Origin of the sequence: Exiguobacterium sp. s130, from assembly GCF_018619055.1 — a bacterium.
In the GTDB taxonomy this organism is placed as follows: Bacteria; Bacillota; Bacilli; order Exiguobacteriales; family Exiguobacteriaceae; genus Exiguobacterium_A.
In genome coordinates this window covers 1-57,671 of the sequence record NZ_JACSNI010000005.1, presented here as the reverse complement: position 1 = coordinate 57,671, position 57,671 = coordinate 1, and the positions used below count along the sequence as shown (strand labels likewise).

General features: G+C 49.1%; 50 protein-coding genes, 1 rRNA gene and 2 riboswitches (1 of these 53 running past the window's edge). Of the genes, 5 read left to right on the top strand and 46 right to left on the bottom strand.

Going from position 1 to position 57,671, the window contains the following annotated elements:
- Together HZS85_RS12820 and HZS85_RS12815 are read right to left on the bottom strand one after the other, a co-directional pair.
- Positions 1–1,493, bottom strand: partial view of an ABC transporter permease/substrate-binding protein gene (locus HZS85_RS12820; protein WP_214856396.1) — the 5' portion only. Its footprint begins 91 nt before the window's first position; the window shows 1,493 of its 1,584 coding nt (coding positions 1–1,493); it begins with the start codon at positions 1,491–1,493; the stop codon falls past the left edge of the window.
- The gene (locus HZS85_RS12815; protein ID WP_035412384.1) at positions 1,490–2,617 is read right to left on the bottom strand and encodes an ABC transporter ATP-binding protein; all 1,128 of its coding nucleotides are present in this window, start codon (positions 2,615–2,617) and stop codon (positions 1,490–1,492) included. The genes HZS85_RS12820 and HZS85_RS12815 overlap by 4 nt, the downstream gene beginning before the upstream one ends.
- 192 nt (positions 2,618–2,809) lie before the next feature.
- Between HZS85_RS12815 and HZS85_RS12810 the strand changes: the two genes are divergently transcribed.
- Positions 2,810–3,805: a LysM peptidoglycan-binding domain-containing protein gene (locus HZS85_RS12810; protein ID WP_214856395.1), complete on the top strand. Its 996-nt coding sequence runs from the start codon at positions 2,810–2,812 to the stop codon at positions 3,803–3,805.
- A gap of 120 nt (positions 3,806–3,925) precedes the next feature.
- On the opposite strand, the gene lysA is transcribed toward HZS85_RS12810, so the two are convergent.
- From lysA to HZS85_RS12750, 12 genes are all read right to left on the bottom strand, one after another.
- Positions 3,926–5,242 (bottom strand): diaminopimelate decarboxylase, encoded by a 1,317-nt coding sequence (gene lysA / locus HZS85_RS12805; protein WP_214856394.1) that lies wholly within the window; start codon positions 5,240–5,242, stop codon positions 3,926–3,928.
- A gap of 13 nt (positions 5,243–5,255) precedes the next feature.
- The gene (alr, locus tag HZS85_RS12800; RefSeq protein WP_214856392.1) at positions 5,256–6,314 is read right to left on the bottom strand and encodes an alanine racemase; all 1,059 of its coding nucleotides are present in this window, start codon (positions 6,312–6,314) and stop codon (positions 5,256–5,258) included.
- The gene (locus tag HZS85_RS12795; RefSeq protein ID WP_214856390.1) at positions 6,311–7,243 is read right to left on the bottom strand and encodes a branched-chain amino acid transaminase; all 933 of its coding nucleotides are present in this window, start codon (positions 7,241–7,243) and stop codon (positions 6,311–6,313) included. Before HZS85_RS12795 ends, alr begins: the two co-directional genes overlap by 4 nt.
- 25 nt (positions 7,244–7,268) lie before the next feature.
- On the bottom strand, positions 7,269–7,976 hold the full coding sequence (dapD, locus tag HZS85_RS12790) for a 2,3,4,5-tetrahydropyridine-2,6-dicarboxylate N-acetyltransferase (protein WP_029340774.1): 708 nt from the start codon (positions 7,974–7,976) through the stop codon (positions 7,269–7,271).
- A complete protein-coding gene (gene dapB / locus HZS85_RS12785) occupies positions 7,963–8,709 on the bottom strand; it encodes a 4-hydroxy-tetrahydrodipicolinate reductase (protein WP_214856388.1) in 747 nt (248 codons plus the stop codon). Before dapB ends, dapD begins: the two co-directional genes overlap by 14 nt.
- Complete coding sequence (dapA, locus tag HZS85_RS12780; protein WP_214856387.1) at positions 8,706–9,587, bottom strand: 4-hydroxy-tetrahydrodipicolinate synthase; 882 nt, start codon at positions 9,585–9,587, stop codon at positions 8,706–8,708. The genes dapB and dapA overlap by 4 nt, the downstream gene beginning before the upstream one ends.
- Before the next feature lie 17 nt (positions 9,588–9,604).
- Positions 9,605–10,597, bottom strand: coding sequence for an aspartate-semialdehyde dehydrogenase (locus tag HZS85_RS12775; protein ID WP_214856386.1), 993 nt, complete (start codon positions 10,595–10,597; stop codon positions 9,605–9,607).
- 13 nt (positions 10,598–10,610) lie between these two features.
- A complete protein-coding gene (locus HZS85_RS12770) occupies positions 10,611–11,810 on the bottom strand; it encodes an aspartate kinase (protein WP_056063449.1) in 1,200 nt (399 codons plus the stop codon).
- Between the two features lie 112 nt (positions 11,811–11,922).
- Positions 11,923–12,100: riboswitch (Lysine riboswitch) on the bottom strand.
- A 70-nt stretch (positions 12,101–12,170) separates the two neighbouring features.
- A complete protein-coding gene (gene argH, locus HZS85_RS12765; RefSeq protein ID WP_214856385.1) occupies positions 12,171–13,541 on the bottom strand; it encodes an argininosuccinate lyase in 1,371 nt (456 codons plus the stop codon).
- Positions 13,538–14,743: an argininosuccinate synthase gene (locus HZS85_RS12760; protein WP_214856384.1), complete on the bottom strand. Its 1,206-nt coding sequence runs from the start codon at positions 14,741–14,743 to the stop codon at positions 13,538–13,540. The genes argH and HZS85_RS12760 overlap by 4 nt, the downstream gene beginning before the upstream one ends.
- Before the next feature lie 118 nt (positions 14,744–14,861).
- A complete protein-coding gene (locus tag HZS85_RS12755; RefSeq protein WP_214856383.1) occupies positions 14,862–15,290 on the bottom strand; it encodes a GNAT family N-acetyltransferase in 429 nt (142 codons plus the stop codon).
- Positions 15,287–16,435 carry an alanyl-tRNA editing protein gene (locus tag HZS85_RS12750; RefSeq protein ID WP_214856382.1) on the bottom strand — a complete coding sequence of 383 codons (1,149 nt, stop codon included), beginning with the start codon at positions 16,433–16,435 and terminating at the stop codon, positions 15,287–15,289. Before HZS85_RS12750 ends, HZS85_RS12755 begins: the two co-directional genes overlap by 4 nt.
- Before the next feature lie 128 nt (positions 16,436–16,563).
- Between HZS85_RS12750 and phnF the strand changes: the two genes are divergently transcribed.
- Positions 16,564–17,298 (top strand): phosphonate metabolism transcriptional regulator PhnF, encoded by a 735-nt coding sequence (phnF, locus tag HZS85_RS12745; protein WP_023467107.1) that lies wholly within the window; start codon positions 16,564–16,566, stop codon positions 17,296–17,298.
- A 57-nt stretch (positions 17,299–17,355) separates the two neighbouring features.
- On the opposite strand, the gene HZS85_RS12740 is transcribed toward phnF, so the two are convergent.
- The 5 genes from HZS85_RS12740 to HZS85_RS12720 form a co-directional block, all read right to left on the bottom strand.
- Complete coding sequence (locus HZS85_RS12740) at positions 17,356–18,465, bottom strand: LCP family protein (RefSeq protein ID WP_251137983.1); 1,110 nt, start codon at positions 18,463–18,465, stop codon at positions 17,356–17,358.
- A gap of 323 nt (positions 18,466–18,788) precedes the next feature.
- Positions 18,789–19,550: a glucosamine-6-phosphate deaminase gene (gene nagB / locus HZS85_RS12735; protein ID WP_214856380.1), complete on the bottom strand. Its 762-nt coding sequence runs from the start codon at positions 19,548–19,550 to the stop codon at positions 18,789–18,791.
- Positions 19,547–20,704: an N-acetylglucosamine-6-phosphate deacetylase gene (nagA, locus tag HZS85_RS12730; protein ID WP_214856378.1), complete on the bottom strand. Its 1,158-nt coding sequence runs from the start codon at positions 20,702–20,704 to the stop codon at positions 19,547–19,549. Before nagA ends, nagB begins: the two co-directional genes overlap by 4 nt.
- 183 nt (positions 20,705–20,887) lie before the next feature.
- On the bottom strand, positions 20,888–23,446 hold the full coding sequence (mprF, locus tag HZS85_RS12725; protein WP_214856376.1) for a bifunctional lysylphosphatidylglycerol flippase/synthetase MprF: 2,559 nt from the start codon (positions 23,444–23,446) through the stop codon (positions 20,888–20,890).
- A complete protein-coding gene (locus tag HZS85_RS12720) occupies positions 23,443–24,798 on the bottom strand; it encodes an MATE family efflux transporter (protein WP_214856374.1) in 1,356 nt (451 codons plus the stop codon). The genes mprF and HZS85_RS12720 overlap by 4 nt, the downstream gene beginning before the upstream one ends.
- Positions 24,799–24,890: 92 nt before the next feature.
- Between HZS85_RS12720 and HZS85_RS12715 the strand changes: the two genes are divergently transcribed.
- The gene (locus HZS85_RS12715; RefSeq protein ID WP_214856372.1) at positions 24,891–25,679 is read left to right on the top strand and encodes a CHAD domain-containing protein; all 789 of its coding nucleotides are present in this window, start codon (positions 24,891–24,893) and stop codon (positions 25,677–25,679) included.
- Here the strand turns inward: HZS85_RS12715 and glsA are convergent.
- The 3 genes from glsA to HZS85_RS12700 form a co-directional block, all read right to left on the bottom strand.
- A complete protein-coding gene (gene glsA / locus HZS85_RS12710) occupies positions 25,670–26,602 on the bottom strand; it encodes a glutaminase A (RefSeq protein WP_035412330.1) in 933 nt (310 codons plus the stop codon). The genes HZS85_RS12715 and glsA overlap by 10 nt on opposite strands.
- 127 nt (positions 26,603–26,729) lie before the next feature.
- Positions 26,730–29,306, bottom strand: a complete 2,577-nt coding sequence (gene clpB / locus HZS85_RS12705) for an ATP-dependent chaperone ClpB (RefSeq protein ID WP_214856370.1) — start codon at positions 29,304–29,306, stop codon at positions 26,730–26,732.
- 6 nt (positions 29,307–29,312) lie between these two features.
- Positions 29,313–30,170 (bottom strand): DnaJ C-terminal domain-containing protein, encoded by an 858-nt coding sequence (locus HZS85_RS12700; RefSeq protein WP_035412324.1) that lies wholly within the window; start codon positions 30,168–30,170, stop codon positions 29,313–29,315.
- 195 nt (positions 30,171–30,365) lie between these two features.
- Here HZS85_RS12700 and HZS85_RS12695 point away from each other — a divergent pair, with 195 nt between their 5' ends.
- On the top strand, positions 30,366–30,560 hold the full coding sequence (locus tag HZS85_RS12695) for a YwbE family protein (RefSeq protein WP_056063418.1): 195 nt from the start codon (positions 30,366–30,368) through the stop codon (positions 30,558–30,560).
- A 55-nt stretch (positions 30,561–30,615) separates the two neighbouring features.
- Here the strand turns inward: HZS85_RS12695 and HZS85_RS12690 are convergent, their stop codons facing one another.
- From HZS85_RS12690 to HZS85_RS12680, 3 genes are all read right to left on the bottom strand, one after another.
- On the bottom strand, positions 30,616–31,791 hold the full coding sequence (locus HZS85_RS12690; protein WP_214856369.1) for a M20 metallopeptidase family protein: 1,176 nt from the start codon (positions 31,789–31,791) through the stop codon (positions 30,616–30,618).
- A gap of 13 nt (positions 31,792–31,804) precedes the next feature.
- Positions 31,805–32,659, bottom strand: a complete 855-nt coding sequence (locus HZS85_RS12685; RefSeq protein WP_214856368.1) for a MurR/RpiR family transcriptional regulator — start codon at positions 32,657–32,659, stop codon at positions 31,805–31,807.
- Between the two features lie 260 nt (positions 32,660–32,919).
- Positions 32,920–34,098, bottom strand: a complete 1,179-nt coding sequence (locus tag HZS85_RS12680; RefSeq protein WP_214856367.1) for a CamS family sex pheromone protein — start codon at positions 34,096–34,098, stop codon at positions 32,920–32,922.
- 134 nt (positions 34,099–34,232) lie between these two features.
- On the opposite strand from HZS85_RS12680, the gene HZS85_RS12675 reads away from it, so the two are divergent.
- Complete coding sequence (locus HZS85_RS12675; protein ID WP_214856366.1) at positions 34,233–34,814, top strand: class D sortase; 582 nt, start codon at positions 34,233–34,235, stop codon at positions 34,812–34,814.
- Between the two features lie 468 nt (positions 34,815–35,282).
- Here the strand turns inward: HZS85_RS12675 and ligA are convergent, their stop codons facing one another.
- The 21 genes from ligA to rrf all read right to left on the bottom strand — a co-directional run.
- Positions 35,283–37,277 carry an NAD-dependent DNA ligase LigA gene (gene ligA, locus HZS85_RS12670; RefSeq protein ID WP_035412310.1) on the bottom strand — a complete coding sequence of 665 codons (1,995 nt, stop codon included), beginning with the start codon at positions 37,275–37,277 and terminating at the stop codon, positions 35,283–35,285.
- 14 nt (positions 37,278–37,291) lie between these two features.
- Positions 37,292–39,517 carry a DNA helicase PcrA gene (pcrA, locus tag HZS85_RS12665; RefSeq protein ID WP_214856365.1) on the bottom strand — a complete coding sequence of 742 codons (2,226 nt, stop codon included), beginning with the start codon at positions 39,515–39,517 and terminating at the stop codon, positions 37,292–37,294.
- A gap of 45 nt (positions 39,518–39,562) precedes the next feature.
- Positions 39,563–40,246: a heptaprenylglyceryl phosphate synthase gene (pcrB, locus tag HZS85_RS12660; protein ID WP_035412748.1), complete on the bottom strand. Its 684-nt coding sequence runs from the start codon at positions 40,244–40,246 to the stop codon at positions 39,563–39,565.
- Between the two features lie 74 nt (positions 40,247–40,320).
- Positions 40,321–40,545, bottom strand: a complete 225-nt coding sequence (locus tag HZS85_RS12655; RefSeq protein WP_035398958.1) for a hypothetical protein — start codon at positions 40,543–40,545, stop codon at positions 40,321–40,323.
- A gap of 12 nt (positions 40,546–40,557) precedes the next feature.
- Complete coding sequence (locus HZS85_RS12650) at positions 40,558–41,937, bottom strand: TrkH family potassium uptake protein (RefSeq protein WP_214856362.1); 1,380 nt, start codon at positions 41,935–41,937, stop codon at positions 40,558–40,560.
- 37 nt (positions 41,938–41,974) lie between these two features.
- Positions 41,975–42,289: a YerC/YecD family TrpR-related protein gene (locus HZS85_RS12645; RefSeq protein ID WP_023467078.1), complete on the bottom strand. Its 315-nt coding sequence runs from the start codon at positions 42,287–42,289 to the stop codon at positions 41,975–41,977.
- A gap of 68 nt (positions 42,290–42,357) precedes the next feature.
- Complete coding sequence (locus tag HZS85_RS12640; RefSeq protein WP_214856361.1) at positions 42,358–44,097, bottom strand: adenine deaminase C-terminal domain-containing protein; 1,740 nt, start codon at positions 44,095–44,097, stop codon at positions 42,358–42,360.
- 211 nt (positions 44,098–44,308) lie between these two features.
- Positions 44,309–45,571: a phosphoribosylamine--glycine ligase gene (purD, locus tag HZS85_RS12635; protein WP_214856360.1), complete on the bottom strand. Its 1,263-nt coding sequence runs from the start codon at positions 45,569–45,571 to the stop codon at positions 44,309–44,311.
- Between the two features lie 15 nt (positions 45,572–45,586).
- On the bottom strand, positions 45,587–47,107 hold the full coding sequence (purH, locus tag HZS85_RS12630) for a bifunctional phosphoribosylaminoimidazolecarboxamide formyltransferase/IMP cyclohydrolase (RefSeq protein ID WP_035412295.1): 1,521 nt from the start codon (positions 47,105–47,107) through the stop codon (positions 45,587–45,589).
- Positions 47,104–47,679 carry a phosphoribosylglycinamide formyltransferase gene (gene purN, locus HZS85_RS12625; protein WP_023467073.1) on the bottom strand — a complete coding sequence of 192 codons (576 nt, stop codon included), beginning with the start codon at positions 47,677–47,679 and terminating at the stop codon, positions 47,104–47,106. The genes purH and purN overlap by 4 nt, the downstream gene beginning before the upstream one ends.
- Positions 47,676–48,710: a phosphoribosylformylglycinamidine cyclo-ligase gene (gene purM / locus HZS85_RS12620; protein WP_029340745.1), complete on the bottom strand. Its 1,035-nt coding sequence runs from the start codon at positions 48,708–48,710 to the stop codon at positions 47,676–47,678. The genes purN and purM overlap by 4 nt, the downstream gene beginning before the upstream one ends.
- A 16-nt stretch (positions 48,711–48,726) precedes the next feature.
- Complete coding sequence (gene purF, locus HZS85_RS12615) at positions 48,727–50,136, bottom strand: amidophosphoribosyltransferase (protein ID WP_214856359.1); 1,410 nt, start codon at positions 50,134–50,136, stop codon at positions 48,727–48,729.
- Entirely contained in the window at positions 50,112–52,331 is a 2,220-nt protein-coding gene (gene purL, locus HZS85_RS12610) for a phosphoribosylformylglycinamidine synthase subunit PurL (RefSeq protein ID WP_214856358.1), read from the bottom strand. The genes purF and purL overlap by 25 nt, the downstream gene beginning before the upstream one ends.
- Positions 52,312–52,995 carry a phosphoribosylformylglycinamidine synthase subunit PurQ gene (gene purQ, locus HZS85_RS12605; protein WP_035412283.1) on the bottom strand — a complete coding sequence of 228 codons (684 nt, stop codon included), beginning with the start codon at positions 52,993–52,995 and terminating at the stop codon, positions 52,312–52,314. Before purQ ends, purL begins: the two co-directional genes overlap by 20 nt.
- Positions 52,992–53,240, bottom strand: coding sequence for a phosphoribosylformylglycinamidine synthase subunit PurS (gene purS / locus HZS85_RS12600; RefSeq protein ID WP_023467069.1), 249 nt, complete (start codon positions 53,238–53,240; stop codon positions 52,992–52,994). Before purS ends, purQ begins: the two co-directional genes overlap by 4 nt.
- The gene (gene purC / locus HZS85_RS12595) at positions 53,237–53,944 is read right to left on the bottom strand and encodes a phosphoribosylaminoimidazolesuccinocarboxamide synthase (RefSeq protein ID WP_214856357.1); all 708 of its coding nucleotides are present in this window, start codon (positions 53,942–53,944) and stop codon (positions 53,237–53,239) included. The genes purS and purC overlap by 4 nt, the downstream gene beginning before the upstream one ends.
- Before the next feature lie 59 nt (positions 53,945–54,003).
- On the bottom strand, positions 54,004–55,299 hold the full coding sequence (purB, locus tag HZS85_RS12590) for an adenylosuccinate lyase (RefSeq protein WP_214856356.1): 1,296 nt from the start codon (positions 55,297–55,299) through the stop codon (positions 54,004–54,006).
- Positions 55,296–56,399 (bottom strand): 5-(carboxyamino)imidazole ribonucleotide synthase, encoded by a 1,104-nt coding sequence (gene purK, locus HZS85_RS12585; RefSeq protein WP_214856354.1) that lies wholly within the window; start codon positions 56,397–56,399, stop codon positions 55,296–55,298. The genes purB and purK overlap by 4 nt, the downstream gene beginning before the upstream one ends.
- Entirely contained in the window at positions 56,396–56,887 is a 492-nt protein-coding gene (gene purE / locus HZS85_RS12580) for a 5-(carboxyamino)imidazole ribonucleotide mutase (RefSeq protein ID WP_050678980.1), read from the bottom strand. Before purE ends, purK begins: the two co-directional genes overlap by 4 nt.
- Positions 56,888–56,976: 89 nt before the next feature.
- Positions 56,977–57,078: riboswitch (purine riboswitch) on the bottom strand.
- Between the two features lie 208 nt (positions 57,079–57,286).
- A complete protein-coding gene (locus HZS85_RS12575; protein ID WP_214856352.1) occupies positions 57,287–57,484 on the bottom strand; it encodes an NETI motif-containing protein in 198 nt (65 codons plus the stop codon).
- A gap of 99 nt (positions 57,485–57,583) precedes the next feature.
- Positions 57,584–57,671: ribosomal RNA gene (gene rrf, locus HZS85_RS12570) — 5S ribosomal RNA — on the bottom strand; the annotation flags it as partial.

Sequence of the window (57,671 nt, the reverse complement as noted above, 5' to 3'; positions counted from 1 at the left end):
TGCATTTTTTCATCCGTGATTTTATCCTTCAATGTGTTGAGGACTTTTTTCAGCTCTGGATGTTCTTTAATGGTTTCTTGACGAACAAGTGGTACCGCATAGTATGGTGGGAAGAACTCTTTATCATCTTTGAGTACAGTCAAATCAAACTTCTTCAAAAGACCGTCTGTTGAAAAACTATCGATGACATTCGTTCGACCGTTCGTCAATGCTGTATAGCGAAGTCCTCCATCAACTGGTTGTACATCTTTGAACTTCATATCCGGATACTTCTTCTTTAGACCAAGATAACCATCTTCACGGTTCGCGAATTCAATCGTTGAACCGAGAATCAAGCGATCACTGACTTTTGACATGTCCGACACTGTCTTCAAGTCGTACTTCTTAATGTCTTCTTTTGTCATGGCAAGAGCATACGTATTGTTGAAGCCGATCGGATCTAGGACATCGACCTGACTTTTTTCGGGAATCATCTTCCCGACTTTTGCATAGACCGTTTTCGGATCCGTCTCGACCTCTTGCTTGAGCACGTCGATCAACAATGTCCCTGTGTATTCGACATATGCGTCAATTTCCCCTTTTTCAAGCGCCCCGTAAGCGACCTTCGTCCCTCCGAGATTTAATTGACGTTCGACTTGTAGATCCGTTTTATCTTCGATTAAATCCGCTAACATATTTCCAAGAATCAACTGTTCCGTAAAGTTCTTCGATCCGATGACGATCTTATCTTCCTTGAGGAAAGAATAAGCGACTGTACCACCAACCAATAGGAAGACGATGCTTGCGATCGCGATCTTGCGTCCCGCTGACATCGCTTTACGGCGTTTCCGTGCCTTGTTTTTAATTCGACCATCCGCGAGCGGAATACCGTTCGGTGCCACCGAATATTCAATCCGGCTGACGACAAAGTCGATGACAAGGGCTAAAATACCAGCTGGAATCGCTCCGGCGAGAATCTGGTTATTATCAACCGTTTGAATACCTGAAAAGACGAGGTAACCAAGACCACCGGCACCGATGAATGCTGAAATCGTCATTAAACCGACCGCTGTGACGGCTGAAATCCGAATCCCTGCCATCATGATCGGTAAGGCAAGCGGAATCTGGACCTTACTGAGGATTTGACGATCCGTCAAACCAATTCCTTTTGCTGCTTCAAGCGTATCTCCCGGAATACTCGATAGACCTGTGTACGTATTTTTGACGATCGGCAAGAGTGAATAGAGCACGACCATGATGATCGCTGGTGTCGATCCGATACCGATGAACGGAATTAAGAAACCGAGTAAGGCAAGACTCGGGACGGCTTGCACGACGCTCGTCAGCGCGAGGACCGGTTTTGCGAACTTTTGATAGCGCGTGATTAAAATCCCGATCGGAATCCCAAGGACGACGGCGATGACGACGGCAAAGACCGTCAGCTGTAAGTGCTCCAGTAATAAGTCACCGATTTGATCGGTATTATTTTTTACATAATCAAAGAAACCGTTCATTGAACTTCCTCCTCATGAATGAATTGCTCACTCAAGACGGAAAGTAAGCTACTACGTGTGATTAATCCTCTTAGTTTTCCTGTTGCATCTGTTACCGGCAGATAACCTGTCTCTTCCTGATTCATGACTTCAAGGACATCAAGTAACGAATCGTGTTCATTGACGGCAATGATTTCGCCCTCCATTACTTCTTCAATTCGTTGGCTCTTATCCGGGATCGTCTGGATGTTCTTTAACTTAATCAGCCCTTGTAAAACGCGGTCACGATCAGTGATCAATAGACTGTCGACTTTTCGCCCACGCATGATTTCAATTCCCTGTAGCAATGTACGTTTACCACTGATTGAAACTGGATCCTCAATCATGATATCTTCTGCCTTGATGAATTCTGGACTACTCCAAATTTTATTTTTTCCGATGAACGATTCGACATATTCATCTTTTGGATGACGCAGGATTTCTTCTGGAGTATCGAACTGAACGATCTCCCCATCACGCATGATACATATCCGATCCGCTAACTTGATCGCTTCATCCATATCATGAGTGACGAAAACAATCGTCTTTTTCACTTCCTCTTGTAAGTTGAAAAGCTCTTCCTGCAAATCATTACGAGTAACGGGATCGAGAGCACTGAACGGCTCATCCATCAGGATGACATCAGGATCATTCATCAGAGCCCGCGCGAAACCGACACGTTGCTGCTGTCCGCCACTGAGTTCGCTCGGATAACGATCAATAAATTGTCTCGGATCAAGCCCGACCATCGTTAATAGTTGTTCTGTCCGCTGATCCATCTCATCGTGATCTTTCCCCTCAAGTCCAGCAATCAATTGAATGTTTTCCCGGACCGTCATATGAGGGAACAGACCAGTTTGCTGAATGACATATCCCATATGGCGTCTTAATTCAATCGTATCCGTCTTCATGATATCCTTCCCATTGACCAAAATCGTACCTGAAGAAGGTTCGATCAATCGATTGATCATTTTAAGTGATGTCGTTTTCCCACAACCACTTGGTCCGATGAAAACAACGAGTTCACCCTTTTGAATCTCGAGCGATAAGCCTTTTAAGACGACATTTTCCTTAAACTGCTTGCCGACGTTTTTGAATTCGATCATTCCTTCTCACTCCTTTTTACTATTTCCATATATTATGTTTTCCCAAAAAGGTTACGGTTTAAACAAATTTCCATTAGATCAGTTTTATTTCTTTGAAAAAGGGGAAATTCTTAGTTCTTTTTTTAAAAATAAAGGGAATACCTAAATAAAGAGTACTGATAAAGCATGTTTTGATGAAGGAGGCCCTTAACGATGAACATCAAGAAACCCACCATCATGATGATCGGATTGCTTCTCTTAACCCCACTTTCAATTCCCTCACAGGTCGATGCAGCGAGTTCTACGTTTGTCACAAAAGGAACGACGACCAAAAAAGTCGTCGCATTGACATTTGATGACGGTTCAGATGGAACGAACATTGCCAAAATATTAAGTGTCTTAAAAAGTAATCAAGTGAAAGCTACTTTCTTTTTAACAGGCAGTGGTGCAAACAACCATCCTCAATCGATTAAAAACATCACAACCGCCTCTCCAACACATCAAATCGGCAATCACTCGTATTCACATCCGGATTTCACGACTTTATCAGCAAGCCAAATGACAAGTGAATTATCCCGGATGGAGTCGCTCATCCGATCCTTGACCGGAAAAACGACGAAACCGATTTTTCGGGCGCCGTTCGGTGCGAGTAACAGTAAGGTATTGAGTGTCGTCGGAGCGGCTGGTTATACGAAAACGATTCAATGGAATATCGATTCGACGGATTGGAAAGGAATCTCTTCAACAGCCATCTTGGATCGTGTGTTACCAAAAGTCGTTCCTGGATCAATCATCCTCATGCATACTGGGGCTGGTGCGAAAGGAACACCAACCGCCCTGCCGACGATGATTTCGAAATTAAAAGCAAAAGGCTATTCGTTCGTCACGATTTCAGAACTGTTGCGTTCTACGGTCCCAACCGGTACGACGTATACTGTCAAAGCGGGCGATACACTCTATTCGATTGCCCGTAAATACAATGTCTCGGTCTCTGCCCTCGCGAGTGCGAACAACATCACGAATTGGAGTCTACTCAATGTCGGTCAAGTCTTAAAAATCCCGACAACGACGTATACGGTTAAAGCGGGTGATACACTTTACTCGATTGCGACACGTTACGGCGTCACCGTCACAGCATTAATGCAGGCGAACGGCATCACAAATCCGAATCTCTTACTCGTTGGACAAGTCTTGAAAATCCCAAAATAAATAGACTGATCACAGCAAAAAAAAAACGATTCCTCTCTAGTCGCGAGAAGAATCGTCACATGTATGAAAAACCGGCGAAACGCCGGTTTTTTTGTCGTCAATCGCTTGACCCCTCACCTCTTATGACTCCGAACGGACCCCATTGATTCCAAGATCACACTGAACTAAGTCCGCATATGTTTGTCGACGGACGACTTCGCGGGATTCCCCGTCCTGAACGAAGACGAGTGCCGGACGTAAGAATTGATTGTAGTTGCTTGCCATCGAGAAGTTATACGCTCCCGTTCCAAATACAGCGAGGGTATCGCCACTCTTTGGCGTAACTAACTGCGCTTTTTCAGCGACGAGATCACCTGATTCACAAGCTGCTCCAACGACGGTCACTTCGGTCGTTTCGCCACTCATCCGGTTAGCGATGACGGTTTCATAAACCGCTCCGTAAAGTGCGGGACGAATGTTATCCGTCATTCCACCGTCCACCGAAAGATATGTCCGGACGCCTTCGATCTCTTTTATTGCCCCAACTGTATAAAGTGTCGTCCCTGCATTCGCAACGACCCAGCGTCCTGGTTCGATACCGATTCGCGGACGTTCGATGCCAAGTCGTGCCGTTTCCGTCTCAATGACATCCATGACGCGTGCGATCGTCGCTTCAAAATCAAGTGGCTGGTCGTCCTGCGTATAGGCAATTCCGAACCCACCTCCAACGTTGACTTCGCTGACTGTGAAATCATGTTGTACACGAATTGTTTCGACGAAGCCCATCATCGTCCGAGCCGTCTGTTCGAACAGCGACGGATCTTGGATTTGCGAACCGACATGACAATGGATGCCAAGTAACGATAGATGTTCTGATGCTAAAATCGCTTCGATTGCGTCCAAGTAATCTGACGCATGTGTCGAGAAACCGAATTTCGTATCGACACCACCTGTCTGAATTTTCGCATGCGCTCCACCGATGACTTGTGGCACGATCCGAATCAAGACATGAACCGTTCGACCAGCTTGTGCCGCAATCGCATCCAGTTGTGCAATCTCTGCAAAGTGATCGATGACGATTCGTCCGACACCTTCTTCGACAGCATACTGAAGATCAGCCGTTGATTTATTCGAACCATGGAAATAAATTCGCTCTGCTGGAACGCCCGATTGACGGGCGATGAAGAGTTCCCCGCCCGTGACGACATCGATTCCGAGTCCATGACGCACGACTTGTTCATATACGGCACTAACAGTCAATGCTTTAGAAGCGAAGGAAGCATACGTATTCGGATACTTATCAAGGAAGTGTTCCCGGACGATCGCCAGTCGATCCGTCAGCTCCCGTTCTGCCATCACGTACAACGGTGTTCCGTACTGTGCTGCAAGATCGGTCGCTGCGACACCATCGATGTGCAACGTGTTGTTTTCTTCTGTCAGGTATTGACTTCCATACATAATAAGTTCCTCCTTATAGATACTGATGCGTCAACCGCCATGACCGGGCACACATCTGCTCTGAATTGTTCGCTGCTCCTGTCCGGGTGATATCGTCAATTTCAACGCCATCTCCATATAGCACAACTTCGTCTCCGGCTTCCACCGTTCCATCGACAGCGACGAACGTATGGCTCATGAATAGTTTATTGATAACTGGATAAGGCTTCCCTTTAATATGAACGGGTAGAACGGCCCGTCCACGGACAACACCGTCCCCATAGCCGACGGGCAAAATAGCGATCCGCATCGGTTCTGTACTCGTAAAATTCGTGCCATATCCCACGTGCTCACCTGGTCCGATTTCGCGAATTTCAACGACCTCCGTCGTCATCCGGAGTGAAGGTACGAGCCAGTCCATCTTTTCGATCGGCGAATAGCCGAATAAGAAGATCCCGGGACGGACATAGTTACAAAACGCGAGACGCGGATCGTGTTTGACGATCGTTGCACTGTTTTCAGAGTGCATATACGTAAACGTATGGCGCTTTCGTAGTACATCGGCAATGGCGACGAAACGTTCGACTTGTCCATCGTGATCCGCATCCGGTTCATCGGCAAGTGGAAAGTGTGTATATAAACCCGTTAAAGCGAGCGAATCTGCTTGCGCAAGCGTAAGGACAGCTTCCGCTTCCTGAAGCGAACTGACACCAAAACGGTTCATCCCGACGTTGATCTTCAAATGTAACTCGACTCCCTGCAGCTGTTCACTGTGGAGAGCGAGCCATTCTAGCGATGAGACACCGAGTGCAATTCCGAAACGTCGTGCTGTTTCAAAATCCTCCGTCGGATTCATCACCAGTACATAACTGTCTGGAAAATTCGTTTTAATTTCAATGGCTTCATACAACTCTGCGACAGCAAAATGATGAACATCAGACGCCATCAGCGTCTCGACCATCTCGAGCATCCCTAAGTTGTACGCATTGTTCTTGACCACGGCAAAAATATGTTTACGTGACCGAGCGAAGACCGATGCGACGTTCCGTCGCACCGCCTTCCGATCGATCGTAACGAGTGTACGCGTCGTCATTCCGCAATAGCTGGAGTCACATACGTCAACCAATCCGCGTATTGCGGCAATTGACCTGTGACGGCTTGACGGTAAAGATCGAGCAATTCATCTGCGACGTTCCGTGTTCCGCCGTTGATGGAGATATGATCGATTTCGCCGACACTCGTGATTTCAGCAGCTGTTCCTGTTAAGAAAATCTCATCTGCGACATATAATTCATCGCGTCCGATGTGACGTTCGACGACAGGATAGCCTTGATCTTGTGCCAAACGGATAATGACTTGGCGTGTGATACCATCGAGTACTGAACAATCAAGTGATGGTGTATGAATCGTTCCGTTTTTAAGAAGGAAGAGGTTCGCGACACTCGCTTCACTGACATTTCCGTTCATGTCGAGTGCGATCGCTTCATCAAATCCATCACGGATGGCTTCACCTTTTAAGAGTTGTGAGTTCATATAGTTGGCAGCCGCTTTCGCTTGCATTGGCATCATCGTTGATGAGACGCGGCGATATGAAGCGACTTTAGCACGGATGCCAGCGCCTTTATCGAAGTATTCCCCAAGTTCCCAGCAAGAGATGCCGACATGAACTGTCGTATCTTTCGCCATCAAGGCTTGCCATGGCGTACCGAGGAACACGAATGGACGGATATAACAAGATTCAAATCCGTTTTTCGCAACGAGATCAATCGTCGCCTGGACGAGTTCATCAACCGTATACGGAATCGTGACGTGGTAGTACGCACAACTGCGGAAGAGACGCTCGATATGTTCCTTCAATTGGAAAATCGCCGGTCCGTCCGGTGTCGCGTAAGCACGGATTCCTTCAAAGAATCCACTACCATAGTGAATCGCATGTGACATGACGCTCGTGTTCGCATCTTTCGGATCATGAAAGACTCCATCTAACCAAATTGCTTCTCCATACTGTGTATCCACTGCCATGTGTTTTCCTCCTCTTCGACGTCAATCAGAGTGAACGTAAATCATCCACCAATTGCGTCTTCTCTTCTGTTTTCGCATCTTTCTGTTTGATGACACGTGCAGGTGTTCCGGCAACGACGCTTCCAGCAGGTACGTCTTCTGTGACGACACTACCAGCAGCGACGACGGCATCTTTACCAACTTTGACGCCTTCAAGGATGACTGCATTCGCACCGATCAAGACACCGTCTTCAATGATGACAGGTGTTTTTGAAGGTGGTTCGAGGACACCCGCGACCACGGCACCTGCGCCGACATGAACGTTTTTCCCGATCGTCCCACGTGCACCGACGACAGCGTTCATATCAATCATTGTACCATCTCCGATCGATGCACCGATATTGATGATCGCACCCATCATGACGACCGCGTTATCACCGATGACGACATGATCACGAATCCATGAACCTGGTTCGATGCGCGCATTCAAGTGACGTGTATCAAGCATTGGTACCGCACTGTTGCGACGGTCATACTCCACGTGAACATCCGTGATGCGATCTGAATACTTTTCTAAGAAAGTAGCCGCAAGTCCTGCATCCGCGAAGAAAATCTTTGATTCATCTGATCCGAACGCTGTTGCGCCTTCGATCGTCAAGCCCGCCAAATCGCCGTTGACGTAAAGTTTTACCGGTGTTTGTTTTTTAGCATCTTTAATGAATTTAGCAATTTCGTAAGCATCAGTGAGTAACATGTGAATCCTCCTGTGTGTAGAGCGTCTCTAATGTATAGAGTCCCGCTGTTTTTTGAATGAGTGCCTCAGCTGCTTTGATCGCACCAGAAGCAAATACTTTTTTCGATAATGCCGTATGTTTGATTTCAATCAATTCGTCGACACCTGCGAATAAGACTTCGTGTTCTCCGAAGATCGTACCGCCGCGCATCGCGTGCATCCCGATCTCGTTCGTCTCCCGCTTTTGCCGCGTTTGTGACCGGTCATATACCGGTGTGACGTCACGTGCCGTCTGAATCGTTTTCAATAACAACTCCGCCGTCCCACTTGGCGCATCGACTTTTTGGTTGTGATGTTTCTCGAGCAATTCGATGTCATACGCTCCTGCTAGTGGCACAAGTGTCTTCAGCAGTTGCTGCACCATCGCGATGCCGTACGACATATTGTATGACTGGAAGATCGGAATTTCTTTTGCAGCGTCCTTGATCGATGCCAGTTCCGCCTCCGAAAAACCAGTCGTCGCGATGACGAGTGGTGTTTTTGTCGCCAACCCGTATGCGAGCAGATCCGGTAGCAAACTCGGATGCGAGAAGTCGATGATTGCATCGACCGTTTCTGCCATCTCTGTTAGCTCGGCATATGAAGCGATCGTATCGGATGACTTCGTCCGGTCAACGATCGCTACGACACTTTGTGGTGCGAGTTCGACGACGTATTGTCCTGTCGCCCCATAACCGTGTAACGCGAGTTTCATCGAACCACTCCTTTGTAAGCCCGCATCGTTTCGAGTAAGTGGACGTGTCCCGCTTCCGATTGACGCACGAGCGGCAAGCGCGGCGCACCGACAGCAAAACCGAGTTCTTCAAGCGATGCTTTAACTGGAATCGGATTGACATCACTGAACAAAGCACCGATGACCGGTAACAAGTCTGCCTGAATCCGGCGTGCCGTGACGAGATCTTGCGCGAGTAACGCTTCAGCAAGTGCTTGTGTCTCTGCTGGATACGGGTTAGAGAGAACTGAAATAACACCCTGTGCCCCCCATGCCATATACGGCAGGATTTGATCATCATTTCCACAGAAGACCGCGAAGTCTTCCGGAATTGCCGCCATCAGTTCACCCATGAAGCTGACGTCTCCACTCGCTTCCTTAAACGCTTGGATGCGTGGATGACGTGCTAACGTCACTGCGGTTTCGACTGCGATCGCAACGCCTGTCCGCGACGGAACGTTGTACAGCATGATCGGTAATTCGGTTGCATCAGCGACCGCCGTGAAGTGCGCGACGAGACCGGCTTGTGATGTTTTATTGTAGTACGGTGTGACGAGCATCGCTGCATCCGCACCGAGGCGTTCTGCGAGTAACGTCTTCTCGATTGTTGCTGCCGTATTGTTCGAACCCGTTCCGGCAATGATGGGTACTCGTCCTGCCGTGACTTGAACGGCAGTCGTCAATAGTTGTTCGAATTCCGTGTTTGTCAGTGTCGAACCTTCTCCTGTCGTTCCTCCGACGACAAGTGCCTGAATCCCCGCTGCGAGTTGTTGCTCGATCAAGCGTTCGAATACATGTAGATCCAACTCGCCTGCTTCATTAAATGGTGTGACGAGCGCTGTACCTGCTCCTTTGAACATGAAGAACTCCTCCTTTTTTATGAATGAATCGACTGTTCGATTGCTTGGCGTGCGACTTGTACGGCGTTTGACGCGGCACCTTTTCGAATGTTGTCGGCTACACACCAGAGATGGAACGTGTTCGCGAGACTATCATCTTGTCGAATCCTACCGACGTAGACGTCGTCCGTCCCGCTTGCGTCAAGTGGCATCGGATAACGCGTATTCGCGACATCATCGATGAGGACGACGCCCGGTGCGCCTTCCAGTGCTTCACGGATCGCTGCAACCGTCGTCGGTTGTGTAAACGTGACGTTGATTGCAACCGAGTGAGAGTTCGTGACTGGAACCCGGACACATGTCGCACTGACAGGCAATGCTGGAAGATTGAAGATTTTCCGCGTTTCATCAATCATCTTCTGCTCTTCTTTCGTATAACCGTTCTCAAGGAACACATCGATATGCGGCAAGATGTTATCGTGAATCGGATGCGGATAATTGACGGGCTCTTCTCCGCGTGCCCCGCGTGCCAGATCCTCGATTCCTTTTTGACCGGAACCGGATACGGCCTGATACGTCGTATAGTTGATCCGTTCGAATCCGAGTGACTGGAGCGGTGCTAAAGCGACGACGGATTGAATCGTCGAACAGTTCGGATTTGCGATCAAGCGGTCTGTCGCTTGAATCGCTTGCGGATTGACTTCTGGCACGACGAGTGGAATCGTCTCCTGCATCCGGAAGGCACTTGAATTATCAACGACGAGTGTTCCGTTTTCAGCTAGTAATGGGGCATATTGCTCACTGATCGTTCCGCCTGCTGCGAACAACGCGACATCGATCCCGTCTTCCGTGATGTTTGGCGTCAGCGCTTGGATCGTAATATCTTCTCCCTTGAACTGCACCGTGTTCCCTGCTGAACGAGCAGAAGCGTAAGCGGACAGGCGGCTGACCGGGAAGTCCAGTTCTGCGAGTACTTGTAACATTTTTTGACCGACGGCGCCGGTTGCTCCGATGACGGCTACATGATACATGCTGTTTTCCTCCTTATAACTCGAACGCGTTTGCAATCGCTGCAACCGTCCGTTCAATGTCTGCTTGTGCAATCGTGTACGAGATGCTAATTTCTGATGTCGTGACTTGATAGAACGGGATATTCTCCGCTCGGAAGATCGCGAACAACTTTGAGGCAACACCTGTTGCATCCCGCATCCCGATTCCGACGACAGATAACTTCGCGTGCTGATCGTGGCGGTCGACCTTGACTGTCGTGAAGCGATCCATGATGTCTTTCAATGCTTCATCGAGGAACTCTTCCTCATCGAGTGGACAGGAGAACGATAGGAAGATGTCACTGTCAAACGTCGTTTGACTGATCATGTCGATGTTGACGTGGCGGTTCGATAAGAGTTCGAAGATATCGGCTACTGCTGCGTTCGTTTGCGGTACGTGTTTGATTGATACCGTCAAGACGTTCTTCGTCACACTGACACTCGTGACCGCTTTTTGTTCCATTGTTTCCGTCGCTTCCATGATCCATGTTCCCCTTTTCGATTCAAGTGTTTTCCCGACGAAGATGTGTACGCCGTATTTTTTTCCTAGTTCGACACTCCGCATTTCCATGACCTTCGACCCGAGGGCGCTCATCTCCATCATCTCATCATATGAGATGTGCGGAATCGGTTGAGCAGTGGCATGGATTCGTGGATCAGCCGTATAGACACCGTCGACATCCGTGTAGATTTCACACCGTTTATCAAGGACTGCCGCAAGGGCAACAGCCGTTGTATCCGATCCACCCCGTCCGAGCGTCGTCACGTCACCGAGTTCGTTGACACCTTGGAATCCGGCGACGATGACGACATCGTACGTTTCGAGTTTTTGTCGTAATAGATCTCCATCAATCTGTTTGATCTTACTTTTCGTATGCACACCCATCGTGCTGATCCCTGCTTGCGCGCCCGTTTGCGATAACGCTTTGACGCCAAGTGAGTTGAGAGCGATGCTGAGTAATGAAATCGTCTGTTCTTCTCCGATGGCAAGCAGACGATCGAGTTCTCGCCGCTCAGGGCGATCCGTGATGGCTTGCGCCTGAGCGATCAAAGAATCTGTCATCTTGCCCATCGCCGAAACGACGACGACGAGTTTTTCACCTTCGGCTGCGCGACTCTTCAAATAATTCGCAATAGACTGAATCTGTTCGACAGTCGCAACCGAGCTTCCACCAAATTTAAGTACAGTTGTCACAATCCTATCTCCTTTGTCCCGATACAGAAAAAAACGACGGGCCGGTAGGAGCGTTCCTACGGCCCGTCGTTATCACGATCGGACAAACGAAGACAAAGTCATTCGTTCTTTTACGTAAGATAGCGCTCCGAAACATCGGTTTCGGCAGTACAACGGATCTTAACCGTTGTACCAGCAAATGAGAAGAAGCATCTTCTCGTTCACTTCGGCGGACTTCCCCTTTCACATCATTCAGCATGCTTGCCTTCAAGAATGATGCTACTCATGTCATCCGCGCCTCTATCTGTCGGTTGTTAGTTACAGTTATAGCAGACATCTTTTGTTAAATCCAGTCATTTGACTGTTTTTCTTCAAAATTCGTCAATTCGCAAGATGCTGTTTCGCGAGTTCGAGTTGCTCCGACACGGCAGCAAACCCTGTCCCCCCGTAGCTAGTCCGGCGTGCTACTGCTTGAACCGGATCGAGGAGCGGATAGACGTCTTCTGTGATGTCTGGATGGAACGTTTGATACGTTTCGAGACTCAAGTCCTTCAGGAAACAACCGTTTTGCACACAGTAGAGGACGGCTTTCCCGACGATTTCGTGTGCTTCCCGGAATGGTATGCCTTTCGTCACAAGGTAGTCGGCGAGTTCCGTTGCATTCGAGAAGTCTTGCATTGTCGCCTTCTTGAGCGCTTCGGTCTTAAACGTCGCGGATTCAATCATTCCGGTGAAGATTTGAACGGACTTGAGAACGGTATCTGCTGTATCGAAGACTCCTTCCTTATCCTCTTGCATGTCTTTATTGTAAGCGAGTGGTAATGCCTTCATCGTCGTCAAGAAGCCCATCAGGTTGCCGTAGACGCGCCCCGTTTTTCCACGAATCAATTCAGCAAAATCAGGGTTTTTCTTTTGTGGCATCATGCTTGAGCCTGTCGAGAAGGCATCGGATAACTCGATGAAGCTGAATTCTTGCGACGCCCAGATGATGATTTCCTCACAAAAACGCGAGAGATGCATCATGACGGTCGAGGCGATCCCGAGGTATTCGATGACGAAATCACGGTCCGAGACAGCATCAAGACTGTTTGGATAAACCGACTCAAAACCGAGCAACTCGGCAGAACGGAAACGGTCGATCGGGAACGTGGTCCCCGCGAGCGCCCCCGCTCCGAGTGGTGATTTTCGGATCCGTTTTTGATTGTCCGTCAATCGTTCGACATCGCGTTCGAACATCCAGAAATAAGCGAGCAAGTGATGCGCAAGCGAGATTGGTTGTGCCCGTTGCAAATGCGTATACCCCGGCATAACCGTCTCGATATGTTGCTCAGCTTGTTCCGTGATGACCGATTGGAGCTCGCGCAATGCCGTCGTCAACGCTTCGACATGCTGCTCCATCCATAGATGTAAATCGGTTGCGACTTGATCGTTTCGGCTCCGTGCCGTATGCAGTTTCCCTGCAACTGGACCGATCTGTTCCGTCAACAAACGCTCAAGATTCATATGAATGTCTTCGTCCGCTAATGTGTAGGAATGGTCCTTTAACGTCGCTTCGAGTTGCTTTAATCCTTGCTGGATTTGTGTCCACTCATCTTGAGCGAGAATCCCTTGTTCAAATAACATCTGTGCATGTGCGAGACTGCCTTTCAAATCAACGCTTGCTAATTTTTGATCGAACGTGATTGATGCTCCGAAGGCTTCCGCTTGAGTGGAAGCACTTTCCGTAAAACGTCCACCCCAGAGTTTGGTCATTTCGTTACACCCGCCTGACGATGTACACTCGCATGCGTTGAAACGGCAAGACCGTGTAATTTGATGAAGCCTTTTGCTGCTTCATGATCGAATGCATCTTCTTTCGTGTACGTCGCAAGTTTCTCATCATAAAGCGAGACAGCCGACTGACGACCTGTGACAGTTGCATTTCCTTTGAACAGTTTAACGCGAACTTCTCCTGTGACGTCCTGTTGTGTCGCCGTCAAGAAAGCTTTCAATCCTTTTGTCAATGGCGCATGGAAGAGACCGTTGTAGATTGTTTCTGCATATTGTTTGCTGAGTAATGGTTTGAAATGCGCGACGTCCTTCGTCAATGTAATCGTCTCGAGTGCAGCGTGAGCTTTGAGTAAAACAGTTGCGCCTGGGCACTCATAGACTTCCCGCGATTTGATACCGATGAGACGGTTCTCGACGTGGTCGATCCGTCCGACCCCATGTGCTCCAGCGATGATATTCAGTTCCGTAATCAGTTTCGCTAATGGATACGTCGTCCCATTAATGGAAACTGGAACACCTGCTTCAAAGCCGATAATGACTTCTTCTGCCTGATCCGGAGCGTCTTCTGGTGCTACCGTCAACGCGTATGCGTCTTGTGGTGGTTCTGTCCATGGATTTTCTAGGACGCCACATTCATTACTCCGTCCCCAAAGGTTCATGTCGATCGAGTATGGGCTATCGAGGTTGATCGGGATCGGCACATTGTTTTCTTTCGCGTAGGCAATTTCTTCTTCCCGTGACCATTTCCATTCCCGAACCGGTGCGATGACTTCGAGTGACGGATCAAGTGCCGCGACCGAAACTTCGAACCGGACCTGGTCATTCCCTTTTCCGGTACATCCATGTGCGACCGCCGTTGCACCATATTCATGCGCGACTTCGACGAGTTTTTCTGCAATCAACGGACGCGAAAGCGCTGAGATCAACGGATAGGCATTTTCGTAATGAGCGCCATATTGAAGGGCTGGCAAGACAAAGTCTTGTGCGAATTCTTCTTTGACATCGAGAACGATTGATTCAATCGCACCGACGAGGAGTGCTTTTTCCTTGATGACGGATAAATCTTTTCCTTCTCCGACATCCATGCATAAGGCAATGACATCATAGTCCTTGCTCAACCATTTGATGGCTACCGATGTATCGAGTCCCCCAGAGTACGCTAAGATTAATTTTTGCTTTGACATGTATAATTCCCTCCTGGTTTTTAATTCATTTTTCTGTATAAAAATTCACTATGAATTATATATATACATAGAAAACAAAAAAAAGAAACCCTTTTTGCAGGATTTCTTTCAAAATAACTTACATTTTCTTCTCCATCGTCCGGTGTGGAATGCCCGCATCGTCGAATTCATCGGAGACGATCGTGTACCCAAGACCTTGATAAAACGGGATGGCTTGGACTTGTGCACCGAGTATCAGCAGTTGTTTTCCTTCACGTCGCGCAATACGTTCCATCGCCTGCATCAACTCACCACCGTATCCTTTTCCTCGGGCTGTCGACAGCGTCGCCACACGTTCCACCTTCATCCGTTGGTCGTCATATGGACGTGTGCGACCCGTCGCAACCGGTCGACTCTGTTCATCGAGGACAAGCAGATGAATCGCTGTTTCATCATGTGTATCGTATTCAAGATGACGTGGTACGCCTTGTTCCTCGACAAAGACACGCTCCCGGATCATCCGAACGGCTTGTTGTTGTTCTGCTGTACGTACTTGAATGACTGTCATAACTGATATTCCTCCCGTAGTCGATCGACATATGCCATCGCATCATCCCGATTCGTAAATTGTGCTTGTGCCTGAACTGCACTTCCTCCACCTCGTCCATTGAATGCTTGGACATGCGCTTTGGCAAACTTCCCGAGATGCGGTTCACCTGGACTGCTCATCAGTAACTTGTTCACCGTCGCATTCCAGACGACACCAATGCGTCCCGCTTCTTGAATCGCTTTCGCGAGTTGTTCGGAAACCTTGATCTCTTCCTCCAGATGTTCAAACATAAGAAGCCCTTCTTGTTGTTCCAAAGCGTGAGCGAGTGTAAGAGCGGCGAGTTGCCCTTGAGCTTGTTCGACCTGTTTCGTTAAGCGCTTCTGATCGTCCTGTACCGCTTGAATTGCTTCTGGAATTTGAACTGGTTTAACTGATAAAGCTTGCGCTGCTTCCCGCAAGGCATGACGTTCTGCCTGTAGAAGTTGATGTGCCCGTTCTTTTGCGACATAAGAAAGACGAATGTTCCCACGAATTCGTTCGACTCCAGTAAAAAGAATTAACTCGAGCTGTGCCGTCGAATCGAGATGCGTTCCACCACAAGCACTGTAGTCGAGTGTGCCGATTTGAACGACACGAATCCGTCCTTCGACTTGCGGTGTTTTTCGTAATGGTAAGCGTAGCGCTTCCGCCTCGTCATATTCAGTCGCCGTGATCGGCAATCTTTGTTCAATCACCTGTCGTAATCGTCGATCCAACTGCTCTTGTTGAACAGCTGTCCATTCAGGTGTCTCGATATCAAGCGTCGAGACCTCACTCCCTGTCCGAAAACTGAGTGTCTTGATATTTGATTCATCTTGTAGGATCGCAGAGATGACGTGTTGTGCCGTATGCTGCGCCGCATGATCGATTCGGACTGCGTCATCCACGATCCCGGTGACGTCACCTGTGAGCGGCGTCGCCAGTTGATGCCAGACGACACCGTCTTCGATTTGAACGTCAAGGACAGGGTGGTTGTTCAATGTTCCACGATCCGCTGGCTGTCCACCGCTCTCCGGGTAAAAGTAACTTTTCTCTAAAGCAACCCAATAGCCGTCTACTTGTTTTGTCGCACGAAGGGATGTCTGAAAGGTTCGGACATCGGATTCTATTTGTTCGGGGCGCATGCCTCGACCACCTTTCTCTGTCAGTTTCACTCTGTATTATGCCATATTTCATCCAGAATCGTTTGTCGGCTTGCCTTTTTCCTAGTACACTAGACGAAAGACTACCGATCGCGAAGGGACGAAATGCCGTGATTCAGCATATCAATAAAAATTCACCACTCCCCATCTACTATCAAATCGAAGCTGCCTTAAAACAACAAATCGAAAGCGGTGTTCTTCAACCTGGCGATTTGATTCCGTCCGAGCGCGAATTTGCGGAAGCGCATCAAATCAGCCGAATGACGGTCCGCCAAGCCATTTCAAACTTGGTCAACGCCGGTTACTTGATTCGTCAAAAAGGACGTGGAACATTCGTCGCGAACAAAAAAATCGTCATGCAACTTTCTGGATTGACGAGTTTCTCGGAAGAGATGGAGCACTTAGGCTTAGAACCGACGAGTGCGCTCCTCTCCTATCAAATCATCGACGCCTCGATGACGATCGCGAATAAGCTCCGGATTCGCGAAGGGGCATCGGTATATGAACTGAAACGCTTACGTATTGCTGATGAGCAAGCGCTTGCTCTTGAGACCGTCTACATCCCGGAACAACTCCTACCCGGACTTGATCAAGACGTCGCGACCGCATCGCTCTATGCATTCGCTGAAGCGAGCGGATTGAACCTCGGACGTGCGAGTCAGACATTTGAATCACGTCTCGCGACGAAGGAGGAAGCGGGTCACCTTGGTTTGTCGACCGCTTCGCCCGTCCTATCCGTCGAGCAACTGACGTATCTTGCGACGGAACAACCGTTTGAATACGTTATCTCCGCTTACCGTGGAGACCGCTATACCTTCACCGTCGAAATGGAACGCCAACGCTGAAAAACCCCTCGAATCGCCGTGCTGAGACGGTGACTCGAGGGGTTTTTCGTATACAAATTACTGCGCAGGGACCGTTTCTGTCTCTGGTGCTTGTTCTGTTGTATCTTGTGCAGCGTCCGTCTCGTCTGTGATTGGCTTGACTTCTTGACCTTGCATCGCCTTCGCCAAGTTGCCTTTCACTTGTTCGAGTTGATTCGGATCGAGATGGTATTCCCATTTTCCACTGACGCCGATATAGCCTTCTCCAGCGAGCTGATACTCCGTCGTATTACGTAGTGCTGCCGTGAAATCTGCTAAGCGTGTGTAATCATTCGGTCCTAAGTTTGTTTCGACGTTATCACCGACGGCATCCAAAATATCACGGTATGCACTGAGCGAACGGAAACTTGCCGCTTCTTTTGCGACCGCTTGAATGACTTGCATTTGTTTTTGTCCGCGACCGATGTCACCGAGCGGATCATCATGACGGTTCCGGACATAGGCGAGTGCCTGTTCCCCCGTCAAATGTTGCATCCCTTTATCGACGGTGATGGTACCTGCTTTACGTTTTGAATCTTGCTCCTTAAACGCATATCGCACATCGATATCCACACCATCTAATGCATCAATCAATTGCACGAATCCTTGGAAATTGACTTTGACGACGTGATCGATTTGAATCCCGAGTAGGTTCTCTGTCGTTTCACGCGCTAATTTAATACCATTATAGGAATTCGATTTATCCATCGAACCGAAGTAATGGGCATGTGTGATTTTATCTTGCTCAACCCCCGTCTTGCCGTACGGGATGTCATACTTCGAATAATCGATGTTTACGAGTGAATCACGTGGAATACTCGTCAACACTAATTGTTCCGTCTTTTTGTTCAAGATTCCGACGATCATGACATCTGAACGAGCCGGTTCATGTCGTTCCTTGCTTTTTTTCGTTTCATCCGTTCCGAGAATCAAGAATGATTCGGACGGTACATCATCATATTTAGAGCTCACTTTTGAGCCGGGAATCTTAATCTGCGTCTTTGCCAATGTTTCTTGCGTTTTAATAAAAACAGCTCCAGCGTAACCAGAACCGATGATTGTAACGAGCAGGACGAGTGCAGCGATGACTTTCATGAACATCTTGCCAGCACTTGGCTGTCTCTTTCGTGCGGATCGCGTTTCCATCATGTAAACCCTCATTTTCATGTAAATTTTCCGTAAAGTTCGCTAATCTCCATTATCCGGACATTTAATGAAATGTCAATTTACGTTTCGATTAAAGAAACGGCACAGAATAGCTGTATCCAAAATAATGTAAGCTTCATAACTCGTCGCCTGATCCATATGAATGCTCCGTCATGTCCTTTTTCGTTATTTTCTCACCTGTCTGTCCTCAAAATATAAAATCGCATGATACCGGGCTTCGTTCACTGCTTTTAGGAATAACAAAAAAGATACAGAGCCAATCCATCGATTGTTTCTGCACCTTGTGATTCATTCGTGTTTCTCCGTCATACTTTTATGAAATTCAAATATGCTGTCCGCCCTGTACGTTTAGCGTCATCTGACAATAAAGAGGCAGCCTCTTCGTCCAAGATCACCATAACATCGGCATGACGTTTGAGTACGGTCGCCGGACAATCCGTCGTCGCGATGCCTTCCATCATATCGCGAACGGCTTCTGCCTTTCGTTCGCTTGAAGCGACAAGAAGGATTTTTTTTGCTTCCATGATCGTACCGATTCCCATTGTGATCGCTTTCGTCGGTACTTCCTCCAATCGATCAAAGAAACGTTGATTTGCTTCTCGTGTCGATTCCGTCAATTCCGTCACGTGTGTCTTGGCATCGAACGGTGTACCTGGCTCATTGAAAGCGATATGTCCATTGGCTCCGATTCCGAGCAATTGGATATCGATCCCCCGCTCTCGGACGAGCGCTTCATATCGTTCACTTTCTTTAACCGGATCTTCCGTATTCCCGATTGGTACGAAAGATTCCTTGAAGCGTACGTCATTAAACAAGTGTTCTTGCATGAACGTATGATAACTTTGTGGATGCGCCGGGCTGAGACCAACATATTCGTCCAGATTGACCGTCGTCACATGTCGGCAGTCGAGCGAGTCCTTCCGCCATTCTTCATAAACGCCGACCGGTGAACTGCCTGTCGCAAGTCCTACTGTCAACCCTTCCGGATGACGCTCAATTTCCTGTTTCAGAAATTGATAGGCCACCTGTGCTAATTCTTCTCCTTTTTCTACGATCATCCATTTCATGAGGTAGACTCCTTTCCGTTCGTGATCCGGTATCGCGTACCACGATGAATCGTTTCTTGAATACGTAATCCCTCGTCGAGCAACACGATATCCGCATCCTTACCGACCGAGAGACTTCCCTTTTGTGTCAATTGAAGCTCTCTTGCCGCATTGACCGATGTCATGCGGACGGCTTCTTCGAGCGTACACCCTGTAAAGGCGATGATGTTTCGTAAAGCAGCGTCCATCGTCAGGACACTTCCGGCTAAACTACCGTTCTCAAGGCGTGCCGCACCGTCTCGAACGAATACAGCTTGTCCCCCTAACTCGTATTCACCTTCTGCGAGTCCTTTGGCGCGCATCGCATCCGTGATGACGATCAATCGATCAGCGCCCTTCATCCGGTAGGCGAAGTCGACCATTTCCGGTGCACTATGAATCCCGTCCGGAATGATTTCGGCATAGACTTCCGGCGTCAGGAGACAGTACCCGACCGTTCCCGGCTCCCGGTGATGCAGTGCGCGCATTTGATTGTAAAGATGGGTACCATGCGTGACATGACCCGCTTGGTTTTGGGCATACGTCGCGTCCGTATGTCCGGCAGACGGAATTGCACCCGTCAAGCGCACTGCCTCTTCGAACGCACGCGCTCCCGGGCGTTCTGGGGCATAGGTCACGAGTTTGATCGTATTGCCAGCTGCTTCTTGCCATTTCAGGAACTGTTCGACATCCGGTTCAACGATATGTTCGTGCGGTTGCGCACCCGCATAATCCGGGTTGATGAACGGCCCTTCGAGATGAACACCGACAATCGTCGTGTCCTCTTCCTCAACGACTGTTCGCACCGTCTCGAGCGCTCGTGTGATGTTTGCCCAATCTTGGGTGATCGTCGTCGCTAAGAAGGATGTCACGCCTTCTTGTAACATCTGACGACTAAAGTCACGAAGACTATTCGCATCCCCATCCATGACATCGACATCATATCCTCCATGAATGTGTACATCGATCATTCCAGGGATGAGCGATTGATGATGCGCATCGATCGTCTCTTCTCCTGCGATCTTTTTAAATTCCGACATCAAACCAATCGCCTCGATCGTTCGACCGTAACGAATGAACCCATCCTCGATCGTCTGTTCTCCCGTATAAATCCGGGCATTGATGATTACTGTCATCTGCCGTCATCCTTTCTCTGTCCGTTCCATGACTTGCTTCCGTATTTAGTATAACGCTATTAATTCTAGTTGTATAGACCTTTGTACATTTCGATAAATTTTAAAAAGGACGATCCCGTTTGTCCACAGACAAAGGGTCGCCCTTTTTATACCCGTCGACTGTCGTCTTCATGCGTCAGTCGATCATGGTAATAAAATCCGGTCTTTTTTTCGAGAGATCAGACGCGTCGCTTTTAAGATTGCCATCGGTAACGATTGCCGCTTCCGGTAAGCCAGGTAACGTCCTTCCCACTTTGGATCGTACTTTTCTTTGTATCGTCGTAGACCCGTGAAACTATACATGTAGCGAATATTATTGAAGACATCCGCTGCCACACGTTCTTGCCAGAAAGACGTCTCGTCCTCGCCGACGGATGAGAGTGGTGCCATTCCCATGTTGAATGTCCGGTAGCCTTCTTCTTTCGCATATTCGAATAGCCGAATGAACATCGCATCCATGATCCCGTTCGGTCCGTCCGGTCGAAAACGCATCAAGTCAATCGATAGGACTCCCTCTTGGTAAGCAGGCATGAACGTCATGAATCCGATCAACCGTCCTTCCGCTTCACGCATGATGCCGATTGGTGCTCGATTTAAGTAAGGTTTGTGGAAGTAACCGAGTGAGAAGCCTTTTTCAGACTTCCCACCTAACCATTCATCCGAGACCTCTTGCAGTTCTGCTAACAATGTATCCGAAAAAGGTGGCTCGATCACTTCAAACGTCATACCTTCTCGTTCAAAGCGATTTTTAATCGAGCGAAGTCCAGCCCGTTTTTTTCCTGATACGGTGAAAGACGGAATATCGACGATCGCCTCTTCACCCAGCTTAAAGAAGTTGAAGCCGAAATCATGATACAACGACATGTTTTGCGCTTGGATCTGATAGATGTTCGGAATGTATCCGAGATCTTCGACGCGGCGCAGAAACGAGGCAATGACTTGTGAATGCTCCTTTGGATCTCCACTTGGATCACCGAGCATCATGATCCGATTACCGGTCTGACTGAACTGGATGAACGAACGACCTGTTTCGGAAAAGAAGAAACGTTTATCGCCGAGAAACGCTAAATGGCTCAAATAATTCCCACCCTGCTCACGCAATACCAACTCGATCTTTTCAGCATCGAATCGCTCACCGAGCACCGGTTGATTAAAGGTGTTGAACAAGCGTATGAAAACTAATCCATACACGAGCGCAAAGATGGATGAACTCGCGGCAAACATGAAAATCTCATGCGACGGATACACTTCTGTTCCATCTGCCGATCCGAGTGCATAAAAAGCGTATCCGAAAAAGACGAACCCGCCAATGTACAACAGACCAACGAACGCGACCCGGATGAAACGCGACGTCGTAATCAGTGTCCGCTCCCGGTGAAACGCGTTACGAGACATCAATAACAACGCAAGGACGACCACGACGGCAAGGAAGGAAATCAGGTTAAATCCACGAAGTGCCATCCCGACCAAGGCGAAGAACGATGCGCCGTACATCATATATAAAGAACGCTTCGTTCGACGATAGAGCGCCGTTGATAAGAGGACGAATAATAGTCCGCCCATCAAGAAGAAGCTGTTCGCGAGCAACAACGCTTCGTGGGGCAATTTCGATTCCAGATACTCATACTGCGTGGAGACGGGCGGTAAAATCGCCAGTCCCCAAATCGTGATACCCGCGACAAGCGTGATCAACGCTAAAGTGAAGTGACGAATTTTACTGAGGAATCGCAATTGCAGACGCCAAATGACACCCCCGACCTCCACCGACGGACCAACGATTGGTTTATCTTCAATCATCTTGACGACTGGACCGCTGAACTCTCGAGCCGAGAAGACGACACCGATCAAGAATGGAATCAAGTAGTAGACGAGACGGTAAATCAATAATCCCGTCAAGACGATACCTTCTTCAACTCCGGCACGTTGCATACCGATCAAAAAGACTAAGTCGAACGAACCGAATCCGCCGGGTACCATCGAAATCAATCCGGCTGTCGCAGCGATGATGAAGACCCCGATGACTTTCGCAAAACTGACATCCGTTCCGAGTGCCGCCAAAATGAGATAGACGACGACACCGGCACTGAACCACTCCGCCAACGATACGACAGAGTATAGGGCAATCGATTTCGGATGAATGCTGCTGTTCCCCCGTCGAAACGAGAACAACAGATAGAGTGGGAAGAATAAGGCAACACCGATGATGACGGGCCACAACCATTTCTTCATTTCAAGCACTTCAAACGCTGGGAAGATGTGTAAGAGGGATAACGTCGACAAGATTGACAAACCGCTAATCAGTGTCGGTGCCATCCAACCGATTGCTTTCAACAGACGTCCACCTTCGACGAATGGTCGATACAGGGCGGACCGGATGGCCATCCCTGCGAGACCACCAAAACCGATGATGCCGTTAAAGGAATTCGCAATCCAGGACGCTCGGAAAATTAGTCCGACCGGTACTTTTGCTTCTAGCGAGCGCAACAAGAAGAAGTCGTAAAAGAACATCGTCGAGACTGCCATAAGACCTGAAAGAATCAACAGAATGAACTGCCAAGACGGTACTTGGCGGATCGCTTGAATCGACTCCTTCAGGGACAGACTGCGCAATTCATTTTGTCCTTGATAAAAAATGAATCCGATCAAGACGATCGGCAAGATGATCTTCGCAATCGTTATGATGCGTTGTTTTGAGAATTTCAAGATGCCAGCCTCCTTGATTTACGGATTAAGTACATTAGACGAACAAGCAATAGCGTCGCTCCGACCGCAAGACCTATGATCAATCCCCACCAGTATCCATCTGGTCCAAGCGCTGTGTAGCGTTCAAGATAAAAACCTAATGGTAGTCCGATGACCCAGTAGGCTGCGATCGTTAACAAGAAAGTGACGTTGACATCCTTGAATCCACGTAATGCACCTTGCGTTGGTGCAGCGACGGCATCCGACAATTGGAAGAAAATTGCGAGAATCATGAAGTGTGCGGCTGCTTCGATGACTTGCGGGTCTCGACTATATAACGCCGCGAGTTCTTCATTCTTTAAGTACAAGAGAATACCGGAAAACACGGAAACCGCGACACACATCGTCAATCCGATGCCGACGTACTGAACCGCATCCTTGATCCGTTTGGCTCCGACCTCGAAACCGACTGTGATCGTCAATGCGGACGCAGCGGATAACGGAATCATATAGACGAACGAAGCGAAGTTGATCGCGGCTTGATAGGCACCGATGATGACATCGCCATATGCTCCAAGCAACAAGGTGACGGCTGAAAAAATACTGACTTCTGAAAAAATCGCGAGACCAATCGGAGCACCGAGTAAAATCAATTCCTTGATCCGTTTCATGTCCGGACGGTAAAAACGACGAAGAATCCCAAGACGTTGGAACAACTCTCCTTTCATGACGACAGCGACGATCGCTAGACAAAGAATCCAGTACGTGATCGCAGTCGCGACTCCCGCGCCAACACCACCAAGTTCCGGAAAACCGAAGTTTCCGAAGATGAATAGATAATTGAAAAGGACGTTAATGGGTAAAGAGATTAGTAGTAAGACCATCGTGATGTTCGATTTACCTAATGAATCGACGAGTGTTCGTAAGACGAAGAACACGAACATCGGTACGATTCCGAGCGCTAGCATCACGAGATAATTCCGCGCGACTTCACGCGCTTCTGCCGATAACTCCATCCGTTCAAGAATCGGATTGACAGCGAGGAGTCCGATGACGACTGTCAAACCGATGATTGCGACAGCGACGTACAACGCCTGCATGACGATCCGTTTGACTTCCCGCTCGCGTTTCGCTCCCATCGCTTGGGAAACGAGCGGCGCGACGGCAAGTAGAATACCGGTCAACCCTGTGTAAATAGGTGCCCAAAGACTTGCTCCGACACCGACTCCAGCTAAATCAGCAGAGCCATATCGACCGGCCATGACCGTATCAAAAAAACTGATTAAATAAAACGCGACTTGCGTTACGAGAATTGGAAAGAAGATTTTCATGAATTGCTTCATCTTTCCTGAGAACGTAACTGTTTCTAACATGTTTCCACCACATTTCAGGAGGAGTCCTCCTTAATTTTAAAACGCATCATTCTTGAACTCTTACGAAATCAATCCAAGGAGGGATTCATCTCATGAACCATCGTGATACTGAAAAGCTGACTTTTGAACTACTCGAGACCTGGTCTACCTTCAATCATTATGCCAAAGAATCACAAACGTTTGAAAATCCGGAAGATATCCATCAAGCCCGGATTCGCTTGCGGAAACTGATCACGTTCGCTCGATTGGTCGAGTTGACGGAAGAACCCGTCTATTTGATTTGGAAGCGTCTGATGCACGCCTTCGGTGAAGTGCGCGATCTCGACGTACAGCTCGAAGCGACTTCAAAAAAAACAGAAATCGACCAATTGTTCGCAAACCATGTGGCCTTACAACTCCAAGGAAAACGTTCGACCTTGATTGAGACGATGCATCTCTTGATCTCAAATGAACTGGATCGATCCGTCCGTCGATTTTTAGCGAGTCCGATGACAAAACGCCTCAAGCGGATGTCAGAAAAAGAACTGATTCATGCCGCGGAGAAACGCTATGAGAAAAAACGTGAACAATTTGAAAAAGTACAACGAAAGGATAGTCCAAAACGTATCGAACGGATGCATGAGTTGCGTCTTGCGACGAAAGCGTACCGCTATACGGTCGAGTACTTGCGTCCCTATACGAATCAACCGAAGTCCGCTGTCGATCGTCTAAAAACAACCCAGACGCAACTCGGACATATCAATGACACGTATCAGCGACTGGAAAGATGGCGGTCATTCGAGGTTCCGACTGCTTATCAAGCAGAGCGCTTGCATCAGATCAAACGCTTAGAGGATGAACTGCGTAACGCACTCGATCAAGTCGAGATCGCTCACGGGTGACGTTGAACAAGTAGTTCAAGCATCTTTGTTCCTGCAATCGAATTGCCTTTCGCGTCAAGGGAAGGACCAAACACACCGATTCCGAGATCGGCCATATCGAAATCACTTCTACCACAGGCAACGACCGCACCGGAGACACCACTTTTTCCGGGAAGTCCGACTTGGACAGAAAATTCTCCAGATGCATCATACATGCCACATGTCGTCATGATGGCCCGGATGATTCGTGCGTTACGACGCGAGATGACTTGACGTCCGGATGGCGTTTTTCCAGATGTACTTAAAATTTTCCCCATCATGGCAAGTCCTTTACAGTTCGTCAAAATCGCACATTGTTTCGTGTAGACGTCGATGATCTCTTCAACGTTGCCTTCGATGACGCCGTGATAGCGCATGAAGTAGAGCAACGCTCGGTTCAAATCTGTCGTTTCGAATTCTGATTCAGCGACATCTGCGTCATATTTTACCATTTCTACTTTAATATCCAATAGTTTTGCGATGAATTGACGCAATTGCAGTAATTTATCCGCAGCATCCGTTCCCGGCAACATGCTAGTCACTGCTAGTGCTCCTGCATTGATCATTGGATTGAGCGGTTTTGTCGGAATCGTCTCTTCAAGTTTCGCAATCGAATTGAACGCATCACCCGTCGGTTCCATCCCAACTTTCGAAAAGACATAGTCTTCTCCGAATGTCTCGAGGACGAATGCCAGTGTAATGATCTTCGACACACTCTGTAATGTAAACATCGTATCCGCATCACCTGCCGAAACGAACGTCCCGTCGGCATTACAGACAGCGATACCAAGTTGGGTCGGATCAACTTTCGCAAGCTCTGGGATGTAACTTGCGACTTGTCCAAGCACCGTATACGGACGACACTCCTCAATCAACTCCTCGAGTTGGGCTTGTGTAACATTCATGGCGTTCCCTCTTTCTCTTTTTTTCTAGCTTATCACGCATCTGGTGGATGCGGATATGGTTCTTCCGTAAACGCTAAAAGGAGTCGACTCGTTTCAGCCGAGTCGACTCCTTTTTCTAGCATCTGCTTTATCCGTTTACGACTAGTTCACCGTCTGCCACATCGATCGCAATCTGGGAACCATCTTGAATCGCCCCACTGATCAAAGCACGGGCAAGCTTCGTCTCAATCGTCCGTTGCATATAACGGTTGATTGGACGCGCACCGTATTGCGGTTCGAATGCTTCTTCAAAGATCAGCGTCTTCGCAGCATCCGTGACATTAATCGTAATGCCGCGTCCAGACAAGCGAGAAGTCATCTTCTCGACCGCTTTGTCGATGATTCGTTCGATCTCTGTCCGGTGGAGTGGATGGAACAAAATCGTATCATCAATCCGGTTTAAAAATTCCGGTCGGAAGTGACGCTTCAGTTCTTGGCGAACGGCTTCTTCTTCCGCCGCATCGATGACACCATCTTTTGCTGCTTCAAGCAAGATGGGCGCACCGATGTTTGATGTCATGATGACGATCGTGTTCTTGAAGTCGACGACACGTCCTTGCGCATCTGTTAACCGACCATCGTCGAGCAACTGAAGCAAGATATTGAAGACATCCCCGTGCGCTTTTTCGATCTCATCGAATAGAAGAACCGAATACGGGCTCCGTCGGACGGCTTCCGTCAATTGACCGCCTTCTTCATAACCAACGTATCCTGGAGGCGCACCGACGAGACGGGAGACATTGTGTTTTTCCATATACTCCGACATATCGATGCGAACGATATGATCTTCACTATCAAACATCGCTGCCGCCAAGGCTTTTGCAAGTTCTGTCTTCCCGACTCCTGTCGGACCGAGGAACAAGAACGAGCCGATCGGACGATTCGGATCCTTGATACCTGCTCGCGCTCGAATGACAGCATCCGCGACGAGACGGACCGCTTCGTCTTGACCAAAGACACGCTCATGAAGCGTATCCTCGAGATAGAGTAGCTTTTCCCGTTCGCCCTGCGCGAGCCGCGTCACTGGAATGCCGGTCCATTTCGAGACGATGTCGGAGATCTCTTCTTCCGTCACCGCTTCCCGAACCAGTTCGTGGGAGACGTGTTCAGATGATTCTTCCGCGACTTTCAGACGCGCTTCAAGATCTGGAATTTGACCGTACTTGATTTCTGATGCCCGGTTTAAGTCATAGCGCCCCTCGGCTTCTTGTAACGCCAGTTTCGCTTTCTCAAGATCTGCGCGTAACTGTTGGACACTTTGCGAACTTTCTTTTTCCCGTTCCCATCTTGTCCGAAGCGCACTCTCATCTTCTCGGGCAGAACTGAGTTCTTGCTGTAAGACGGCAAGCCGTTTCCGGGATGCTTCATCCGTCTCTTTCTTTAATGCTGCTTCCTCGATCTCTAGCTGCATGACCCGACGGACGAGGGAATCGAGTTCAGCCGGCATCGACTCCATATCCGTCCGAATCATCGCACATGCTTCATCGACGAGATCAATCGCTTTATCCGGCATGAACCGATCCGTAATATACCGATCGGATAACATCGCCGCCGCGACGAGTGCATTGTCATGAATTCGCACACCATGGTGAATCTCGAACCGTTCCTTTAATCCACGCAGAATAGAGATCGTATCCTCGACATCCGGTTCCGCGACGAGGACTTGTTGGAAGCGACGTTCGAGCGCTGGATCCTTTTCGATATACTTTCGGTACTCGTCAAGCGTCGTCGCACCGATACAGTGCAATTCTCCTCGCGCAAGCATCGGCTTGAGCATATTGCCAGCATCCATTGCGCCGTCCGTCTTTCCGGCACCAACGATCGTATGCAGCTCATCGATGAATAAGAGAATCTGTCCTTCGGCTTCCTTAACTTCATTCAAGACCGCCTGCAGGCGTTCTTCGAACTCACCACGGTATTTTGCACCAGCGACGAGCGCACTCATGTCTAAACTGAACAACTGCTTGTTTTTGAGACTCTCGGGTACATCTCCTCGGACGATCCGTTGCGCGAGTCCTTCAACGATTGCCGTTTTCCCGACACCAGGTTCTCCGATTAAGACGGGATTATTTTTAGTCTTCCGACTTAAAATCCGGATGACACGTCGAATTTCATCGTCACGACCGATGACTGGATCCGTTTTCCCGGACCGGAAGTCCGCTACGAGATCGCGTCCATATTTTTTCAGCACATCAAACGTCTCTTCGGGATTTTTCGTCGTGACCTTGCGATTGCCTCGCATACTGACGATCGCTTCCCGAAGTGTCTCTTCCGTAATGCCTTGACGACGTAAATATTGAGCTGCTGGACTTGATTGTTTGATCAGAGCTAATAATAAGTGCTCAACGGAGACGTAGTCATCCTGCATGAGTCGCGCTTCCGTTTCTGCTTCCGTCAACACGTTCAGCAACGAGCCCCCGATCCGTGGCGTCGTCGCCTGGGACAAAGCAGGAAGCTTACCAATCGCTTCGTCAATCGCTGCATTCAATGTCTCAATCCGTTGATTCAACTTTTCAAAAATGACCCGTGCAATTCCCTCTTCTTGAGCAAGTAAAGCAAGTAACAAATGCCACTCTGTGATTTCACTATGACGACGTTGTTTCGCAATCGCTTGGGCAGAGACGATTCCCTCATGTGCCCGATCCGTTAAACGTTCAAAATCCATCCTTGATCACTCCTTCACTGCAAGTTGACGTTCCCACTCTTCATAAAAGGCGCGGTCCATCTCAGGTAATTTGACTTCGAGTTGGACGAGTAATGCCCCACGATGACCATTCGCTTGACTCAGACCACGATTTGGAATCCGAAGTCGTGCTCCTGGTTTTGTGCCTGGTTTGACTTTCAGTTTAATTCGTTTTCCTTCAAGTGTATCTGCGACGACTTCTCCTCCAAGTACAAGTGTCGTCGGATGAACGCGGACGGTCGAGATGACGTCTTGGTCGACCCGTCGGAACTGATCGTCATCCTTCAGGTGAATCGTTACGTAAACATCTCCCGCGACACCTTGTCGGTTACGCATCGAACTTTTTCCACGTAAGCGGACTTTTTTGCCGTCATAGACATCTTTCGGTAGCGTCAACTGAATCGAACCGGTCGCAAGACGCACCGTGACTTTTTCATTCGTACTGAGATGACTGAGTGGAACCGTCAATTCAAGCTCTTCATCGGTCGACACTTCTTCCTGACTAAAGAACGAACCGAACATGTCTTCAAATCCGAACGATTGTCCAGGTCGTGTCCGTCCACCACCTCCGAACTGTCGGAACAGATCTTCATAATCTCCAGCGCCCCCAGCTCCAGCACCTGCCATCCGGTCGAAGTTACTGCCGTATCGATCGTACTGTGCTCGTTTCTCCTCATCCCCAAGCACATCGAAGGCTTCTTGGATATCCTTGAAGCGCTGGTCTGCACTCGCCTCCTTGTTGACGTCTGGGTGATATTGCTTCGCCAGTTTGCGGTACGCGCGCTTAATATCTTGATTCGATGCATCCTTTGCGACACCGAGTGTTTGATAATAGTCTTTTGCCATTCGAGTTCACTTCCTTTTCCTATACTTCATTACCTTAATTATAAAAGCCACATCTTAATTGGTCAAATATAGTCAAACTTTTTTCTGACATTCTGTTCTCTTTTCACTTTACGTCCTTGCGACAAACAAGTTTCACCGGCTGAACCATGTTATACTGATAGCCAAACAGGAAATGAACGATGGGAGGATCTACAGATGGACGGTAAAACACGTAAAAATATCACACCTGGTCTTAAAGTCAGCATCGTGTTGAAACAAGATCAACGAACAGGTAGACGCACAGAAGGAATCGTTAAAGACCTTCTCACGAAATCACCGCAGCATCCGCACGGGATCAAAGTGCGCTTAGAAGACGGACAAGTTGGTCGTGTTCAAGAAATTTTAAGTTAAAAAGACAATAATCGCTCGCCCTGATTCCTTTTCGGATTCAAGACGAGCGATTTTTTCATGCTTCAGCAGTTTGTTCTAAATACCGCCACGTTGCTTCGACCAGAATACGCGCTGCGTCAAGCATCGCTGGCTCTTTAAAATCAAACTGGGGATGATGATGCGGTGGATACGAAGCGTCCCCGGCTCCTGTAAAGAAGAATGCACCGGGTACGTGTTGCAGATAATACGCGAAGTCCTCGCCGCCCATTGTCGGTTCGATTTCAAATACATGCTTGTCTCCTAAGATTTCTCGTGCGACGGATTCGATCAATACGGTGGGTACCGTATGGTTGACGACAGCTGGATACCCTTTTTCGTATGTAAATTGATACGTCGCTCCGACCGCCTGACAGATTCCTTTGATCGTCTGCTCCATCCGCTCAATGATTTCGTCCGCTGTCGCTTCATTAAACGTTCGGACCGTTCCTGTTAATGTCGCTTGATCTGCGATGACATTAAACGTATTCCCCGCGTGCAACGTTCCGACGGTCACGACTGCCGGCTCTAGCGGATTAAGTTGACGACTGACGATCGATTGTAATTCCTTGACGATCGTTGCCCCGAGTAAGACAGCATCAATCGTCTCGTGTGGCTTCGCACCGTGTCCGCCTTTTCCATATAAGATCAGCTCGAACTTATCAGCTGCTGCCATAATCGGACCGGTTCGAATACCGACGTGTCCTTGATCGATCGTTGACCAAAGATGCGTTCCGAAGATGACATCGACCCCTTCAAGACAACCGTCGGCAATCATATCTCGCGCACCGCCCGGAACGACTTCTTCCGCATGTTGATGAATCAAGACGACGTTCCCCGGTAATGATTCCCGCTGTTGCATGAGCGTCTTTGCGACGGCAAGCAACGTCGCCGTATGACCATCGTGACCGCATGCATGCATCACACCCGGAACCGTTGACCGATACGCGACCTCTTTTCCGTCAGCAATCGGTAAAGCATCGAAGTCGGCACGTAACGCGACAGTCTTCCCCGGTTTTCCTCCACGAATGTACCCGACGACACCACGTCCACCCACTCCTGTCTTGACTTCGATTCCGAGCGTTTTTAAATGTTGCGCGATATAACGCGGTGTCTCGACTTCTTGAAACGATAACTCCGGGTGCTGATGGAGATAACGACGACGCTTCACCATTTCCGGATACAACGCGTCTAGTCCGGCAGTTCGTTCTGACATGTATGTATCCCCCTTATTTTTTTTGATGCAGTGTCTTAACGCTCTCCCGCGTAAATTGGAGACGTTCGAGTGTATCTTCATAGTGTCCCGCAGCATAGGACAAGAATAAGACGTCAATCGCAAACAGTTGAGCCAGTCGTGAACTGAGTGCCGCGCTACGAAGCGGTGCTTCCGGTGCGCGCGAAGTCCAAAGCGCAATATCTGCTAGTTGGCTGATCCGATTGTCCCCAAAACGCGTCAGACTAATAACCTTTAACCCTTGGATTTTCGCCAAGCGAATCAACTCGACGACTTCTTCTGTCTCACCACTGTAGGAAATCGCAAAAAAGACATCTTCTGGACGTGCATTCGCTAAAATCGTCGCAAGTAGATGCTGATCCGTTTCTTGAATCGCTAGTTTCCCGACACGCGTCCATTTTTGAGCAGCGTCTTCCGCTACGACATGTGACGCCCCGATTCCGTAAAAATAGATTGCACGTGCTTGGTCGATAACGCCGATCGCTTCTGCAATCCAATCATCATTTAACTGCTTCGCTGTATCCTGCAACGCTTGAATACTGTTACTAAGCGTTTTTTCAATCAAGTCGACCGGACGTTCATCCTTTTCGATATCATGATATCCTTTTAAATCCGTGCGTGCCGTATCAGCCGAAATCCGCATCCGCAGCTCTGGATATCCCTTTAATCCGAGTGCACGGCAAAAGCGAACGACTGCAGCAGCACTTGTATCCGACTCCTCTGCGAGTTGGTGGATCGTCATGCGCGCAATTTGGTTCATATGCGTCAAGACGTAGTCTGCGACTTTTCGTGAGGACGATGGTAGTTCTTCTCGAACTGCTCCGATTTGTGAATAGATACCGCCATTCATCTAGATCTCTCCTTTATCATCTTCTTTAAAAGAACTGGCGATTCATCGCGCCGTCCCCGTTTATAGAACTGTTCTTCTTCCATTATGCTCTCTCCTACTGACTTTCGTAAATCTAAAAAATGGTAAAGTGAAACAAAATATCATTCTCCTTCCATACCCTTCCTTTCATACTTATATACTTCTATCTTCAAGCGTTCGTCATACAAAAAAGCGACATTCCGTTAAATAAGGAATGTCGCTTTATAAAGTAAATGGAGAAATCAACGAATCTTGACGATTGGTTTTTTTGTATCCGGATCGAGGAATAGCATCGCTTCCGTATCACCGTTCAAGTTCGTCACAGTGATCGTCGTCGGAATGTTTCGATTATATTCCCAGCGATTCTCAAGCAGGTACGTCACGTACTGAACGAATGCGACGAGTTCTGCTTTTCCGTAAAATTGAACGGGAATCTTCATTTCAAGCTTTTTAAGTTCATCTTCTTGATAGAAGCCTTCCCCCATCATACCGGTGTAGTTCGGGAAGTAGTCTTCTAGACGGTCTTTGAATAAATCAAATTTCGCCGCATCATCACGAACATCATTCGTTGCACGTGCTGACGGGTAGTAGTAATAGCGTTCATTGTAGTTCTTCCAATCATTCGCGCTGATTTGATTCCCGCGACCGATGAATGCAGACGAGAGATAATGACCGGAAACCGGTGAACCTTCTTTTTCCTGGAGGTAGAGGGCGACGTGAATCGGTGTCGTCTTCATACCCTGCGTCTTACGCATTTTCTTGACTAAATCGTTTGCCATCCGCTTCCCTTCAGCAACGACTTTCTTTTCATCAAGTTTAACGGTATAGGTCGGTCCATAGTTTTCATCTTGGAAAACATACTCACTATTTAAGACGAGAGCGATTGATGTACCACCGAGTTCAAGCTTCTTATCTTCTTCAAGCATGTAGTCTTGCTCTAAGATATGCGATAGAATCATAGGTGACTTTTGATTTTTTTCTTTATATGACTTACCTGACGTGTAGGCTGGGTTTAAACCTTCAGGATCGCTGACGCCATCGCCTGCTTTCCCTTTTCGTAACAACCATTTTGCGATTTGGTCGGCTTCGAGTAACTGACCTTCTTGGTAATAGTATTTTTCCGGATCAAAAAATTGTGTCGAATGACGCATCAATCCTGTTTCGATTTCATCGAGTTCAAGACGCGAACTGACACGCTTTTGTGTCATTCCACGTGCAACGCTTGGACGAAACGGTAAGACCGTCCGGTAATACGAATCCGTCGTATCAATGGCTGGACTGACGACGGCTTGGACTTCCTTACCTTGTTCACTTTCAGTAATGACTTCTTTTGTATCGCTACTTGGCGAAAGGTCGAACGAACAAGCACCTAAAAATAACGTGCTCGATAACGTCAACACTACTGCTTTTTTATAGTTCATCTCTATTTGCACCCCATGTTTTCAAATCGTTCTCTTTATCATAACAGAATCGTTTTCCATCGGGGAAGGACAAGTTTTCCCCTGTTTTTCAAAAAAGATGATGCGCCCTCACGCATCCGAAAGGACTTTTTATCATGACACGCCGTAAATTCATCGGTCTGCTTTTTTTATTGGCAGGCATCGCACTCATCGCTTGGCCCTTCGTCAGTGATTATCAGCGCGAACAAGAAGCTGAACATTTAAAGAAACAATGGACCAACAGTCTAAAAATCGTCGATGCAAAAGAAACCAAACAACCACTTGCAAAATCAGGTGTCGGATTACTCTCGATACCAAGCATTGATTTCGAACAAGTCATCTTAGAGGGGTCGACGACAGCGGTCCTCGACCGTAGTATCGGTCATATTCCGAAAACCGGATCGCCTGGAAAAGGCAATTATGCGCTCGCCGGACACCGAAGCTTCACGGAAGGTCTTCACTTCAATCGTCTGCCTGACGTCAAGAAAGGCGATACCGTTATCGTCACGACGAAAACACATCGGTATACGTACCGGATCACGTCAAGTCGTCTCGTCACACCGACGACGTTGTCCGTCCTCGATCAATCCGTCGTCTCCCCGACGATTACGTTGATTACTTGCGATCCACCGGAAACGGCAACGAATCGTCTCATCAAACAAGGTACCTTAATTCGAAGCGAGACGATTGCTTCGTGACAATTGGATCAATACGAATAAAGGAAGGCGGAATTTCGCCTTCCTTTGAAACTGAAGATAGTGTGCAATTTTTCTCTAACGAGAAGGATTGCGCTTTTTTGTTCGTCTCGAATCGTTTTCCTGGGACAAGCATCGCGCCGCTTCGCTTCGCTGCAGGGTCGCTCTTGCTTGTTTTTCCCTAGGAAGCGATGTCGAGGGAACAAAACGCTTCTCTGATACTTCTTCCCGATATAAAAAGAATGACGCATTACACGCCACTCCTACAGGAAAAAGCGCAATTTTGCGCTGTCAGAGACAAACAAGACCCGTTTTCCTGCTCGAATGAAGCAGGAAAACGGGCTTGTGTCTCGCCTGAGGAAAGGGCGTGAAAAGACGCGTCATTTTTTGGAGTCAGCCTTTTTGTCTATAGTCTGAAAGGAAGACGGAATTTCGCCTTCCTTTTTATTTGATCGTTCTCATTCATTCTGCTCACGCTTCGTGTTTAGCTAGTTCTTCTAACAGACGCGCTTCATCCCAAATTTCGATGCCGAGCGATTCTGCTTTCGTCAGCTTAGAACCTGCCTTTTCCCCTGCGACGAGCACGTCTGTCTTTTTACTGACGCTTCCCGTCACATCGGCACCAAGTGCTTCAAGACGCTTCCCTGCCTCTGACCGTTTTAGGCTTTCGAGTGTTCCCGTCAAGACGATCGTTTTTCCACCGAGCGGTGCATTCGTCTGATCAACTCGTTCACCAAGGAACTGTTGATTAACACCGAGTTGTTCCAAATCACGAATCAATGCTTGTGCTTCTGGGTGCTCGAAGTACTTTACGATGGAGTCCGCGATTTTCCCACCGATACCATCGATCGCGACGATCTCCTCGTAGCTAGCTGCCGCAATCCCTGCTAACGAATCAAAACGTTCCGCTAAGAGATACGCCGCTTTTTGACCAACGAGTCGAATTCCGAGACCAAATAAGAGACGTTCGACTGAGTTCTGCTTCGAGGCTTCGATCGCCGCAAGTAATTTATCGACGGACGTCTCACCCATTCGGTCGAACGTCAACAACTCGTCGCGATCGAGTCGATATAAATCGGCAATCGTCCGGATTGCTTCATGGTCATACAATTGACGGACGACTTTTTCACCGAGACCATCGATGTTCATTGCTTGACGCGAAACGAAGTGAATAATACCTTCCATCAATTGCGCTGGACATTCCGGACTGACACAGCGGATGTCGACTTCGCCTTCGAGACGGACGAGTTCCGATTGACAGGCCGGACAATGGGTCGGGAAGACGATTGGTGTCTCTTCTCCCGTTCGCTCTGCCGTGACGACTTGTACGACTGCCGGGATGACATCTCCCGCTTTTTTGATGATGACCGAATCCTGAAGGCGGATATCTTTTTCAGCGATGAAATCAGCGTTATGCAGTGTTGCATACGTCACCGTCGATCCTGCAACGACGACCGGTGCAAAACGGGCACGCGGCGTCACTTTCCCGGTCCGACCGACACTGAAATCAACGTCTTCGACTGTCGTCATGACTTCTTCCGCCGCAAACTTATAGGCTGTCGCGAAGCGGGGACTTTTTGCTGTGAAGCCGAGCTCTTCCTGATCATCGTATCGATCGACTTTCAGGACGATTCCGTCGATCTCATATGGCAGGCTCGCACGTGCTTCTGTCCAATGTGCGATGTAGGCAAGAATCTCTTCGACCGTCTCACACGTCTGCATATGTTGATTGGTCGGTAAGCCAAGTGAAGCGAGTTGCGCCATCGCTTCGCTATGTGAACGAGCCGTCAACGTATTGACGCCGACGCCATACACGAACAACGACAGATTACGCGACGCCGTGATCGACGAATCCAGCTGACGCAGACTACCTGCTGCCGCGTTACGTGGATTCGCGAACAACGTCTCTTCCCGACTTGCCCGGTCTTCATTCAATCGTTCGAACGATTGTTTCGGCATATAGGCTTCTCCGCGGACTTCAACCGTCTCTTCTGCCTGCAGACGAAGCGGTAACGCTTTAATTGTCCGTAGATTCTGCGTGATGTTTTCGCCGACTGTTCCATCACCGCGTGTCGCTCCACGAACGAATCGACCGTCTTCGTATTTCAGCGAGATGGCAAGTCCATCGAATTTCAGTTCGGCGACATAAGTTGTCGAACGTCCGAGCGACCGCTCAATCCGAGCGACCCATTCGCGAATTTCTGTCTCATCAAAGACGTTTCCGAGCGACAGCATCGGTAAGTCATGCGTCACCTTCTCGAAGGCTTCAAGCGGTGCTGCGCCGACGCGCTGCGTTGGCGAGTCTGGCGTGATTAGTTCCGGATGCGCTGTTTCTAGCTCCGTCAGTTCACGGAGCAATTGATCGTACGTCGCATCCGGTACTGTCGGTTGATCCAATACGTAATATTCGTAGCTGTAGCGATTCAATGTTTGACGAATCTCATCTATACGTTGGCTTGCGTCCATCTGTGGACCTCCCGTCATACCTTTTTAATCGGTGCGAATTTTGCGAGCAATCGTTTAATTCCGACTGCTGGGAATGCGATATCGATTTCAAGATTATCTCCTTCACCCCGAGTCTGGACGACTGTACCGAGTCCCCATTTCCCATGTTCTGCCTTATCTCCGACCGACCAACCGAGCGTTTCCGCACCTGACGTCTTCATCGCTGTCGGTTTACTGATTGAACGACCGATGACCGCTTTGCCTTGTGGGACAGGGCGATCTTCCCATGGGAGTGGCTTCGCTTTTTTACCGGTCCGCTCGATGACGACTTCCGGCAGCTCCGCTAGGAACCTTGATTCTTGGTTTGCGTTCGTTCGTCCGTACAGGGAGCGCATCCGCGCATGTGACAAGTAAAGGCGTTTCTCAGCACGTGTGATCCCGACATACGCGAGGCGACGTTCTTCTTCCATCTCGTCTTCATCTTGAAGCGAACGGCTATGCGGGAACAAACCTTCCTCCATCCCAATCAAGAAAACGACCGGAAACTCGAGTCCTTTTGCCGAGTGGAGTGTCATCAACGTGACTTGTTCTTCCGGATCCGTCTCGTCGAGTGAATCGACATCGGCGACGAGTGTCAAGTCAGTCAAGAAGGCGATGATCGTCCGGTCTTCCGGATCGGCTTTTGCCGTCTCCTTCTCAAAGTTCTGTGCAACGGTGATAAACTCGTTGATGTTCTCAAGACGACTCTGTGCTTCAAGCGTCTTATCTTCCTTCAGCACTTGACGATAACCCGATTTCTCAAGCACTTCTTCGACCAGTTCCGAAATACTGATGAATTCTTGCATTTGACTGAGTCCGAGAATCATCGTCCGGAAATCCGTCAATTTCGCTGCCGTTTTTGGTGCGATACTCGACAATTCGATATCGCGAATCGCTTCCATCAGTGACACGCCTTGTAAATCGGCGAAATCACGCAGCTTATCAATTGTCGTTGCGCCGATACCGCGTTTTGGTTCATTGACGATTCGCGCAAAGGACAGGTCTTCGTCCGGATTCGAAATTAAACGGAGATAAGCGAGCACGTCTTTGATCTCTTTACGATCGTAGAACTTCGTGCCGCCAATCATTTTGTACGGGACGTTCGATTTGAGAAGTGTTTCCTCGATCGCACGCGATTGTGCGTTCGTCCGGTATAAAATCGCGATATCACTCAGTTTCATCCCGTAGCGAAGTGAATTCCGAATTTCCTGGACGATATAAAATGCTTCTTCCCGCTCGTTCTCTGCCGTATGAACGATCAGCTTCTCGCCTTCGTCGTTATCCGTCCAAAGTTTCTTATCTTTACGTGTTGAGTTGTTTTGGATGACATGGTTGGCCGCTTCCAAAATTCGTTTCGAGGAACGGTAGTTTTGCTCGAGTAAGATGACGGCTGCATTCGGATAATCCTCTTCGAACGAGAGGATGTTCGCAATGTCAGCACCACGCCAACGGTAAATCGACTGATCCGAGTCCCCAACGACACAGAGATTCTGATGTCCCGAAGCTAACAGATTGACGAGATCATACTGGGCTTTGTTCGTATCTTGATACTCATCAACATGGATGTAGCGGAACTTTTTCTGATAGTACGCAAGGACATCCGGACTCTTCTTGAATAACTCTGTCGTTTTTCCGATTAGATCATCAAAGTCGAGCGCGTTGTTCCGGCGTAGGACAGCTTCGTATCCTTTATAGATTTCAGCAACGGTCTTCTCATACGGACTCGTCACGATCGAGGCGTAGAATTCAGCACTGCGTAATTCATTTTTCTGTGACGAGATGATCGTCAGCATCGATCGCGGATCCCATTTTTTCGGGTCCAAGTTTTGTTCCTTTAAGACGAGCTTGATCGCCGATTGCTGATCACTTGAATCAAGGATCGTGAAGTTACGATCGTATCCAAGCTGATCGATGTCGCGACGTAACATCCGGACACACATCGAATGGAAGGTCGAGACCCAAATATCGTTTGCGACACCACCGACCAAACGACCAATCCGGTCCCGCATTTCCCGCGCTGCCTTGTTCGTGAACGTAATCGCAAGGATGTTCCACGGCGCGACTTGTTTAGCCGCCATCAAATATGCGACCCGGTGTGTCAGGACGCGTGTCTTCCCGGAACCGGCTCCTGCCATGATCAGCAGTGGACCTTCCGTATGCTTGACTGCTCTTGCTTGCTCAGGGTTTAGTCCACTGACGAGCTGTTCACTCAAATTAAACATATCAATAGCCTCATTTCTTATATTCCGAACTTTTGTTCCTATATTTTATCGTGTCGCTGCGACGGTCGCAAGCGCTGCTTTTAAATCCTCATAAATGACGTTCCCAACGACGATCGTATCCGCATACTGCAACATCTCACGCGCCCGCTCCTCGGAGTCGATGCCGCCGCCGTAAAACAGGCGTGCCTGCTTCAACACATCGCGAACGGCTGCTACTCGTTCCGGTTCCCCGTAAACGCCACTGTATTCGAGATAGACGACCGGTAAGCGGAAGACGCTATCCGCAAGTTGTGCGTAAGCGACGGTTTCATCCAACGTTAACGGCTTTGCTTGTGTCACACGCGCGACCTTCGCATCAGGATTCAGGACGATATACCCTTCCCCAACAAGATCAGCGTGCGCCAGCATATGACCGACTTGTTCTAATGCCTCGACCTGTTTTTCGACGACATACTCTAATGTTCCCGCATTCAGGACCGTCGGTGTCAAATACGTATCGAATCCCATCGTCGCGGCTTCGAGTTCTGAAATCTCAAGTGCCACTGCGACTGGATATCGTCGCAAACGCATTAAGAGATCAAGCGTTGCATCGAGTGTGATGTCATCTGTTCCACCGACAAGAATCGCATCCGTTCCGGACGTCGCAATCGCCTGTAGGCTAGCATCATCAATTGGTTTTGCTGGATCTAGTTTAAAGACATGTCGCCATTCATTAAAAGGTAATAACACGGTTCGTCCCATCCTCTCTTTCTCATTCCACATTCAGTATAAAACAAAAAACCATCTCGCGCAGAGCGAGATGGTCAGACGTGTGTCCGTCGTTTCGTCAACAGTGACGCCAGTAACAACGCAAAGACCGCATATACCGGCACGAACGCCCACGGTTCTGCCAAAAAGAAGCCGAGTACCGGAACGTCCAGTAACGGTGAATCTGGCGAACAGAGCGCTCGCCCATTGACGAGCGCCAAAAACGGTAAGACAGGCACAGCAAAGATATACGCGAAGTTGATCCAAAAGGCACGTTTCATACAAGAGCCTCCTTATCCGATAATGACGGATTCCTTCGGATAGTTATAGTTACGTTTTGGTTGGTTCGCTTTCAACAGAAGAACGAACGAGATGACACCGATTCGACCAATGAACATCAGCACAGACAACGTCCATTTTCCGATATCCGATAATTGATCCGTGATGCCGAGTGATAGACCGGTCGTACCGAACGCTGAACACGCTTCAAAGAACAGCACCAGGAACGGCGCGTCCTCAACGATCAACAAGACGATCAATCCAACCATCGTCACGCCAGTCGAGACGACGATGACGACAAAGGCCTTCCAAATATCCGATTGACCAATCTCACGACCGAAGATTTTGATACCATATTCCCCTCGTATGAAGGCGATGACACTCAAGACAGCGACGGCGAACGTCGTCGTTCGAATCCCCCCACCAACGGAAGACGGTGACGCTCCGATGAACATTAAGAGCGACAAGACGAAAATCGAGGCTTGTGAGAAAGACGTGATATCGATCGTCGTCAATCCCCCGTTACGAGTCGTAACGGATTGGAACAAGGCGTCGACGAGCTTCTCATCGATTGGTAAGCCTTTAAAGGATTGGTTCCATTCGAATAGTAGTAGTGCCACCATTCCAAAGAGAACGAGAATGAAGAACGTCGACGCCGTCAATTTCGTGAACAGTGAAAAATGATACGGTTGACGTGTTGCTTGACGTGTCGCTCGGTAGGAAATATAACGTCGGACTTCGACGAGTACCGGAAAACCAATTGCTCCGAGCGTCAACAGTAAGATTTGCATGAAGACGACGAACAAATCCCCGCGAAACGGTAGTAACGATTCTCCCGTGATATCAAAACCGGCGTTCGTCGTCGCACTGACTGACCCGAACAACCCTTGAAGCATCGCTTCTCCGAACGTCGGAAAATACTTTGTGTAATACAGCCCGAGAATCAAAGCACCAATCAATTCAATCGAGACGATGATCAAGATGACTTCCCGAATATATTTGACGACACCTTGCATCGTCGTCTGGTTCTGATCTCGGACGACCAGTTGACGCTCCCGGAAGCCAATTCGTTTTCCGAGGATGACCCACATCGCGATATGAAGCGACATCAAGCCGATCCCGCTGACTTGTACTAAAATCATGATCATGAAGTACCCGAACGTCGTAAAGGTATCCGAAACCGAGACCGTCGTCAGACCGGTGACACTAACACAACTGACCGCCATGAAGACCAGGTCCGTGAAGTCCCAGTCGTAATTTCCTTTCGTCGACCACGGTAAGCCGAGCAGAATGATCCCAATGATGACAGCAACGAAGTAGATGATGACGAGCGACTGGATAGGCGTCAGCTTACGAATGAAATGTTGAATTCTTTGTTGTAACGCAAAATCCAATGTAACACGCCCCCCTTCATAGAAGTAGCGGATAACATTAGTTATCCGCTACTTCTTGCTCGATAAGACCTAGGCGGGCAAGCGCCAGATCATAACCGCCCGAACCGTAGTTCAAGCAACGTTTGACACGCGAAATCGTTGCTGTTGAAGCACCGGTCGCCTTTTCGATTTTGTGATACGTATTGCCTTCACGTAATTGACGTGCGACTTCCAGACGTTGGGCGAGCGCCTGGATTTCGTTGACGGTCGCTAAGTCTTCGAACAACGTATAACAATCTTCTAATGAATCCATCTTCATGATGGCTGTAAATAACTGATCTAATTCTTTTCCACGCAATTTATCGAGTTGCATCTTGTGACTCCCTTTCCCATTCAATTGCTCTTTAATAGTTTAAAGCGCGACGTTTTAAAATTCAAGCGTCATCGCAAAATCGCCGGGAAAAGGACTTTTTTCCGAAGGACTTCGTAAATACCTTGTGGTGTGATTCGCACATATGGTAGATGTGTAGACGCTAGGAATAGCAACGTATAGACCGGATCTTCAAAGGCATATCCACGGGCAAATAATGCCTCCCGTAAAGCGGTTTCTTGAACGATCAAATCCTCGATTGGTAAGTCGGACGTCTGCCCCATTAAGGTCAATGGAACTTCAGCGATGACTTCTCCGTCTTCGACGAGAACGATTCCACCGCCAAATGTTTTCATCCGCTCAAACGCGACTTGCATATCTCGTTTTGATTTACCGATCATCAAAATATCACCACTAATCGAGTACGAACTGACGAGACCTCCGACTTGTGTCGCAAAGTTCTTCAAGACGGTATTCAAACGCCACTTCCCTTCGCGGTCCAGTAGCATCAGGAAGGATTCATCGCAACCTGCTGGTAGAATAGGTACACTCGTGTCATGCTCGACTTGATAGAGCTTCATGATGACGGAATTGACCATTTCAAGACCAACCGGCATGCTGAATGAAAAATCCTGCTCCGTTAAGGAAATCCGGACTTCTGATCGTGGCATAAGGGCATAAGCAGCATCAAGCGTTTCTGCCGGGTAACATGGAATGTCGGCTTGACGGACCCATATGCCGCGCGCAAGTACAGCGACAGGTGTCGGAGCATCTTTTGCCTCAAGGAAATTGAGATGAGCAATCCGTCCTGGCGCGATACTTCCGAGTAGATGATCGAGATTAAAATGACGTGCTGCATTGTATGACGCAATCCGGTAGGCTTCTTCGACCGGAATGCCTGCCTCGAGCATCAGTCGGATTGTCTCATCCATCATACCCGCTTTATAGAAGGAGGGTGTCGAACCATCTGTTGTCACTAGTACCTTATCGAACTGCGTCAATCCCGCTTCGACAAGCCCCTTAAAGATATCCGGTAGATCCGGACGAATCGATGAATAACGAATCGTCGTCGTATAACCAAGTTCAAGACGTGTCATCGCTTCTTCGACCGTCATTGCCTCGTGATCACTCGTCACACCATACAGCGCCATCTTTGTCAGCGTCTTCGCTGAAGCACCAGGGAAATGACCTTCGATTGGTTTTCCAAGTTTGATCGCATCCTGCATCCAGTGGAGCAGTTCATCGTCCCCTTGCGAGAGACGTGGCCATCCCGTCAACTCACCCGCTTGGATGACTTGTGGATGTTTAAGCCATGCTTGAATCCGGCGATTATCGATCGAGATACTATCGGCATCAAGCTCGGTCTGCGCGTCGAGTCGTGCCCACCAGTACATCGAGGTCGGTAGGTCCGCCAGTGCCTCGACTTGAGCAAACGCTTGCTCCGTCGGCTCTAATAATAACAACATGTTGTCGTTGACGAGGGTCGATGTTCCTCGCTCTGCTGCGAATTTTGCAAGACTCGCTGGATTATAAAGTTGAAACGGATGGGCATGAGGTTCAATGTAACCGGGTACGATATATTGACCTGTCGCATCATGGTAGGCATCGGCTTGTTCCGGCATCTCTGGACCGACATAGACGATCCGGTCGCCACTGATCCAGATGTTCGCCGTCCGCCATGCTTTGACACCATGATTTAGGTAAGTGGCATTCTGTATGACAAGTGTCGGTGCAAGCTTTCCGCTGATGACCGCTTGGTGTGTTCGTACTTCAGATTTCGTCCAAGGGGATCTTCCACAATTTTTTTTCACGAAAGCTCGACCTCCTTTATTTTATTGAAAACGCTTTCTTATAGTTCTTATACTAAAATGTTGCTAAGTAAGTTTCAAGAAGTTTTGCCCCGTTCCGGATTCATTTGGTCAAAATAACACAAATTCGCCATGGAAGACAAATCTTTTCGTGCACTTCGCCAAGAAATAAAAAAACCAGACGAGACTCTGTTGAGTGCGTCTGGTTCAACTATCATGATTCATGTGAGGCACGAAAGGCTTTTTGAGCGATATCAGTTCGGTAAAAGAATGGCTGATGCGTTACGTCTGGTAAGTTCGCATAGACCTGTTCGACAGCTTGCTCGATCGTCTCTGCACGACTGACACAGACGAGGACACGTCCACCGGCTGAGACAAGTTGACCGGATTGTTCTGCCGTTCCGGCATGAAAAACGAGAAGGTCATCCCCGATCTGATCGAGTGGAATCATTTGTCCCGTTTTTGGCGCTTCTGGATATCCTTCTGCAGCGACGACGACACCGACAGCTGCTTGGTCCGTCCAAACGACTTCTGGTGTCTGTCCGTCCATCAGTGGTCTGATGACATCAAGTAACGGTGTCTCTAAGCGTGGGAGAATGACTTCCGTCTCCGGATCACCGAACCGAGCATTGAACTCGATGACGAACGGTCCTTGTTTCGTCAACATCAGACCGGCATAGAGGAAGCCAGTGAACGGTATTCCTTCGCTTGCCATCTGATCAACGAGCGGCTGTATGATGCGATCAACAGCTTCTGTCGTCAACGCTGCTTCGTCCCACTGAGGTAACGGTGAATACGCGCCCATTCCTCCTGTGTTCGGACCTAAGTCACCGTCAAATGCCCGTTTATGATCTTGCGACAATACCATCGGAATGACCGTCTCTTCGTGGACGAACGCCATCAACGAACACTCTTCCCCGACCAAACACTCTTCGATGACGACGCGGCTTTGCTGCCCGTATTCCCCGGCAAACGTATCGTGGATCGCTGCAAGTGCCTGGTCCACAGTTTCTGCGACCGTGACCCCTTTTCCGGCAGCGAGACCGTCGGCTTTGATGACAATCGGTGCACCCGCTTTGCGAACATACGCTTCTGCCTCTGCTGCTGAAGTAAAGACGGCGTGAGCAGCGGTCGGAATACCGGCACGCGCCATCAATTCCTTCGCGAACTGCTTACTTCCCTCGATTGCCGCAGCTTCCCGTGTCGGTCCGAAAACCTGCAGTCCCGCTGCCTGAAAGGCGTTAACGACCCCGAGAACGAGTGGTCCTTCTGGTCCGACGATCGTCCAATCAATCTGTTCGTCTTGTGCGAACGCCACGAGTTCATCGATGGCATTTTCGGCGATCGGAACACATGTAGCTTGTGTCATCCCGGCATTCCCAGGCGCAGCATACACTGTCTCGATCCGTTCATCCTGTGCCAGCTTCCAGACGAGCGCGTGTTCACGCCCTCCTTTACCAATCACCAATACCTTCATTCAAATCGCCTCCGCTTAGTGTTTGAAATGTCGAACGTTCGTAAAGACCATCGTGATGCCGTGTTGGTTACACGCATCAATCGACTCTTGATCGCGAATCGAGCCGCCTGGTTGAATGATTGCTGTAATGCCAGCTGCTGCTGCCGCTTCGACCGTATCGCCCATTGGGAAGAAGGCATCGGAAGCAAGGGACGCGCCGATCGCTTTTTCTCCAGCTTGCGTGATTGCAATGTTCGCTGAACCAACACGGTTCATCTGTCCTGCACCGACACCGACGGTTACTTCGTCTTTTGCAAGAACGATCGCATTCGACTTGACGTGTTTGACAGCGCGCCATGCGAGTTTCAAGTCTTCCCATTCCGCTGCTGTCGGTTTGCGGTCTGTCACGACACGTGCTGCTGCATCATCTAATGTCTCATCGTCACTGTCTTGGACGAGCATACCGCCGGCAACTGCTGTATAGCGGATCGCTTGGACACGTTTGACGTCGAGTTCAAGCAGACGAATGTTCTTTTTCGCTGACAATAAGGCGAAGGCTTCTTCCGTGAAGGACGGGGCAATGATGATCTCAAGGAAGATACCGCTTAGTTGTTCTGCTGTCTCTAGGTCGACTTCACGGTTCAAGGCGACGATGCCTCCGAAAATTGAAACCGGATCGGCTGCATGAGCGCGGCGGAATGCCTCTCCGATCGTTGGACCGACGGCAACACCACATGGGTTCATGTGTTTGACGACGACGGCTGCTGCTTCACGGAACTCGTCGAGAATTTCGAGTGCGGCGTTCGCATCTTGAATGTTGTTATACGACAACTCTTTACCGTGTAACTGTTTCGCTGAAGCGAGGGAAGCCCCACGGTAAATCGGTGTTTTATAAAAGGCTGCTTCTTGGTGTGGATTTTCTCCGTAACGGAGATCCTGGACTTTCTCAAGCGTGATCGTCAACTGGTCCGGGAACTTCTCGCCTGTTTGTGTCAAGAAATAATCCGCGATCAACGCATCGTACGCCGCTGTATGACGGAAAGCTTTCGCTGCAAGACGTTGGCGTGTCTCAAACGTTGTTCCACCTTCACGAACCTCAGCAACGACTGTTTCGTAATCAGCTGGATCGACGACGACCGTCACAGCCGCGTGGTTCTTCGCTGCAGATCGCAACATGCTTGGACCACCGATATCGATGTTCTCAATCGCATCCGCATACGCAACGTCTTCTTGTAAAACTGTCTGCTTGAACGGATACAAGTTGACGACGACGAAATCAATCGGTTGAATCTGTTGCGCAGCCATCTGTTCGCGATGGGATTCAAGATCACGACGACCAAGTAGTCCACCGTGGACCATCGGATGAAGTGTCTTGACACGTCCATCGAGCATCTCTGGGAATTGTGTGACTTCACTGATACCAATGACCGGAAGCCCAGCTTCCTCTAATGCTTGATGTGTTCCGCCTGTCGAGACAAGCTCGATACCTGCTTCATGAAACGCTCGTCCTAATTCGACGATCCCTGTTTTATCCGACACACTAATTAACGCTCTCATACGTTTGCCTCCTCTTTCATCCACTCTTCGATGACTTGCGGATACAGTCTATGTTCGACACGCTGAATCGCTTGTTGCAACGTTTCACGCGTCATCTCTTCTGTAATCCGGACGGCTTCTTGAGCCATGATCGGTCCTGTGTCCATGCCTTCATCGACTATATGAATTGTAACACCTGTGATTTTAACTCCGCCACGAAATGCTTGTCCGATCGCATCTTTTCCCGGGAAGGCCGGAAGTAGCGACGGGTGGATGTTGACGATCCGACCTGCGTATCGTCCGAGCAACTCTTCCCCGATCAATCGCATGTAGCCGGCGAGAATGATCCGTTCGACGCCTTTCGCTTCAAGACGGGCAATGATCTCCCGCTCAAAACTCGGTTTATCCGGATAGTCCTTCGCCCGAAAGACGAAGACGTCACATCCGCGTCGTTTTGCCCGCTCGATGACTGCTGCGTCCGGTTGATCGCAGACGATCAGTTCGATCGAGGCATGTAATGTTCCTGCCTCGATTGCTTCAAAAAGTGCTTCGACATTACTACCGCTTCCTGATGCAAAACAGGCGATCTTCATGCGTCGACTCCTTGAATCCGGACACCTTCTTGATCGGTCACCTGACCAATCACGTACGCCGTCTCATTTTCACGAGCGAGGCGTGCTGTCACTTCCGCGACATCTTCCGGTTTGACGATCAACATGAAACCGATCCCCATATTGAAGACATTATACATATCATGTCGTGGCAAATCACCCGCTTGCTCGAGCCAGTCGAAGACTGGTAACGTCGGCCACTTTTTCGGGTCGAACGATGCGCCAAGACCTTCTGGTAAGACGCGTGGTACGTTCTCGTAGAAACCACCACCCGTAATATGGACCATCGCTTGAATCTTTTCCGTCTCAAGGGCTGCTTTGACCGCTTCGACGTAGATACGTGTTGGCATGAGGAGCGCATTTCCGAGCGTATGACCGAGCATCATGACTTCATCTTCGTAGCGGAGACCGCTGTCAGCGACGATTTTACGGACGAGTGAGAACCCGTTCGAATGGACGCCGGACGAAGCGAGACCGAGAATGACATCTCCAGCTGCGACGTTATCACCTGTGATCAATTTTTGTTTCTCGACGGCACCTACAGCGAACCCGGCGATATCATATTCGCCGTCCGCATACATCCCTGGCATTTCCGCTGTTTCGCCGCCGATTAACGTACAGCCCGCTTGGACACATCCTTCAGCAACACCGGCGACGATCCGTTCGATCTTCGCCGGAATCGCCTGACCGAGCGCGATGTAGTCGAGAAAATAAAGCGGTTCCGCGCCTTGGACGATGATATCGTTCACACACATCGCGACACAGTCGATTCCGATCGTATCGTGTTGTTCCAGTGCGAAAGCGAGCTTGAGTTTCGTACCGACACCATCTGTCCCACTGACAAGAACCGGTTCTTTCAACTGCAATTGGCTGAGGTCGAACATCGCACCAAAGCTACCGAGTCCCGTCAATACTTCTTTGCGCATCGAACGGGCGACGTGTTTTTTCATTCGGGTGACGGACTCATATCCTGCTGTCAGACTCACACCTGCTGCTTCGTAATGTTTGCTCATGTTCTTCCCCCATCTATCAAAGTTTAGCTTCTAACTCGAGCGAACCGAGCGGTGTCGGATACTCTCCTGTGAAGCAAGCGGTACATTGTCCTTTTAACGGTCCATCGAACGGGCGATCGATGGCATCGACCATGCCCGGTACAGTCAAGAATTCAAGTGAATCCGCACCGATTTCCTGACGGATTTCTTCCGGCATCAACCGGGCAGAGATCAGTTCTTCCTTCGATGAAGTATCAATCCCGTAATAACATGGATTCGTAATCGGTGGTGCCGTGATGCGGACGTGGACTTCCGTCGCACCCGCTTCCCGTAACAAACCGACGATACGACGACTCGTCGTTCCCCGGACGATTGAATCATCGACCATGATGACACGCTTTCCTTGTACGACACCGCGTAGCGCGGACAACTTCATTTTGACCCCACGTTCCCGTAACTCTTGTGACGGCTGGATGAACGTCCGTCCGACATACCGATTCTTGATCAATCCCATCTCATACGGAATACCGCTCGCTTCCGCGTAACCGATCGCTGCCGAGATACTTGAATCCGGCACTCCGGTAACGACGTCTGCTTCGACCGGTGCTTCTTCATACATCTTTTTCCCAAGTGCTTTGCGTGCTGTATGGACGTTGACGCCATCAATGATTGAATCCGGACGTGAGAAGTAGATGTATTCCATCGAACACATCGCCCGTTCACGTGGTTCCATGTATTGACGAGACGACATGCCGTGTTCTGTGATCGTTACGAGCTCCCCTGGCTCGATATCACGAATGAACTCCGCGCCGACGATATCAAAGGCACATGTCTCTGACGCGAATACGATGCCGCCGTCCGGTGTCTTCCCGAGTGACAGTGGACGCAGTCCGTGTGGATCAACCGCCACGAATAACGTATCTTCCGTTAAGAAAAGAAAAGCGAATGCCCCGATGAGACGCGCGAGACTGTCAGCAATCCGGTCTTCGAGTGTGTCGAGCTTACTGCGTTTGACGAGATGGGCGACGACTTCCGTATCACTCGTCGTCTGAAAGATGGCACCTTCTGCTTCTAACAGGTGCTTCAGTGAATCGGCGTTGACGAGGTTTCCGTTATGTGCGAGGGCGAGATCTCCCATCCGCGATTTGAAATGCAGCGGTTGAGTGTTCTCAAGCGTGTTTCCTCCTGCTGTCGAATACCGGACATGTCCGATTGCATGATGTCCTTTCAGATTCGTCAGTGTCTCTTCCGAAAAGACTTCCGTTACGAGTCCTTGCCCGCGGTGCGGGAAGAGGCCGTCACCGTCACTCGTGACGATGCCTGCCCCTTCCTGTCCCCGGTGTTGCAAGCTATGCAAGCCGTAATAGGCGAGTTGCGCTGCATTCGGTTGTCCGAATATCCCGAAGACGCCACACTCCTCATTTAGTCCTTTGATGTCATATAACACGCGATTGCTCCTTCCCAGTCTCCCTGTAAGGTCGAACGGTCTGCTTCGATCCGTGTCTCTGCCGTTTCGATGACAAGAAGCTCATCGTTCGTGACGACACCGATCGATTGAGCACCGGTCCGTTGTTCGAATGCTGCAACGTGCGTTTGTGGCACAGTGACGACGAAACGTGATTGCGATTCACTGAACAGGTGTAAGGTTGGTCCGTTGAACTGAACTGTCAACCCGAGATTCGTTCCAAACGTCATCTCAGCGAGAGCGATGGCAAGACCACCTTCTGATACATCATGCATCGCATTGACTTCACCTGCTTGTACTGCCTGCTGTAACAATTGTAAGCGTGCGTGTTCGACGGCTAAATCAATCTGTGGTGCGCGACCGAATGATTTACCGAATTGCATATATTGAAGCTCACTACCACCAAACTCGGCTGTTGTTTCTCCTAATAGATAGATCTGGTCACCAGCTTGTTTGACGTGTTGCGTTGTGATCCATTCCGTTTGCTCGTGTAAGCCAACCATTCCGACGACCGGTGTCGGATGAACCGCTTGACCGGCTGACTCGTTGTAGAGTGAGACGTTTCCTCCGATGACAGGTGTCTCAAGGACACGACATGCTTCAGCCATACCGGCTGTTGCTTGCTGCAACTGCCAGAAGCCTTCTGGTTTATCCGGATTTCCGAAGTTCAGACAATCCGTGATGGCGAGTGGTGTCGCCCCACTCGCGACGATATTACGTGCTGCTTCCGCAACCGCGATCTGTCCACCGACGTATGGATCCAAGTAGACGAAACGGCTGTTACAGTCGGTCGTCATCGCGAGCGCTTTGTTCGTGCCGCGGACACGAATGACGGCTGCGTCTGATCCTGGTGCGACGACGGTCGATGTCTGGACCATATGATCGTACTGATCGTAGACCCAGCGTTTTGAAGCGATCGTCGGCTGACGGAGTAACGCCCGCCATGTCTCAACGACATCTTCGACGACTGGAAGCGTCTCTTCCATCGCTTGGAATTCTTCATAATACGCAGGAACGCGAGATGGTTTTTCATAGACTGGTGCTTCTTCTGCTAACGCATCAACCGGAACTTCTGCCACGATATCTCCATGATGAATCAACCGTAAGACTTTCTCTTCAATGACTTCTCCGACGTGAACGGCATGGAGTCCCCATTTGCTGACGATCGCTTCGATTTCTGCTTCGCGACCACGCTTGACGACGAGTAACATCCGCTCTTGTGATTCCGAGAGCATCATTTCGTAGGCAGTCATCCCTGTTTCTCGTTGCGGGACGTCATCGAGGTGCATCTCGATGCCCATGCCTGCTTTTGAAGCCATCTCTGCTGAAGAAGATGTTAGTCCAGCAGCGCCCATATCCTGCATCCCGACCAATGCTGGATGACCAACGATCTCAAGACAAGCTTCAATCAATAGCTTCTCCATGAATGGATCACCGACTTGAACAGCTGGACGTTTTGCTTCCGTATCTTCTCCGAGATCTTCCGAGGCGAACGTCGCACCATGAATACCATCGCGCCCAGTAGCTGCACCGACGTACATGACTGAGTTCCCGACACCTTTTGCCTGACCTTTTTGAATATCGGCATGGTTGATCAAACCGATACACATCGCATTGACGAGTGGATTTCCTTCATACGAACGATCAAATCCGATTTCGCCACCGATCGTTGGAATACCGACACAGTTGCCATACCCCGCGATCCCTGCAACGACTTGTTCAAACAGTTGATTGACACGTGGTGTACCGAGATGACCGAAACGGAGCGAGTTCATGAGCGCAACTGGGCGTGCGCCCATCGAGAAGATGTCACGAATGATTCCGCCGACGCCTGTCGCAGCCCCTTGATACGGTTCAACAGCGGATGGATGGTTGTGGCTTTCAATCTTAAAGACGACTGCCTGCTCATCGCCGATATCAACGACACCTGCTCCTTCACCCGGTCCCTGTAAGACACGTGGTCCAGTCGTCGGGAATTGACGGAGGACGGGTTTAGATGTCTTGTATGAACAATGCTCCGACCACATGACCGAAAACAATCCTGTTTCCGTATAGTTCGGTTGGCGTCCGAGTAAATCGACGATCATCTGGTATTCCGTATCACTTAATCCCATCGTGGCATAAACGCGTTGCTCTTGAATCAATTCTGGTGTTGGTTCAGACTGTTGTTTTAGCATGGTGTGCCCCCTGTTTGACGAGTGAAGTAAAGAGTTTTAGTCCATCTGTTCCGCCGGTCAATAACTCGACCGCTCGTTCCGGGTGTGGCATCATCCCGAGAACGTTGCCGGCTTTGTTCGTGATCCCGGCGATATCACCGCGTGAGCCGTTCGGATTATCGACATACGTGAAGGCGATTTGTCCGTTCGTTTGGAGCATCGCGTAAGTCGCATCGTCACAGTAGTAGTTTCCTTCGCCGTGCGCGATTGGAATCGAGATCGTCTCGCCTGGCAGATAATCCGATGTAAACCGTGTCTTCGTGTTTTCAACCTTTAGTTCAACCGTCCGGCACATGAACTTCAAGCCGTTGTTGCGGTGTAAGACACCTGGCAAGAGTCCCGCTTCGACAAGGATCTGGAATCCGTTACAGACACCGAGGACGGTTTTTCCTTCTGTTGCAAAACGTTTGACCTCTTCCATAATCGGTGAGAAGCGTGCGATCGCGCCGCAACGAAGGTAATCTCCGTAGGAAAATCCACCTGGTAACAGGACGCCGTCATAACCCTCAAGTGATGTTTCGGTATGGAAGACGTATTCGGCTTCTTCTCCGAGCGCATCCTTAACCGCATGGTACATATCTAAATCACAGTTCGATCCCGGAAAGACGATGACCGCGAACTTCATGCTGGCGTCACCTCTTCGATCGTAATCTGGTAATCTTCCATCACCGTGTTGACGAGTAATTTTTGACACATCTCATGAATCATCGCTTCTGTCGTTTCCGTTTCAACGAGCAGTTCAATCTGTTTTCCGATTCGAACACTTTCGACACCCGTAAAACCAAGCTGTTGCAATCCGCCTTTTACAGCAACTCCTTGTGGATCTAAAATGCTTTCCCGTAATGCGATCGATACGATGACTTTTTTCATTGTGTGTTTCCCCCTAGGCGATTGAATAGTGTTTGGTAAGTCTCTGTCAGTGAACCGATATTGCGTCGAAAAACATCTTTATCGAGATGTTCTCCTGTCGCCTGATCCCACAAGCGACATGTATCAGGTGAAATCTCATCAGCCAGTAGAATCGTTCCATCTGACGTCTTGCCGTACTCCAATTTAAAATCAATCAACGTGATTCCGTTTTGACGGAAGTAAGGTTGCAAGACTTCATTCACGCGAAGCGCTTTGTCCGACAGCTCTTCTAGCTCCTCAGAAGTCGCAATCTTCAGTAAATTGATGTGTGATGAGGTGACGAGTGGATCGCCTAACGTATCATCTTTATAGTAGAACTCAACGATTGGTGTTTCGAGCACCGTACCTTCTTCGATACCGAGCCGTTTACTCAAGCTTCCTGCGACGACGTTCCGGACGACGACTTCGAGTGGAATGATAGTGACACGACGTACGAGCTGTTCGCGCTCCGAGACACGCTCAATGAAATGTGTCGGAATGCCCGCTTGTTCGAGGATTTCAAAGAAATGACTCGTCAATCGGTTGTTCAATTCGCCTTTTCCAGCAAATACTTCTTTTTTCTCGCCGTTGAATGCCGTGGCCTCGTCTTTATAGACGATCCGGAGCACATCCTGCTCCTGCGTCGTGTACAATCGTTTTGCTTTTCCTTCATAAAGTGGTTGCATCGCTTTCGTCCCCCATGATCCTAAGATGTAGACGGGGCACGTGCCCCGTCTCAGGTTGATTAGTTCAAGCCACACCGTTCAAAAATTTCATCGACGCGACTCGTATGGTACGTCGGATCGAAACACGCATCGAGCTCTTCTTCTGTGAACAGCTGTTGAATCTCTTCTTCTTGCCACAATAAGTCACGGAACATGATTTGTTCTTCCCACGCCTGCATCGCACGCGGTTGAACGAAGTCATAAGCGGTTTCACGTGACCAGCCTTTTTCGATTAAAGCGAGTAAGACATGTCCAGAGAAGATGACCCCGAACGTCCGGTCCATGTTCCGCTTCATGTTGTCCGGGAAGACCGTCAAGTTCTTCACGATGTTTCCGAAACGGTTCAACATGTAGTTGAGTAGTCCTGTCGCGTCCGGAAGAATGATGCGTTCTGCCGAAGAGTGCGAGATATCCCGTTCGTGCCAGAGTGAGACGTTCTCGTACGCCGTCACCATGTGTCCACGGATGACTCGGGCAAGACCTGTCATGTTCTCAGAGCCGATTGGATTCCGCTTGTGCGGCATCGCCGATGATCCTTTTTGACCTTTAGCGAAGAATTCTTCGACTTCACGTGTTTCCGTTTTTTGCAGACCTCGGATTTCCGTTGCCATTTTTTCGATCGATGTCGCGATCAAAGCCAGTGTCGACATGTAGTGTGCATGACGATCGCGTTGTAACGTTTGCGTGGAGACCGGAGCTGGTTTTGTTCCTAACTTTTCGCAGACATACTTTTCAATGAACGGATCGATATTCGCGAATGTTCCGACGGCACCCGACATCTTGCCGTATTCGACCGTCTCACGTGCTGCTTCGAAACGGACTTTGTTTCGTTTCATCTCTTCGTACCAAAGCGCTAGTTTCAGACCGAACGTCGTCGGTTCTGCATGTACGCCATGCGTTCGTCCCATCATGACCGTATATTTATGTTCGTTCGCTTTGACTTTTAAGATGTCGATGAACCGATCGAGATCCGCAGCAAGAATGTCATTTGCTTGTTTCAACAGATATGAGAGTGCTGTATCGACGACGTCCGTTGACGTTAGTCCGTAATGCACCCATTTACGTTCTTCTCCGAGTGTCTCAGAGACAGCACGTGTAAAGGCGATGACATCATGACGTGTCTCTTGTTCGATTTCAAGGATCCGGTTGACATCAAAAGAGGCATTGTCCCAAAGTAATTGAACGTCCTCTTTCGGGATGACTCCTAGTTCACTCCATGCTTCACACGCAAGAATCTCGACTTTTAACCAAGCCTCGAATTTGTTTTGTTCGGTCCAGATCGCTTTCATCTCAGGACGTGTATACCGTTCGATCATTGAACTGTCTCCTTCCATATCGACAGGCGTTCGACTTCTGCCAAAGCATCGTCGACCGTGTCCGCAAGGATGTTTAAATGTCCCATTTTGCGACCTGTCTTGGCTTCTGCTTTTCCATATAAGTGAACTTTCGTCCGAGCGTTTAGTCTCGGCAGTTCCTCGTATAATGCTGTGACATGCTGACCCAGGATGTTCGCCATGACGACCGGTGTCGTCAGACGGGTATCACCGAGTGGAAGACCACTGATGGCACGGATATGTTGCTCGAATTGGGATGTTTCGCAAGCATCGATTGAATAGTGACCCGAATTATGTGGTCGGGGTGCTAGTTCATTGACGATCAGTCTAGAACCTACGACGAACAACTCGATGGCGAGTGTACCGATCAACCCGACAGCATCCGCGATCGATTCAGCGAGCGCAATTGCTTCTTGTTCGAGTGATTCGGAAATGCGTGCCGGTACGATCGATAGATGCAAAATGTTCTCTTGATGAATATTCTCACTGACTGGGAAAACACGAGTCTCTGTTGCGCTTCGAGTGACGATGACGGAAATTTCCTGATCAAACGGTAACCATTGTTCTGCGACATACTCAGTCGGTTCGAATTGTTTGATTGCCGCTTGGAACTGTTCTTCCGTCCGGATGACGGTCTGTCCTTTTCCGTCGTATCCGAATCGTGCTGTCTTCAAGACGAACGGTAAACCGAGTCGCTGTTTTGCTTCCTCTAAGTCAGCAGGATCTGTCACCGGATAGTATGGAGCGACGGAATGCCCGATGCGTTCAATCATCTCTTTTTCTCGAACTCGATGTTGCGTTTGAAAGAGGAGATCCGTTCCGTGAATCAGTTTCGTCCCGATCGCTTCAGCGACTTCTGTTGAGATATTCTCGAATTCGTAGGTGACGACATCTGATTCAGCTGCGAGCTGTTTCGCTGCCTCGACATCCGTAAAGGGAGCTTTAATATGTTGATCCGCCACTTGCGCACATGGTGCGTTGTCCGTTGGATCGAGTGTCAGAATCTCAAAGCCCATCTCACGGGCGGACAGTGCCATCATCCGACCAAGTTGACCGCCACCTAGTATCCCGATTCGTTTCATAACAGGTTTCCTCCAGATGCAATGACGTCTCCTTCGAGTTCGACTCGCATATGATCGAGCTTGCGGGCAAGTCGTTCATCTTGAATCGAAAGAATTTGAGCAGCTAGCAATCCGGCGTTTTTTGCTCCTGCTTCTCCGATGGCAACCGTTGCGACCGGTACACCACCTGGCATTTGAACGATCGAGAGCAAGGAATCAATTCCTTGGAGCGCTCTACTTTTCACAGGAACACCGACGACGGGTAATGTCGTTTTAGCGGCTACCATGCCCGGTAGATGAGCAGCACCGCCTGCACCGGCAATGATGACCTTCAGTCCTCGTTCACGTGCTGATTCAGCATAACGAAACATTAGATCCGGTGTCCGGTGTGCGGAAACGACTTTCTTTTCATACGGAATCTCAAGTTGCTCCAACACATCACATGTATGTTTCATCGTTTCCCAATCCGATTGACTTCCCATGATGACGCCGACTTCTGCATTTCCCATCGCTGTTTCCTCCTTTGTGCATAAAAAAAGCCCAAACCACGGCTAAAAGGGTGGCTTAGGGTATAAAAAGGTACGCCAAAGAAATATCGACGAACATCCATATACCCCATAGTCCAACGATTTAGGGTCGTTGGGTAGAAACTTGCAAGCCATATCCCTGCTATTATACGAGGTGTTTATATTCAATCATCCTGTCACGACTTCATCTTAACAAGTCCATCCCAAGGCGTCAACCAAAGGCGAACAATTTAATTGTCTGAAAATTTATCGTTCGGTTTTAAAAGCGGTTTTTCTGATTTCATCGATTGTCCTTTCGGAGTTTATTTTCTTGAAAGGCATCACATGGAATCAAGAACGAAAAGAGCACCCTCCACATGAATCGGAGGATGCTCTAGGCAGTTACTCATTCTCTTTCACTTTACAATCGAAGACGATTTGTTGACGAATTGGATACGGTTCGCCATTAGCGTCTAATCCAAAGATCGGTTCTTCTCGTCGGACCGTCGGGCGGTATCCCATGGCATCGATACGATCCAAACAAGTACCAATCGTCTCGTTCTCTTCGACGGCTACACGTAGTTTCGTTTTTTTCGCCATATCCCTGTTCAGTCCCTTCATTAAAATGGATACGTGTCTTTCTACAAAAAGACACAAAAAAGCGGCGGCCCTTGAGCGTATGCTCCAGAACCACCGTTTGCCTGGCAACGTCCTATCCTCACAGGGGGAAGCCCCCAACTACTTTCGGCGTTCAAGTGCTTAACTTCCGTGTTCGGCATGGGAACGG

Excerpts from the sequence above, each read along its gene's own strand:
- HZS85_RS12815 (WP_035412384.1), bottom strand. The coding sequence starts at position 2,617 with ATGATCGAATTCAAAAACGTCGGCAAGCAGTTTAAGGAAAATGTCGTC.
- HZS85_RS12810 (WP_214856395.1), top strand. The coding sequence starts at position 2,810 with ATGAACATCAAGAAACCCACCATCATGATGATCGGATTGCTTCTCTTA.
- lysA (WP_214856394.1), bottom strand. The coding sequence starts at position 5,242 with ATGTATGGAAGTCAATACCTGACAGAAGAAAACAACACGTTGCACATC.
- alr (WP_214856392.1), bottom strand. The coding sequence starts at position 6,314 with ATGACGACGCGTACACTCGTTACGATCGATCGGAAGGCGGTGCGACGG.
- HZS85_RS12795 (WP_214856390.1), bottom strand. The coding sequence starts at position 7,243 with ATGGCAGTGGATACACAGTATGGAGAAGCAATTTGGTTAGATGGAGTC.
- dapD (WP_029340774.1), bottom strand. The coding sequence starts at position 7,976 with ATGTTACTCACTGATGCTTACGAAATTGCTAAATTCATTAAAGATGCT.
- dapB (WP_214856388.1), bottom strand. The coding sequence starts at position 8,709 with ATGAAACTCGCGTTACACGGTTATGGGGCGACAGGACAATACGTCGTC.
- dapA (WP_214856387.1), bottom strand. The coding sequence starts at position 9,587 with ATGTTCAAAGGAGCAGGTACAGCGCTCGTCACACCATTTAATGAAGCA.
- HZS85_RS12775 (WP_214856386.1), bottom strand. The coding sequence starts at position 10,597 with ATGTATCATGTAGCCGTCATCGGAGCAACCGGCGCCGTCGGTCAAAAA.
- argH (WP_214856385.1), bottom strand. The coding sequence starts at position 13,541 with ATGACCAAACTCTGGGGTGGACGTTTTACGGAAAGTGCTTCCACTCAA.
- HZS85_RS12760 (WP_214856384.1), bottom strand. The coding sequence starts at position 14,743 with ATGTCAAAGCAAAAATTAATCTTAGCGTACTCTGGGGGACTCGATACA.
- HZS85_RS12755 (WP_214856383.1), bottom strand. The coding sequence starts at position 15,290 with ATGACAGTCATTCAAGTACGTACAGCAGAACAACAACAAGCCGTTCGG.
- HZS85_RS12750 (WP_214856382.1), bottom strand. The coding sequence starts at position 16,435 with ATGCGCCCCGAACAAATAGAATCCGATGTCCGAACCTTTCAGACATCC.
- HZS85_RS12740 (WP_251137983.1), bottom strand. The coding sequence starts at position 18,465 with ATGATGGAAACGCGATCCGCACGAAAGAGACAGCCAAGTGCTGGCAAG.
- nagB (WP_214856380.1), bottom strand. The coding sequence starts at position 19,550 with ATGAAATGGATGATCGTAGAAAAAGGAGAAGAATTAGCACAGGTGGCC.
- nagA (WP_214856378.1), bottom strand. The coding sequence starts at position 20,704 with ATGACAGTAATCATCAATGCCCGGATTTATACGGGAGAACAGACGATC.
- HZS85_RS12720 (WP_214856374.1), bottom strand. The coding sequence starts at position 24,798 with ATGTTAGAAACAGTTACGTTCTCAGGAAAGATGAAGCAATTCATGAAA.
- HZS85_RS12715 (WP_214856372.1), top strand. The coding sequence starts at position 24,891 with ATGAACCATCGTGATACTGAAAAGCTGACTTTTGAACTACTCGAGACC.
- glsA (WP_035412330.1), bottom strand. The coding sequence starts at position 26,602 with ATGAATGTTACACAAGCCCAACTCGAGGAGTTGATTGAGGAGTGTCGT.
- clpB (WP_214856370.1), bottom strand. The coding sequence starts at position 29,306 with ATGGATTTTGAACGTTTAACGGATCGGGCACATGAGGGAATCGTCTCT.
- HZS85_RS12700 (WP_035412324.1), bottom strand. The coding sequence starts at position 30,170 with ATGGCAAAAGACTATTATCAAACACTCGGTGTCGCAAAGGATGCATCG.
- HZS85_RS12695 (WP_056063418.1), top strand. The coding sequence starts at position 30,366 with ATGGACGGTAAAACACGTAAAAATATCACACCTGGTCTTAAAGTCAGC.
- HZS85_RS12690 (WP_214856369.1), bottom strand. The coding sequence starts at position 31,791 with ATGTCAGAACGAACTGCCGGACTAGACGCGTTGTATCCGGAAATGGTG.
- HZS85_RS12685 (WP_214856368.1), bottom strand. The coding sequence starts at position 32,659 with ATGAATGGCGGTATCTATTCACAAATCGGAGCAGTTCGAGAAGAACTA.
- HZS85_RS12680 (WP_214856367.1), bottom strand. The coding sequence starts at position 34,098 with ATGAACTATAAAAAAGCAGTAGTGTTGACGTTATCGAGCACGTTATTT.
- HZS85_RS12675 (WP_214856366.1), top strand. The coding sequence starts at position 34,233 with ATGACACGCCGTAAATTCATCGGTCTGCTTTTTTTATTGGCAGGCATC.
- ligA (WP_035412310.1), bottom strand. The coding sequence starts at position 37,277 with ATGGACGCAAGCCAACGTATAGATGAGATTCGTCAAACATTGAATCGC.
- pcrA (WP_214856365.1), bottom strand. The coding sequence starts at position 39,517 with ATGTTTAATTTGAGTGAACAGCTCGTCAGTGGACTAAACCCTGAGCAA.
- HZS85_RS12655 (WP_035398958.1), bottom strand. The coding sequence starts at position 40,545 with ATGAAACGTGCCTTTTGGATCAACTTCGCGTATATCTTTGCTGTGCCT.
- HZS85_RS12645 (WP_023467078.1), bottom strand. The coding sequence starts at position 42,289 with ATGCAACTCGATAAATTGCGTGGAAAAGAATTAGATCAGTTATTTACA.
- purD (WP_214856360.1), bottom strand. The coding sequence starts at position 45,571 with ATGAAGGTATTGGTGATTGGTAAAGGAGGGCGTGAACACGCGCTCGTC.
- purH (WP_035412295.1), bottom strand. The coding sequence starts at position 47,107 with ATGAGAGCGTTAATTAGTGTGTCGGATAAAACAGGGATCGTCGAATTA.
- purN (WP_023467073.1), bottom strand. The coding sequence starts at position 47,679 with ATGAAGATCGCCTGTTTTGCATCAGGAAGCGGTAGTAATGTCGAAGCA.
- purM (WP_029340745.1), bottom strand. The coding sequence starts at position 48,710 with ATGAGCAAACATTACGAAGCAGCAGGTGTGAGTCTGACAGCAGGATAT.
- purL (WP_214856358.1), bottom strand. The coding sequence starts at position 52,331 with ATGCTAAAACAACAGTCTGAACCAACACCAGAATTGATTCAAGAGCAA.
- purQ (WP_035412283.1), bottom strand. The coding sequence starts at position 52,995 with ATGAAGTTCGCGGTCATCGTCTTTCCGGGATCGAACTGTGATTTAGAT.
- purS (WP_023467069.1), bottom strand. The coding sequence starts at position 53,240 with ATGAAAAAAGTCATCGTATCGATCGCATTACGGGAAAGCATTTTAGAT.
- purC (WP_214856357.1), bottom strand. The coding sequence starts at position 53,944 with ATGCAACCACTTTATGAAGGAAAAGCAAAACGATTGTACACGACGCAG.
- purB (WP_214856356.1), bottom strand. The coding sequence starts at position 55,299 with ATGATCGAACGGTATACACGTCCTGAGATGAAAGCGATCTGGACCGAA.
- purK (WP_214856354.1), bottom strand. The coding sequence starts at position 56,399 with ATGAAACGAATCGGGATACTAGGTGGCGGTCAACTTGGTCGGATGATG.
- purE (WP_050678980.1), bottom strand. The coding sequence starts at position 56,887 with ATGGGAAATGCAGAAGTCGGCGTCATCATGGGAAGTCAATCGGATTGG.
- HZS85_RS12575 (WP_214856352.1), bottom strand. The coding sequence starts at position 57,484 with ATGGCGAAAAAAACGAAACTACGTGTAGCCGTCGAAGAGAACGAGACG.